Raw genomic sequence first — 57,671 nt, 5'->3', positions numbered from 1 at the left:
CCAAGCAATTTCGAAAAAATCTACAAGTCATAAATTGAGGAATCGAAGTGCAGCAGTGCATTTGCAGATTCGTCTTCAATATAGGCTAGAAAAACGTCAGCTTATTGATGCTGACGTTTAACATAATCGATAAAGGTTCGATTCGCGAGTGAGAGATACCCTCCTTTGCGCCACGCAATAGCCAGATCAAGGTGAACAGGTGTATCGAATGGAACCGCTTTCACACCTGGCTCATTTTCTGTTACCAGCTCCAGCAGCGCAGTAACAGCAAACTCTTGCCGTACAATTTTTAAAATCATCGCTAGCAAGTTTGTTTCAAAAGAAAACGTCGCTTCATGCCCGTGAGTTACACAAACATTGTCGATAAAATCCCGATGAAAGTACCCTTTTTTGAACATAACAAGTTCTTGTTTGAAAAACGTTTCATAGGAAATCGAACGTTCGGACGCTAAAGGATGGTGTTCCCCGACGACAGCAACCATTTGAGAGCGAAAAATAGGATCGACTTCAAGAGAATAAGGAACATCTTCATTTAGAATCACCCCTATATCCAATTCGCCTCCGAGCAACATTTCTCTTATCGATTGCGTACCTGCCTCTACCATCGTCAGCTTTAGATTAGGGTAAGAAGCTTTAAACCCCATTAATATTTCAGGGAAATAATAGGATCCCATCATACTTGGCAACCCTAACCGGACTTCACCTTTTTCCAACCCTTTGAGCTCACCCATAGCGACTTTTGCATCATTGAGTTGCTGAACGATATTTTTTGCAAAAGGCAACAACACTTTGCCTTCATCAGTTAATGTCAGTCGCCTTTCATCACGATGAAATAATGCAATTTCGAGCTCGGTTTCTAATTTTTTGATTGCGATGCTGAGAGCGGGCTGCGCGATATTCAAAGCAGCCGCGGCCTTTGTTACATTACCGAATTCAGCCACTTTAACGAAATACCTGAGAGGTTTACTTTCCATATATTTATTATATTAATCTCATTAACTTAATATATTTTAAATATAGCTTATGAATCACTAACCTGTGTATACAATTTTTAAACCCAGTGTCACAATGATTTGTACCGATAGCCCGTCATACCGTTCAGTTAGCTTTGCATTAGCATTTGGGTCCTTTATCGTTTTTGCAAACCTCTATTTGTTTCAGCCCATGCTGCCTCTGATGGCGTCACACTTTAACGTATCCTCTACTCAAATTAATTGGGTCTTAGCAGCCAGTACTTTAACGCTGGCACTGTCTTTGATCCCATGGGCGGTTTATTCCGAAACCGTGGGGCGCCGCAGGGTCATGTTAATCAGCCTGTTTTTGCTTCCGTTTGTAGGTTTAATGCTGTTAGCTTCAGAAAGCTTGATTGGGTTAGCCCTATCAAGGGCTGCAATGGGCGCTTCATTAGCGGGGTTTGCTGCTGTTGCGGTTGGGTACATGGCAGAAGAATTCTCCCCCAAAGCGCTAGCGTTGGCCGTTGGCACGTACGTGAGTGCCAATTCTCTTGGGGGCATTGTGGGTAGAATTTACGGCGGAATGATCACTCAGTATTTCAACTGGCAAGTCGCGGTACTCGGAATGGCTGCATTTAGCTTGTTTGGTGCCATCTTGGTTATGCGATTACTCCCTACCCAGCGCCATTTCAAACCTCAGCCGGGCATGTTCTTTCATCATAATCGGGGAGTTATCCGCCATTTAAAAGATCCCAAGTTACGCTACGCCATGTTACTTGGGGGCGTGAACTTCGCCCTTTTTGTCAATTTATACTCTGTTACCGCTTTCCGGTTGGTAGAGCCGCCTTACGAACTCCCTGTGGGTATAGCGTCCATGATCTTCCTCTGCTATTTGGCAGGCACCATCAGCGCGAGGCTAAGTGGCTTATGGAGAAAACGCTATTCAGTAGTTTCAGGAATAGTTGTTGGGACACTCATTAGCGCAACGGGCATGTTTGTCGCCTACATAGATTGGTTAGCGGCTTTGATTGGAGGGTTGCTGTTAATCGGCTTCGGCGCTTTTTTTGTCCATTCTCTTGCCTATGGTTTCGTAAGCCAAAATGCCATACAAGCAAAAGCAACGGCAACCGCCCTTTATTTGGTGCACTATTACGTGGGTGGAAGTTTGGGTGGTTTTCTACTGATTTACTGCTGGCAACAAGGTGGTTGGGAAGCTGTGATAATTGGAGGCAGTGTACTCTATGTCATCATGCTTTTGTTATGCCGAGCCCTTCGCTCATATGAACAGCGCCCCTCGAAGCTTAAGGAGGCGTTGGAATCTTGAGGCATCTCACTCACGCTTGTGGTACGCTTCCGCCCAATCAAACTAATACGCAAAAGCAATACGCAAAAAGCAATACTTTAAAAGCGATAAGAAGTCTCCCAATGTCGAAGCAACATGATGTACAAATACACCAGCAGGTCACTCAATGGCTAGAGGATGTGGTTATAGGTTTAAACCTGTGCCCTTTTGCCGCCAAACCCAATCGTAACAAGCAAATTAAGATAGCCATCAGCCATGCCGAAAAAGAAGAGCTGTTGCTAGAAGACATTCTTAACGAGCTCAACGAACTTAATGGCTGCGAACCAGAGAAGCTGGAAACCACGCTGGTTGTTGTGCCAGACATGCTCGATGATTTCATGGACTATAACTTCTTTATAGATTGGGTTGAAGCGCTCATCAAACAACAAAATTGGGAAGGCATCTATCAAGTTGCTACTTTCCATCCAGACTACTGTTTTGGTGGTGCAGAGCCGGAAGATGATGAAAATCTAACCAACCGTGCTCCTTTTCCCATATTTCATTTGATTCGCGAAGAGAGTATGGAAAGAGTACTGAAACACTACCCAGATCCAGAATCGATTCCAGATACTAATATTGAAAGGGTTTCTAACCTTTCGGAAGCGGAAAGAAAGAAGCTCTTTCCTTACTTGTTTGTTTAACCCTGTTTTAGGATATTCACTTGTCTCAATCATCATTTTCATCAATTGGTCTCAAGCCAGAACTTCTCACTAACCTTGATTCGATGGGTTATAAAGAGATGACTCCGATTCAGGCGAAAAGCCTTCCTCAAGTTCTTTTAGGAAAAGACGTTGTTGGTCAGGGCAAAACCGGTTCAGGTAAAACCGCTACATTTGGTTTAGGGTTACTGCAAAACCTAGATGTTAAAAAGTTCAGAGTACAGTCTTTAGTCCTTTGCCCTACTCGCGAATTGGCTGATCAAGTCGCGAAAGAAATTCGCAAGTTGGCGCGTGCTATTCATAACATTAAAGTACTGACCCTGTGTGGCGGTACGCCAATGGGCCCACAGATTGGCTCTTTAGAGCACGGTGCGCATATTTTGGTTGGTACTCCAGGTCGGATCCTAGACCACTTGGAGAGAGGCCGCATCAATCTCGATCATCTGAATACTTTGGTTTTGGATGAAGCAGATCGTATGTTAGATATGGGCTTCCAAGATGCGTTGGATGCGATTATCGAACAAACACCTGAAAACAGACAAACCTTGCTGTTCAGTGCCACATTCCCAGAATCCATTGAAGCCATTTCAAAACGAATTCTTCGTAACCCGACCATTGTTAAAGTGGAGTCAACTCACGACACCGTGAGTATTCGACAACATTTTTACAAGGTAGACAGCTTTGAAGAAAGACTGGAAGCGACACGCCTGTTGCTTATGAATGATCAGCCTGAATCCACCGTAATTTTCTGTAACACCAAGCGGGATGTAGACGAAGTCGCTGATGAACTTCGCTACCGTGGGTTTAGTGTTATTGCGCTACACGGCGATATGGAGCAAAGACAGCGAGACCAAGCACTGGTTCAATTTGCAAATAAGAGTGTTTCGATTCTGGTCGCAACGGATGTTGCCGCCAGAGGGCTTGATGTCGACAACCTAGACGCAGTGATCAATTTTCATTTGGCTCGCGATCCTGAGGTACATGTTCATCGAATTGGTCGAACAGGTCGAGCAGGCGCGAAAGGCTGTGCGCACTCCTTCATTAGTGAAAAAGAATCGTACAAAGTTGCACAAATCGAAGAGTATTTCGATTTTGAAATATCGCCTAAAGCGCTGCCAAGTGATGATGTGCTTGATGCCCCTACTTTTTACGCCAAGATGGTAACACTTCAAATTGATGGCGGAAAAAAGCAAAAAGTAAGACCGGGGGATATTTTAGGAGCACTGACTGGCGATAAAGGCATATCTAGTGATCACGTAGGTAAAATTAACGTATTTCCGATGAGCGCTTATGTTGCCGTAAATACATTGAGCGTGAAAAAGGCATTTAAGAAACTCGAATATGGAAAGCTTAAAGGCAAACAATTTCGAGTACGTTACGTGAAAAATTGATTCGTTAGACTTTGTCTTTACTTGAAATCAAATCTTTATTTAAAACCATATCATCACGTAGATCTTCATCTACGTTGATGATAATTAATCTACTTCGAACCCGTTGTATACGACCCTATTTCTTCCGTTTTCTTTTGCTTCATACAGCGCCGTATCTGCGGATAAAATGAAGTCATCTAATAAAGATTTAGGGTCTTCGACATAAGATGTATTGAACTTAAAATGGCAAACGCCAATCGACACGGTAACGGGTTTTTCATCTACTGTAGTTCGAGATACGCCCGACATAATTCGGTCACAAATCTTTGAAATGTCGGAATGATTGGTTCTGGGTAACCAAATCACAAACTCCTCTCCCCCAAACCTCGCAATTAGATCCACATCTCTTATTGCGTCTGCGATACCCGACGCTGTTTCAGCAAGAATTTTATCGCCAAACAGGTGACCATGGTTATCATTCACCTTCTTGAAATGATCAATATCGATTAATGCCACTGCGCCTTCCGCTCTATCGTATGCTAGCCTACCAATAGACCGAGGTATAACACCCAGCATAGAATGACGGTTAGGCAATTCTGTTAATGGATCAAATAAAGCCAGCTTCTCAAGTTCAGCGTTTAGTTTTTTCAACTCTTGCTCTTGCTTGTTGCGTACAAGCTCCACAGAAATCCAAGAAGCCATTAACTGGAGTGCATCAATATCCACCTGACTGAATTCCCGTTCATAGGGTTTAGGGCTTGAGAAATTGAGGGTGCCAAACAGTTTGCTTCCTAAATGTACTGGTATCCCAATATAGGATTCGAGAGCAAAAGCTTCATACGCTGGATGAACAGAAAACTCATCATGCTCGCCAACGTGCTCTATCGCTACTGGCTTATTGGAAAAACAAGTGACTTCACAGTATGTATTAAGAAACGGGAAGGTATCACCAGGGTTGAGCTCGATACTACTTGGACAATAGACATTAACGATAGTGTAATTTTCGCCTCGAATTCTGGACAAAATACCGATATCCAATTGAAAGCGCTCACAACCTAATTGGAGTAACTCTTGGATTTGGACATCTATCCCTTTCGAAAAACTATTCGTAATTTGGTATAGACGACGTATAACCTTTTCACTTGAGCTCTGGTCATTCATATTTCTGCCTTAGATTCCCTCTCATAGCCTGCAGTAACATTTTTATTTTTAAGGAACTATTTTCTCTGACCTAGCAGATTAAGTTTAGCTATAAAGCTCACGAATTAAAGCAAATGAAGAAAATTAGTTTTTCTGGTAACATTTCGAAAAATTCAAACGAGAAGCATAAAATGCAACTGACAAAGCTGACTCAAGACCTATACGATCATCTATATCAAGACATTACTGAATTCCGCTCTACTTTTGACTTACCTGTCGCACAGCCAGATTCACTGGATGAAAAAGCCGACCAGCTTCATTCTTCTTTAGCCATTGAAGAGCTCACAGAGCTCGCAGAAGCCGACTGCAAGACTGAACAAGCCGATGCTATTGTAGATACGGTATACGTCCTTATGGGCCGATTAGTGCACCTTGGCCACAGTAAAATGGAAGACAACATTGCAATCAGTTACCTGATTGACCTGCTTCTTCACGTCGCTGCAAACCGCGAGATTGATTTTGTGCCATGTTGGGATGAAGTGCATTCCAGTAACATGAGCAAAGTGTGCCGTAACGAAAATGAATACAACGAAACCGAAGCGCATTACGCAAAACAAGGCGTGAAGCTTGTAGCGGTCACTAAAGGCGAGTACATCATTGCTAAATGTGCAGAAGATGTAACACTTGAAGGCAAAACAATTCGCCAAGGAAAGGTTCTTAAGTCGGTTTACTACCGCCCTGCTGATCTGGCAAAACTAACGGCTTAAGCCGACGACGTTTACTAGTGACAAGCCCGAGTTTCAATACTCGGGCGTTTTGTTTCTACGAGCTATAATTTCTACGAGCTTTAATTGCTTAATTCTATATGACCTCAGTTATGGATAAGAAACAGCATAACTCGTTAAATTCAATTAAAACTGTACTTTATGGTATTAATGGATCTTTCGTCACGACTTCATTTGCTTTAGTTCAAACCGAAGAACACCCTTTAATTCAAGGGACAACTAGCCTAAACCTGCGACAAAGAGCAAAACCACTCATAATTAAGCAGTGTTCATATCTTATTGGTTAGTTCTTACTACCAAAAAGCATCACCACACCCAACCAAGAAAACCATATTATTTGAGTTATGCCGAAAATGGCTGTGAGTACATCAGCGGGATAAATCGTCAGAATACCAACAATGCCAACGAAATAGCCCAAGTAGTTAAAAGCTTTAGAAAATTCATTGCATCTATAAGCAGCAATGCTTAACAATAAAACCCATAAGCCTCCAACAACCTCGTTCCCACCACCGATACCTTCAACTATGGTGGAGATAATAGACCAAACTAAAATGGCTTGTTCTGAGTTCGTTGTTGATAACTCAAGGGCAGCAGCTAAACCTATGTTTGAAATCATTCCGCTGGCAATGACCAAACCCACCCAAATTACCCCATAAATTGAAGCCACTTTCGATAGATTTGGAGCATTGATTTTCAAACGTTCATGAACTGCCAGTACGAGCACAGCCAAAAGAATACCAAACAGCACATACATAACGAGGTTTACAACGGAAAAAATAGTTTGATTTTCAGAAAGAAAAGCCAATTTTCGAATCGAGTCGGCATCAACAGGAAAATCCCAATAAACGCCAAAAAATACGAAGGCTGATACATAAATAACAGCCTCAGATAATGCCGCTATTCCACCTATCTTTTGTAAGTGACTCATTATTTTATCCTTTATCGGGATCAGTGTGATTAGGATAAAATAGTAGCTGATAGTCGATTAATTACACGCTAACAGGGAATTAATGACATTAGTTCAATACCCAGAGACGCTGCGCGTAGGATAAGGAAAGCGCCAAACATTAACTATTGACGCTATGGTTTCTTGTTATATTCTTTGCTTCTCAAGTATATAATTATTTAACATTTTGATTGTATCAAACATCGCAGTACGGCTATCAATCGATGATTTTTCAAGTAACATTTCGAGTGCTTTATTTTTATGCGCTGATTGCGTACTTCTCGCTTTAATATCGCCTTTACTCTCTATTACGTTGTATAAATTTTTAATTAAATAAATACTATTAGCGCATAGGTCCATTGAGCTTGTTACTGTTGACGCTATTGGATTACAAAGGCTAGATAGTGATTTAATCACACCATAACTACTTTCAATAAAAACATTTTTTTGTCGAAGCCCATTTTCTTTATTTATAAAATGTGACACTTCTTTTTCTAATTCAACTTTAAAGCGGGAGTGAATATCATCAGCCATATTAGCAAGTTCGTTTAGACTATAAAAATCTATGTGATCCTTTTGCATTATTATTTTGGATGAAAGCTCTACTAGATTGTTATATTTTTCAATGAAATTAGAATTATCTATGACTGTTCTCAACTCTAATATATCCTTAAAAGAGAGTGAATCAATCATATTCATGCTAGGGGAGACTCTATCTAATGTTGAAAAAACTTGCTCTATAAATAACCTATTGAACACCTGTTCATTTGATAAGAAAGTTTCATTTTTTTTGATATCATCTAGTGAATAGTCAAACGTCATATTTTCTTGATCGAGAGCACTTTCACAGTTGACAACTCTCGCTCCAGAAGTATTGTAGATTAAGTTTTTATAACGTTTGTATTGAGGAAAATCCTTCTTATGGATATGTAACTCCACAGCCTGTAAGTATTTACGGTGCCCTAATTCAAAATTTCCGATAATATCTATAATTATAGAAATATTAAGACTGGATGTATGCTTTAATTGCTTTCGTAATAAAGAGTTACTGAACGCAAAACCTTGCAATAATTTCTCTCTGAACCAGGTTGTGTTACTGTAAAAATCCCACTCGACACATTCCTGAAAAAGATCATTATAAAACCTCTGCTTCGCCCAAGGGTATGATTTACCCAGAGCTCCGCTTAAGTCTCCATCATGTTTATTATTAAGTGCAGGTATCAAAATTCCACTGGAAAATAATTCGGGACTCTCTAGCACTAGGTCAAAAGCCATTTGACCTTTTAAATGCGCAGCGCCAAACACGATTTTATTCTTTGTAAGTAGTAACACTTTTAATGAGCGTTTTAAAATATTATATATTTCATCTTTATCTCTGCTCAGATAAGACTTTTTATCAAAGCCTGTGAAATAGATTCTTGCACCACTCAAAGTATCGGGCTGAATTTTATTCATAACTTTAGTATTCAAAGACACCTCTGCTTAACAAAAATTTATAACAATTATTATGAGACAAAATGTCCGAATAATTCATCCACAACCGCACCTTTCGCCTTGCGGGCATTTTCGTCACAATATCATATAAGACCATGTAATACATAAAGTTATAGTTAAATTTTACAAAATGCCGTAGCAATAGAACAATAGATTTTAAAACAAAGTGAACATTGATTAATATTCAATCAAATCGTTTGTAGAGACATTGCTTATACACCAAATGATAAGTCCTATTTCGTCTCACCTTGATAGAGCATGTTCGTCAAAAAGTTCGGCACAATAAAAACAAAAACGCCAACTTTTTAAAAGGTTGGCGTTTCCTAATTAATCCGCTTTTTTAAGCGAATTGATTCATGGTGTTGTTTTCACCAGAGGCTTTCAGCGCTTGCTCTCCAGAGAAGTACTCTTTGTGATCGTCCCCGATGTTAGAACCCGACATGTCTTGGTGTTTAACCGAAGCCAACCCTTGACGGATTTCTTTACGCTGTACTTCTTTCACATAAGCCAACATCCCTTTCTCGCCAAAGTAGTCCTTCGCTAGGTTGTCGGTAGACAATGCCGCTGTGTGGTAAGTTGGTAACGTAATCAAGTGGTGGAAAATACCCGCTTCTCTTGCAGCGTCTCGTTGGAAGCTTTGGATTTTTTCATCCGCAGATACTGCGAGTTCTGAATCATCGTACACACTACTCATCAATTTCTCACGTTCATAGCTAGATACATCTTTACCTTCTTCTGCCCACGCATCAAATACTTGCTGGCGGAAGTTCAATGTCCAGTTGAATGATGGGCTGTTGTTGTATACCAACTTCGCATTTGGAATCACTTCACGGATGCGGTTTACCATACCTGCGATTTGCTGAACGTGTGGTTTCTCGGTTTCAATCCAAAGCAGGTCAGCACCATTTTGCAGAGAGGTTATGCAATCCAATACCACACGGTCTTCACCTGTATTCGGTTTGAAACGAACCAAACCATTTGGTAGACGAGTCGGCTTAATGTACTTATCGCCCTGCTTCAATACCATGTCGCCACTGTCTAAATCGGTGAGTGAGCTGATTTCTTCCCCATCGATGAACTCATTGTATTGGTCAGCCAAATCGCCCGCTGTTTGCGACACTGGGATTTTCTGAGTAAGACCAGCACCTAACGAATCCGTACGTGCCACAATCACACCGTCGTCGACACCCAACTCCAAGAATGCGTAGCGAACAGCATTGATCTTCGCTAAAAAGTCTTCATGCGGAACCGTTACTTTGCCATCTTGGTGACCACACTGCTTCGCATCCGATACTTGGTTTTCAATTTGGATACAGCACGCACCTGCTTCAATCATCTTTTTCGCCAGCAAGTACGTTGCTTCTTCATTACCAAAACCGGCATCGATGTCTGCGACGATTGGCACGATGTGGGTTTCAAAATTATCGATTTGATTTTGGACCGCTTGCGCTTTCACTGTGTCGCCGGAGTTACGCGCACCATCTAATTCTTTGTAGAGGTGGTTAAGCTCACGAGCGTCTGCTTGTTTTAAGAAGGTGTACAGCTCTTCAATTAACATTGGTACTGTGGTTTTTTCGTGCATCGACTGATCGGGCAAAGGACCGAACTCAGAACGAAGCGCTGCGACCATCCAGCCAGAAAGGTATAGGTAACGACCACGAGTGGTTTCAAAATGCTTTTTAATAGAAATCATTTTCTGCTGGCCGACAAACCCGTGCCAACAACCGAGAGACTGCGTGTAATTCTCGCTGTTGTTATCATACGCTTCCATATCTTCACGCATGATTTTTGCTGTATAGCGAGCAATGTCTAAACCGGATTGAAATCGGTTTTGAAGACGCATACGTGCCACATATTCAGGGTTAATTGCCGCCCAAGTTTGTCCTTGTTGCTGGATAAGTTCGTCTGCCTTTTGGGTTTCCGTTCTGTAATTTTCCATGGTATCTCTCTTTTAATATTTTATTGTGTTCACGTTATTGGATGTTTCTAATCATTTTCTTGAATATACAACTGCTTAATTCATTGGTACTTTGCTTGCTTTCGGTATTCATGAAGTAGCGGTTCTGTGTAGCCGCTTGGCTGCGCTGCTCCTTTAAATATCAATGCTCTGGCAGCTTGATACGCGGTGCTCGATTCAATGTCTGGCGTCATTGGTTTGTAGCCACTTTCGCCTTCGTTTTGGTCGTCCACTACTTTTGCCATTCGCGCTAAGATGCTCTCAACCTGTTCTTTTTTGCACACTTTATGTGCTAGCCAGTTCGCAATGTGCTGGCTGGAAATACGTAATGTCGCTCTGTCTTCCATCAAGCCTACATTGTTGATGTCTGGCACTTTCGAACACCCCACTCCCATTTCTACCCAACGAACCACGTAACCAAGGATCCCTTGAATGTTGTTTTCCAGCTCTTGTTCAATATCCTTCGCAGTTAGGTTGGTTTCTTGCGGCATTAAGGCAATTTTAAGCATGTTGTTTTTGAGTGAACCTGCGTCTATTTCTAATGTTTTTTGGCATTCAAAAACATTCACTCGGTGATAATGCAATGCATGCAAAGTGGCTGCTGTTGGTGACGGCACCCAAGCTGTGGTCGCCCCAGACAATGGGTGTGCCACTTTTTGCTTCATCATCTCTGCCATTTCATCTGGCATTGCCCACATTCCTTTACCAATTTGAGCTTTTCCAGAGAAACCGCAGGCAAGACCAACCGCGACATTGTTTTGCTCATAAGCAGCAATCCATGGCTGATTTTTGATCTCACCTTTTGGAAGAAAGGGACCGGCTTCCATACTGGTATGAATTTCGTCACCAGTTCGGTCCAAAAATCCCGTGTTGATGAACACCACTCTGTTTTTCGCTTGGCGAATGCACTCTTTAAGGTTTAATGAAGTGCGGCGTTCTTCGTCCATAATCCCGATTTTTAAAGTATTGGGAGCGAGACCTAACATGGACTCAACACGGCTAAACAGTTCACAGGAAAACGCAACCTCTTCAGGTCCGTGCATCTTGGGCTTCACTATGTAGATACTTCCTGTTCTGCTGTTCGAGACGCGACATGCGCTTGAATTCTTGATGGCAATACTGCCAATGAGAGACGTCACGATGGCATCCATGATGCCTTCCGGCACCTCGTTTCCTTCTTGGTCTGTCATTAAGTCGATACCCATAAGGTGACCAACGTTTCGAATCATAAGAAGCGAACGACCATGTAGGGTGTAGTCGTCGCCATTTCGTCCGGTGTACACTTTATCGTCACTTAACTTACGCGTTAGAGTTTTGCCATTTTTGGTAAACTCAGACTTAAGTGACCCCGTAACCAAACCCAACCAGTTGGTGTAAGCTTCTACTTTGTCGTCGCCGTCGACAGCGGCTATGGAATCTTCAAAGTCCATAATGGTCGACATTGCCGATTCAATCTGAATGTCATCAATGCCTGCTAAGTCTTGGCTACCAATGGTTCCGCAGCTGTTGATGATCATTTCAATATGAAGACCGTTGTTTCGTAAAATGATCGATGTGGGTTCTCTATCGAGATCGCTTGCTGCCACAAATTGCCCAGGGTGTTTCAAGCCCGCCTGAGTACCATCAGGGAAAAAGGCCAGCAGGTTTTTGAAGTAAACGGTGTAACTTTCAACGTCGTGGTGCGAACCTTCGTTAAGAGGGAAAACTTCGTCCAAAAAGTCTTTCGCAAACGCAATCACTTTTTTGCCACGTGCTTGATTGTATTTTTTACCTACGTTCATACCCGCGCCGTTTTGGCTAATCACATCGGTGCCATAAAGCGCATCGTACAAACTTCCCCATCTCGCGTTAGCAGCATTTAAAGCAAATCGAGCGTTGCGAATCGGAACAACCAATTGTGGTCCTGCAATTGAAGCAATTTCTTCATCTACATTTCGCGTTTCGATTTGAAAGTCCGGTCCCTCTTCCTCTAAGTAGCCAATCTCTTCTAAAAACGATTGATATTGGTTTTGAGAGAACGAGCGATTTTCACGGTGAAATTGGTCAATCTGAGTTTGCAATTGATGTCTCTTCGCCAGTAGGGCTTGATTACGAGGCGTAAGATCGCTGACTAAACGTGCCACGTTTTCCCAAAACTCATTAGGTTCCAAATCGGTTAATGGCAGTACTTCCTGATTGATGAACTCATAGAAGCCTTGATGAAAATGACATTCCTTTGTTTTCGGTAGACTCATCGCTTCATTCCTCGTGAAATTCTTGGTCTGTATATTCATTTATTCCCTTAGGGAAAGTGTTGATTAAGTGAGCAGCTTCTCCTTTTGAATCATTTCTGCTCGCTTATTGTTCGCTACACATTCACTTTAACTAAATATTTACTAAAATTTCACAAAGAAAATTTCACAATGTAAATTTTACAACTATGAAAAATACAAAAAGTCTATTTAGACAATCCCATTTTTTGGGCACAAAAATCCGTAACCTACGGAAAAGAAACAACTTAACGCTGGAAGATCTGTCGTCACGCTGTGTAAAACTGGACCCTGAATCCGCCCCTTCTGTCTCGTATTTGTCGATGATAGAGCGAGGAAAACGGGTGCCGAGTGAAGATATGCTGGAAGTAATCGCGTCTGTTTTTCAGAAAAATGTGCAATGGTTTCTGGATGATGCGCACGATCAGAAAGAGATCGTGCCAGAGAAAGGAAGCCGTGGTGGCATTCGAGGAATGGCGCTAGAGCCCAGTTTTCTTTTCTCTAATGAGATTCTGCAAATTGCTATTCCTGAAATGCTCTCTCAGACAGGAACAACAGGTCGGCAGTTTGCGCATCTGCTGATACGTGCTCACCAAGAGCATCACCAAAACCACTTCCCTGATCTGGAACGTGCAGCAGAAGAAATCGGTAAAAAGCGAATGCCACTCAGTGTGGAAGATTTGCTCGAAATCTGTGAAAGCGTCGGTTTGAAGATCAAATGGTTTGAAAAATCCACGCAAAGCAGCGTGAGCTCTAATGGCATAGAAGTTCATCGTGTTCTTCGCTCTTACTTTGAAGCGCCGGCTACCTTACATTTGAATAAGTCTTTGAAAAAAGATTCTATTCGCCTTAAATACGATTTAGCGGTCAACATTGGGCATATGGTTCTGCATGATGGAGATGGTGAAAAAAGTATGGTGGTTGCCGACAGCAACCCAAGCTATGAGGTTCGCGATGAATCTAAGTCTGGTGGATCTGTTGAATTGGATTCCACCAAGATTCTCCATGCTTGGCGAGATTTCGAGTGCTCATTCTTTGCTGGTGCTCTACTCTGCCCACGGGTTCCTTTCCGTCAGCTACTCGATAGAAATGGCTATGAGATCGACGTTTGTAAACAAGCTGGGGTGTCTGAATCCATTGCAATGCGGCGTATGACAGCGGTTTCTCCCTACCCACACTGGCATTATTTCGACGCATACAATCCCGGTAAACTCAAAGCGGTATATCGCGGGAATGGCATTCCCCTGCCATGGGGAAATATGCGGATGGTGGAAGATCCTTGTCAGCACTGGTCGGTATTTCGAATGGTGTCGAATGATGACAAGCTGAACGATGATAAAACCGTTGCGCAAATTTCCATTCTTTACCAAAACGACGTTCCACATATTTACTGCTGTGAATCAAAGAAAGTCATGGATTTAGCGGGAAATCCACACGTTTTGTGTACTGGTGTGGATCTCAACCCTGCAATTGACGCACAGGGACATGATTCTGTTGCCGTCGCTAATCTCTTAAAGGACGCATGTGTTCAAAATGGTGGTACGGCAATCATTCCGCTTAAAGTTCGGAAGTTGCTAATGACTGTGGCGCGGATACTTAACATCAACTGGGTAGAGCGTGGAATAGATAATCGGGCTCGCTTGATTTGTTCTCGCGGTGCTGTTTGCCCTCGTGTACCTAAGTGCTATTCCGATTTGGAGCCAGTTTCAGGAGCCTAAGCGTTTCAAAAAGCTCAATGTTTCAACTAGCTAGAAACAAGAAAAGCGCCATTTTACTTGGCGCTTTTCTTCTATTTCAAAGACCAAATACAGTCTAATCAAATCTTTTGTTTGTTGGGCTATGACAACCTCAAGCTTTGTTAGTACTAGGCTTTGTTAGCGCTAGGCTTAGGCTTATGTCTGCGCTGAGGCTTTCTTACTGGCTTCTCAGATACGCCTTTGTTCTCGTTCGAATTACGATTGCTTCTTCCCTGTCTAGGCTTTTGTTCGTCAGAGTTAAAACGTCTTTTCTGATTGCCTTGCTTCTGGTTCTTGTTGGAAGAATTAGAGTTGGACTTGCCTTCTTCATTCTGCCCACCAAAGTTTTTGTTTTTCTTTGGCTTCTTCGGCTTGATCGGGCGAGTATCAAGTTTAGAAGCTGGAAGTGGATGAACAGGTACATAACCTTCTAGCGTTTCTCGCGGAATCAGCTTCTGGATTAAGCGTTCAATAGCAAACAGCTCTTTGGCTTCATCGGCACAAACGAGTGAATACGCTTTACCCGACTCGCCTGCACGACCAGTACGACCAATTCGGTGTACGTAATCTTCTGGAACATGAGGCAGATCGAAGTTAACAACTTGTGGCAGTTGAGGAATATCCAAGCCACGCGCAGCAATATCCGTCGCAACAAGCACTTTTATTTGGCCTGTTTTGAAATGCTCTAAAGCTTTGATACGAGCACCTTGGCTTTTATTACCATGAATAGCCGAAGAAGAGATTTTCTCTGCTTCTAGAAAACGACTGAGTCTATTCGCACCGTGTTTTGTTTTTGAAAATACAAGCACCTGCTTCCAATCATTATCTTTAATCAACTGAGCAAGAACTGATGGCTTCCTCTTTTTGTCTACGGAGTACAGGTACTGTTCTACCGTTTTGGCTGTCGCATTAGGAGGGCTGACAGAAATTTGTTCTGGGTTCTTAACTAAACCTTTTGCTAACTGGCGAATGTCGTCAGAAAACGTCGCTGAAAACAGTAAGTTCTGGCGCTGAGTAGGCAGGAAGGACAAGATTTTTTTAATGTCTCGGATAAAGCCCATATCCAACATACGATCGGCTTCATCTAAAACCAACACTTCCAACTGAGAGAACTTAACCGCATTTTGTTGATAAAGATCCAACAACCTTCCCGGTGTTGCCACCAAAACATCGGAACCTTTACGCAACTTCATCATTTGAGGGTTAATTTTCACACCACCAAAAACAACATTGGAGGTTAAAGGCAGGTATTTACCGTATTTTACAACGCTACCGTTCACCTGTGCAGCCAACTCACGAGTCGGAGTCAGCACAAGTGCACGTACATTGTTTGCTTTAACTTTAGGTCCTTTTGCAAGGCGCTCTAGGATTGGAAGTGTGAAACCAGCAGTTTTTCCCGTTCCCGTTTGGGCAGCAGCCATAACATCTTTTCCTTTGATGACTGCTGGTATCGCTTTAGCTTGAATTGGTGAGGGAGTTTCGTACCCCTGCTCTTCAATCGCTTTCATGATTTCAGCAGATAAACCCAAAGAGGAAAAACTCATATTAAAAAATCTCATTTTATGAAGTAGCGCACAGGCGCTAAAAAGGGCGCCATTCTCCTTGTTTTCAACGGTTAAAGCAACTAACGATTGTATGAATCATACATTCATCTTCTATTCATAGATCTTTCCTTAATATGAACTCACTCATTAAGAAGCATAAGGAACACCATGAAACGAATTTTACTATCAATCGCATCAGTTATTGTTGGGCTTGTTACGTTGTTTACTGGTCTGTTCATGGCGGTTTTTATCGGCATTGCAGCAGTAATTATGGGAAAAAGATTAGAACGCAAAATGGAAAAAGACGGCTTTCATACATTCAGTTCAAATACTCGCCGCAGTGCTACTATAGAAGGAGATTATGATGACATTACAAGTAAGTAAAAGAGAGCGCATTAAGCAAGCTTTAAGAAAGCGTAGCGTGTTTGCTTTTTATTTGGCAGCGTTCGCTACAGCTTTGGTATTAACTTACCCTGAAGCAGATCACAAAAAACAAGATCCTAATATGGCAACACAGCAACAAATCCAGCTTCAACCCGTAAATTTTGAGTTCGACGAATTCATTGCCCGCAATGAAGGTCAGATTTTCTCCATCTAAGGCGGCAAGGCGTAATTGCCGCCAATTAGATCACACTTTTCTATGTAATTAACACCAAAACACCTCATCTTCCGTGATGCCAAACGTTTACGTCGCGAATTAAGCGAATCATAAGTAAACAAAATGTTTCAAATTCCACTCATAGCATTTGTCTTTTTAGGTGTTTTAAACCATCAAGTATCAATTATAGCGTGCTTAGCACCATCATTAATTTTACTAGCAGAATAAGCATCTCAACTTTACAATCCTCACGCATAAATATAACAAACATCCTACATAAAAATATTATCCCTAACCCAGCTTATGATTGAGCCGTGAGGCTGTATCTAAGCTATAAAACGTGAAAAGGTCTAAAGTAAAGATGAGTCCAGAAAAACACCTTCTAGACTGGCAAACAAGCCAAACCAATGCTGAATCCATATTCCCTATTCTTGGTCAGCTTTACCGACAAAAAGGCGTAGAAGTTTTGCTTTTTGGTCGCCCTCTCGTTAACGCATCGACTATTGATATTGTTAAAGCACACCGACTCGCTCGACGTTATGTCGGTAACGACCTTTCTCCGTCGCAAACTCTACCTGTTTTGCAGCGTCTAAATGAAATGTCACTATCCCCTTGCCGTATTGATGTTGGGCAACTTGCTCATGGCTACTGGCAAAACAATGAAGATGAAACCAATCTACGTGATTACTTGTCAACAGCTCTTGTCGAGCCATTAAACGGCGAACCAATGACTGAGCCTCGCGATGTCGTACTTTATGGCTTTGGTCGTATTGGTCGTCTGCTTACGCGACTTTTGGTTGAGAAAAGTGGCCCTGGATACCCTTTGAGGCTTCGTGCTGTTGTTGTACGTGGTGGTAAAAAAGGTGATCTTGAAAAGCGTGCTAGCTTGCTTCGTCGTGATTCCGTTCACGGTCAGTTTAATGGCAGCATCATTATTGATGAAGAGCGCAAAGCCATCATCGCAAATGGCAATTACATTCAGTTCATCTACGCAAACAAACCTGAAGAAGTTGATTACAGTAAATATGGTATTCAAGACTCTCTTGTTGTCGATAATACGGGTGTTTGGCGTGATACTGAAGGGCTTGGTCAACACGTATCTTGCAACGGTGCCTCTAAGGTACTGCTAACTGCACCTGGTAAAGGTAATATTAAAAACATCGTATTTGGCGTTAACGAAAACATGATCCTGCCAGAAGACACCATTGTTTCTGCAGCAAGTTGCACAACTAACGCCATAACACCAGTTTTAAAAGCCATTAACGACAAATATGGCGTCCACTCTGGTCATATTGAAACTGTCCATTCTTATACCAATGATCAAAACCTCATTGATAACTTCCACAAAGGTGAGCGTCGAGGTCGAAGTGCTTCACTGAATATGGTTCTTACCTCAACTGGCGCTGCAAGTGCTGTGGCAAAAGCACTCCCTGAACTCGCTGGGAAACTCTCAGGTAACTCTATTCGAGTCCCAACGCCAAACGTTTCAATGGCCGTTGCTAATTTGAACTTGGAATCAGAAGTCGACAAGGAATCGTTGAATCAATACCTCCGCGAAATGGCACTGAATTCCGCGTTGGCTGGGCAGATTGATTACACGGAGTCAACCGAAGTGGTGTCTACTGATATCGTAGGGTCACGTCACCCAAGTGTTGTTGATGGTGCAGCAACGATTGCTCAAGACAACCGCTGCGTACTTTACATTTGGTACGACAACGAGTTTGGCTACAGCTGCCAAGTTGTTCACTGTATGGAACAAATGATGGGAGTTCATTACAAAACCTACCCTAGTGTTTCGTAATTTTTAGAATCTGCCTGCGTAGCGCTGGTCTTTATAGGTTAGCGCTATGTTTGGGTAATCATATTATTTCAATAATAATAGTCCCACTTTTCCGCCCACGCTCCACTGGGCGGTTTTTTGGCTCCAAATCAGTGGCTTCAAGATCATGATCTAACTCACCTGAAAATTAAGTGTGGCGCCCCTTCTAACTCAACTCGCCTGATCTTCGTTTTGTACACTTTTGCTAGCAGCTCGGGATTCATGATTTCCTTTACGTCTCCGAACCCTTTAGACGTGCCATTTTCAAGCAACAGCACTTTATCTGCATATTGTAGGGTTCTATTTAAATCATGATTTGCCATTACTACCGTGATGCCGAGCTTTGAAATTTGTTCGATCAATTCATACAGCAGAGACTCTTGCCCTATATCTAATGGAGCTGCTGGCTCATCTAGAATCAATAACTTCCCGTAAGGGTTCCATTGAGGCATCACTTGAATGCACATTGCAGCTAATCTCACGCGCTGCCACTCTCCTCCGGACAAGGTGGTGGTATCGCGCACCAATTTGTCATCAACCTGTAACTGAGAACATAGTGTTTCCAATGGCTTACCCAAATCGGTAAGCGTATAACCATTGGGCACGGAAAGAGACAGGAATTGAAGCACCGTCATGGTAAAGGCTGGACGTTCTTGTTGAACAAGATAGGCACGAACGGCGGCTAATTCTTCAAGTGAAAGCTGTTCAATGTTTCGGTCACCATAATGAATCTCGCCTTTATACCCAAGTAAACCTGACAAGGCAGAAAGCAATGTGCTTTTCCCGCTACCATTCGGACCAATAACATGCAGTACATCCCCTTTTTCCACTTTAAATGAAAGAGGCAGAAGTCGATTTCCTACAGACAAAGCATCAACGCAAATCATGGTTTCTTAATAGCATCCAAATGAAGAAAGGCGCACCAATCGTTGTGGTAACAACACCAAGAGGTAATTCAGCGGAGTCGAGAGAAACTCTAGCCAGTATGTCTGCAAATACCAACAGACCAGCACCAGCAATAGCTGACATAGGTAAAAGGTATTTGTTTTCTGTTCCAAAGGCTAACCGCAGTAAATGTGGAATCACTAAACCAACGAAACTGATGATTCCTCCCAAGGCAACGGACATTCCAACCAACAGAGATACTGCGAGGATCAAGCGCCAACGTAATTGGTCAACATCGACACCAAGCTGTTTAGCATGTGTTTCCCCCACCATAAGTTTGTCGAGTTTGCTACCTTGTAAGCATAACCAGACAACAACAGGAACCATAAACAATGTGAGAGTGTGTTGATGCCAACTGGTGCCCCCTATACTGCCCATCAACCAGTACATGAGTACGCGCATGCTCATGTCGTCACTGAAATAGAATGCCCAAGTCACCACAGCACCCGATAAAATACCAAGCGCAACACCGACCAATAGTAACCTTGGTGTACTTAACTTTAGGCTTCTCGCCATACCTACAATCAAAAGCGTAAAGAGCAACGACCCTGCTATTGCAGCCAGCATCGATACTTCAGGGCTTGGCATCACGGGGAGCAGAAACAATACGACAACCATTGCCAAACTGGCACCACCTGAAATACCGAGTACACCCGGTTCGGCGAGCGAGTTTCCCAGCAGCACCTGAAGACTCGCACCTGAAATCGCCAGTGCAGACCCAATCGCTAGAGCGGCAAGCAACCTAGGCAATCTTAGCTCCACAAGTAGCATTTGATTGAGTGGTTCGGAAAAGTTGAAGGGCGAAATAAGTACTTCACCGATAGAAAGGTAGCTAAAGCAGAGGACGAGCAGCAAGATCGAACTTGCAATGAAGCAATTTTTCCATCTGCGCTGCTTGTTTAGAATAAGTTGGTTAAAGTTCATATCGGTATGGTTTGTCAGCATCTCGCTACCATACCGATAAAAAACCATATTAAGCAAGTATCAATCTACATTAACCGTTACTAACTGGTCGTTTTCAAAGCAAGTTTCAGATTCAACAACCATAACAACAGCTCGTTGACCCAACGCTACTTTTGGGTTTGGAAACACAATGGCTTCACCTTGTTTCTCAGCGTACAGTAATGTATCGCCATCGAATCCCAAGAGCTCCCCTTTATCAAAACGTGTAAAGTTCGATACGCCGTCAGAAAAAGTGAAACTAAAATCGAGGTGGTTCTTAATGATAGTGCGGCTAACTGCATACACTTTTAAAGCGTCTTTCTTTGCTGGCATCGAATCGTTTGAAAGTAATGCGCGAAGTGAAAGATCAAAAGCAGAAATTAAACCCAGGTCATTACTGCCGAGCTTTGAAACTCTGCCAAGCTCCATTGTTAACGCTTGTGCACCATAAAACTGTGCCGAGTGCCAACTAAAGGTACTGGTCGGAGAATTCGAAAGCAGCAGCGCTTCTATTTGCCCTGCCTCTAGAAATTCAACGACTTCTTTAGAGCGAACAGGTTGTTCGACGTAAGGGCTAACCGCGAACGTAAAGTGCTCGGATGCGCGAATCGCGCAATGCAAGTCTAGGTGCCAGCGAGTAGTCTGCTCGGTACCTTCAAAAAACGATTTAACGTGTGCTTTTAGTTTTTCCGCAATGTCTGTTTCGATGGTTCCTGGTCGTTCGGTTTCATCAAACAAACGATTTAAGTTTTCTGTCACAAAGCGTGTGTGTTGGTTTGTCGCTTGAGGGTGTCCCAAAATGAGTAAACATCTTGAAGTAGGTTCAAAGCTGCCATCCACGATATCGTTCACCATTTGGTCAACTAACTCCATTGGCGCGGTTTCGTCGCCATGGATACCAGCAGAAACGATGACATTCTTACTGTCTTGAGAAAGTTGCTTGGGCTCCCAAAGAAGGACACCACGATCAACCCAATTTAAAAGACCTGACGATAATGAAAGAGATTGAGGGGAAAATCCCTCATCCAGATCCAATGTATCGTAAAGAAAAGACTGTTTGAAAAGTGAACCCTGCATTGTACAACTCCCTGTCCGGCCCAACATCTGTTGCAACAATGTTACATGTAGGATAGCAAAAAGTACACCGAACGCCTTTACTTAGCAGACATATAATCCAAACAAAAAGACAATTTAAGATATTTATTCTAGATAATTGAATACATATTGGTAAGTTCGGCGGAGAGTCACTCCGCCGAAAGTGTCTTAACTATTAATCTTCGCCAATAATGCTTCAAATTCAGAAATTTTCTGCTCGACTTGATCAATGCTCTGTTGCCAGAACGCTTTTTCTTCCAAGTTCATGCCTAGGTGTTTTTCTACGACTTCTTCTGCTTTCATTCGCCCCGTATCGCGAAGTAACGCTACGTAATCTGGGTAGAAGTGCTCACCTTTAGATTCACGCTGTGCATAAACGCCTTTACTGAATAGGTAGCCAAATAGGTATGGGTAGTTATAAAAATTAACTTCAGGAATACTGAAGTGGAGCTTGCTCGCCCAGAAGTAGGTGTCTGACTCTGGCATAACGCTGCCATACCATTCTTGCCAAGTGCTATCCATTAACGTGCACAATTCTTCTGACGACAGCTCTGCGTTTTTACGTTTTTCGTAAAATTCACGTTCAAATTCGAAACGCACTGGGATATTTAGCATAAAGGTGACACAGGCAAACAACTCTTCCCACAACATTTCCAGTTTGTCTAGATCGCTTTCTGCTTGTTCCAATAGTGCGTCACGGACAATGTTCTCTGCGAAGACAGAGGCCGTTTCGGCAAGCGTCATTGGGTACGACGTTTCCGCAAGAGGCATATCCGTCATTACCCAGTTATGGAATGCGTGACCCAGCTCATGGGCAAGAGTAATCAAATCTTTTTGACTGCCGCTCCACGTCATAAAGACAAGTGGAGTACGTGTACTTGCAAGCTTGGTGCAGTAAGCACCTTGCCTCTTATTAGGCTGAGGTGCTGCATCAATCCAGCCGTTTTCAACCATAAGGTCAACAAAATCAGCCATTTCCTGAGAGACAGAAGCAAACGCGTTCTTAATGATTTCAATCGCTTCATCAAATTCGTAAACCTTGGTGACTCCATCTGTTAAAGACGGCATTGCCGCGTGCATATTCCAAGGTGTTAGGGACTCAGATCCTCTTACAATCGCCATTAAACGAGCGGCTTTTTGCGAAATTTCTTTATTGTCTCGTGCGCTACCAATCAATGCTTCGAGCGTTTTTTCTGATATGCGGCTGTCGTTCAAACTTGGCTCTAGGAAATTGGCGATTCCACGCTTCTGCGCTTCTGTATGTCTCCAACCCGCTAAAGCATTGACGATAGATGCGAACGTTTCTTGGTGCGTCCCCACAGCAGCCTGAATGCCACGCCATGTGGGCTCGTGTTTATCAACATTACCGCTAAATAGCTCACTCGCAGCTTGCGACAAAGCCATTGTTTCTGATGAGCCATCTTTATAAGAAACATCCACTTTCAGCGTACCGGTTAGGTTATCGTACAAACGACCCCAAGCTGTTTTTCCATCCACTTGCAGTGCTGATAACAATTGCTCTTGTTCAACAGATAACCTTTGCAACGCTTTTTCTCGGAGGCAGCGAATGGCAAAGCGCTGCGCTTTTACATCGTCACACTCATGATTGAGCACTTTCTCAACGATACTTTCTTCTGACGTTGCCAGCTTATCTTGATATGGGCTATATGCTTGTTGAAGATTAGCACCGAGTTTAGTTGTACGACCAACCAATTGCTTTGCTCTACTCAGCGTTGAATCCACCGAGGCGTAGCAATTGGCGAAACTTGAAATTGTTCGGAGGGTTTTTAATACATTGGAGTAAGTAACAATGCCTTTTTGGATTTGGTTAACGAGTTGGTCACCCTCTGCAAAACCTTGTTTGGCATGATAGTTGAGCTGGTCGATACCTTGCTCAATGGTGTGAATGTCCTTTTCTATTCTGGCGTCATTGAGATTTTGATATGCGACACTGAGATCCCAGCTTGGAGCTGTCATTTTTTATTTCCTTATAGTAACGCCAACGCTCCTCACTTTTACGAAAACTTGCTCTGCTTTGCAAAGCTCTATATGGGTAACAGAGGCATTAGCGATTAATAATGTAGAGTAAAGTGCAGGGTTGCGCCAATCTAAACCCAGAATGCTGGCTAGTATAATTCTGATTACACCACCATGCGTAACAACAACGGTATCTTGCTGACAAGTTTGAGTTAATGATCGCCATTTAGCTTCAACTCGTTGGTGAAATTCTTCTAATGTTTCGGCGTTGGGCAATGGATGACCAGCAGGATCACGCCAAAAATCATCGAGAAGATGCCATTTAGATTCTATTGCATTGAATGGTTTGCCATCTAAATCGCCAAAAAACATTTCTTTGAAGGCTTCTGAAACTTCAACACTTGCTGATGGTTGAGCGCTATCTTTGACCGTCGAGTCTTTCCCTGACGATATGAGTTTAGCTAAATTCAAACAACGAGATAATGGTGATGAAATGATAGAATTAAAAGTACCGATTTCCGATACCAAATCTGAAGCAATTTGAGACTGTGCTGTTTCTGGCACTTTTGCATCAGTCCAGCCATTCAAAGCAGGTTCGCCCGTCACTTTTCCGTGTCTTACTAAATAGATGTTGTAATTGGTAGGGGTTTTCATTTCTTATCAGCCTTTAAGATTTTAAAGACAAGGGCAAACCGGCAGCAATAAACGTGACATTACTGCATACAGACGCGACCTTCTGATTCATCCAACCTGCATGATCAACAAACAAACGGCTAACTTTACCCAACGGGACAATCCCCATTCCGACTTCGTTAGACACCACAACAAGGCGACAACGAGAAGTGGCAATGGCGTGGACAAGTTCTTCCACTTTTTCGTGTACTTGGCTATCCATCGCATCGTCACCTAACTCAAATAAAACATTATTTAGCCATAACGTCAGGCAATCTAGTAAGACGACACAGCCTTCATCTAATGATTGGATGACTTCGGCAAGATTTAGAGGTTCTTCAATGAGATTCCAGCTCTCCCCTCTTCTTTGCTGATGTATATCGATCCGCTGTGACATTTCTCCGTCAAAAGATATCGCGGTCGCGATGTAGATTTTCTTTAAGGTAGAGCTACTTGCTATTTCTTGTACACACCCTTCAGCATAAGTCGATTTCCCGCTTCGTGCGCCACCTAAAACCAAGTGATGATTTTTCATACGTATACTCCCATCCCCCCTAATACAACCAAATAGAAAAGAAGCTCCAAAAGTTGTTGAGCAGCACCTAAGCAATCACCAGTAAAGCCACCTATTCGTGCCATTAACCAGCGCTTAAACATGATGCGAAAAGCGATTCCGATTGCAATAACCATAACGGCGGTGCTTAGAGGCATCCAAAGTATTGAAGCCACAGCACAAACTAGTATAAACAACAGTTCAGAAAGAGATTGTTTTTGTGCAAGAGGCTTACTTTTACTGGTATCAGAGTCCGAAACATAGGGTGTATCGAAGATAAAGCTGGCTGCAATTGCGCGGCTAAATGTATACCCCGCAACCCAAATGAGAAAGATATTCTCATGGTTTGTTAATTCTGAAAGCAATAAGAATTTACCTAAAAGCGCCATGACTAGTGCACTGGCACCATAGGTTCCTATCCGGCTATCTTTCATGATTGACAATCGGCGATCTCGAGTCATGCCACCGCCAATCCCATCCGCCATATCAGTAAGACCGTCTTCATGGAAAGCACCAGTTAACATAAGGCTAAATACCATTGTGAGAAAGACTGAAATCTGGGGTGAGAATATGAGATTTGACGCCTCGTAAACAGAGGCGCATAAAAGACCGAGTAATGCGCCAACAACCGCAAAATATCGACCCGCCCTATTCATACGTTCATCAGAATAGGGAGTAGAAGTCGGAACTGGAATTCGAGAGAAGAAACTCAGCGCAAGGTAGAACAATTCTAGCTGAGTTTTCAGCCAACTCACACAGTTACTCCTGCGCTATCAAAACTTGCCATGTCGTTGTAAAAAGTGGCAGCAGCCAATACAAGGGGATACGCTAATGCAGCGCCTGTGCCTTCGCCAAGCCTTAGACCCAGATCGATCATGGGTTTTGCTCTTAACGCCTCGAGAACCAATTTGTGGGCATGTTCTTCCGAGCAGTGGGCGAAAAGCATGTAATCACGAACTTCCGGTTGGATTCGCATTGCAACAAACCCAGCAACAGAGACAATGAACCCATCGACCAACACAGGAATTTTCTTGTCACAAGCCTCTAAAAAGGCGCCAACCATCTGAACGATTTCATAACCACCTACTTCGCTCAGCATTACTAAAGGATCTAATCCGATATGTGATTTATTGCTACGCTCTATTGCCTGTTGAACAAGCTCTACTTTGCGAGAAAGCTGTTCTTGATTGATCCCCGTTCCAGCCCCGACAGACTCCTCAGCTTCAATGCCGAGCGCTAAGCTTAATAAAGCCGATGCACTACTTGTGTTCCCGATCCCCATTTCGCCAAACATAAGAATGTCGGTACCTTGCTGGCTAAGACCTGAAATCAAAGTTCGCCCGAGCGATATCCCCTCATTGACTTGCTCTAAAGACATAGCTGAGCTTTTCACAAAATTTTTGGTTCCAGCACCGAGGCGCTGCACAAAATAGTTACTCTGGTTCGACTCCACTGGCTGCAAAATGCCAGCATCAACGATCGACAAGTCAATGTTATTGAGTGTACAAAAGCAGTTTATTGCAGCCCCACCTGCAAGAAAGTTTTGTACCATTTGTTGAGTTACCGCACTTGGCGCAATACTCACGCCCTCTTCCGCAATTCCATGATCGCCAGCAAATACGATCATCCTTGGCTTATTCAATACGATTTTGTTGATAGCATTCGATTTATTTTGGCTTTGAATCAAAGCCAGTTGATGTGCTGTATCTTCCAACAAACCAAGCGCGCCTGGTGGCTTAGTTTTTTGATTGATGACAGTTTGAATGTGACTGGAATGTGTTTGGTCTAGCATGTTTCTTCTTATTTTTACTACTTATGAGATTTAGTCTACCTGCTCAAGCCACCGCAGGCTATGCTGAATATCAAAATATTCGCACACCTCATACCAGAGCATTTAGTGAGCAAATTATCAGAAATAACCAATTAAATCAATTAGTTATCCCCACATTTTCGTTATTTACTGAATTACCAGTAAAGAGCTCAATTAAAGCGCTGAATGAATTATAGAGTTGGCAGTCACAAAATTTGTGAATCAATTTGAGTGCACGCCTGCGGAAAGGTCACGCACGTTATTATTCTTCTTGAAGCCCGTATTTAACCAGTATTTTCCAATAAACCCCGTTTTTCTTGATTTCTCTTAAGCCTATATTGAAATCATGGATCAATTGGCTCGCATTAGGATGGTTTTTACTCATTGTAATGTGTAACGCATTTACTGAAAGTGAGTTTTCTGAAACATCAAACAAATTGGGATCCAATCCATTTTCTGTCATTAGAAATGACGCAACAATGGGTTCTTCTAGTGTTAGATCTATCCTGCCAGCTATGAGCTTCTTAAGGTTACTCAATGTGTCTGAAACGGGATCACGCCTAAACAGTAAGGAGCTCAAGAATTCATCACCGTAGCCATAACTTCTAACAATACCGATATTTCGTCCTCGTAAACTTTCCATTCCAAAGTATTCAAACGGATCGCCTTTAAGCTTAATGAATTTCACTTTATTGTAAAAATATGGGTTGCTGTACTCTAGGTATGACGCCCTTTCTTCGGTATACCAAGTCGCCACTAACACATCTACACGGCTTTTCTTGACTTCGTGTATGGCTCTAGCAAATGGCATAAGTTTAAAATTAAGGTCATAACCTTGAGTTTCAAAAGCTGCTGTCACGATATCAACAGCAATACCTCGCTCTTCACCTTGCATAGAAAACGGTGCCCAGCGGTCTTGAACGCCTGTGATGGTCTTCGCCGATAAAACCACAGAATTTATGAGGTTAACAGTAATGAGAGTAAGGAAGAGAAAAAACGATTTGCAAACCATACTCCACCTCAAGTTATGATGACATATTCCAATTTGGGTGCATTTTTCAGCTCTTCACCTGCTCAAAAATCACCCACCCCTATACATTAGTAACACGTCAATCACGCATCAACATACCAACAGAACAACTTCGGTAATTATCACTTCTAAGACATTGGCTCAGTACTTTAACTATGTTTGAGAGCCTGGAGCACAGCTAACTGCCTCTATATTCAACTATTCTCATTTTGAGAATTAGCATAAATGCAACCTGTGTCCTATTGTCAAATTGAAAGAAACTACGCATTTCAAATTGCGAAACCTTTAGTAAATATTGCTATGCGACTGTAATTTAAGTAATTAATTATTGGCACATATTGTGCTAAATCTTTAGGCATAACGTTTCCAACAACAGGAGAGACCTATGGAAATGCAAAGATCAGAACAAAGCCCTCAACTACTTACTCTGTCTGTATTAGGCGATATGGATGCAATGGGATGTAAGTCGTTACAGCCTCAAATAGATAAAGTCATTTTCGAAGATACACATAAAGAAGTCGAAATAGACTTATCTCAAGTCTCATTTTTAGACTCCTCTGGCGTTGGTGCGATTGTTTATCTCTATAAGCGTTTAATCGAGAAGAAACGAGTAATGCGAATTGAAAACGCGCATGGGCAACCTCTTGAACTTATTACTTTACTCAGAATTAGTAATGCCATTCCTGTTAATAATAACAGCCACTAGTTACTCCATTTTAAGTCGCACTGTTTAACGTTGGCTTCACGTTAGAAATGTTCGGAGGTTGGTATGAGATTCATCTTTTTACTGTCATTGTTTGCTTCAATTTCGGGCTGTACCAGCTTTGCACCTGAAGGCAATGGCGGTCTTGCAGAGCATTATCCTCAAGCAAGCTTCTCAGCCGTAATGCCTGACGAGCCTCTAGGTCCAGAACACGGGCTAAGATTTGAATGGGAACTGGCGGCAAGGCACTTAGATGTGCTGATTCTGGAGCAAGCTGAATGGTGTTTCCCTGCGACCGTTTATCACGCAAAAAATAATGAAGCACGAATCGCACGCGAGCTTGAGGGTGGTTTAGAGTACGACGCAGCGAACGATTTAATCATTCAAAGAAAGCTTCTCAGAAGACTTGAAAACCAGTTGGATTATGTCCTCTCGAAAGAAGATTGTGTGCCACCAGGAAGCAATCAGAAAAGCAAAAAAGAGGTGGATTTAGCTACCCGCCTATACGACTTACTCAATGCAGACAACCAGTTCGCATTTAATAGCTATGAACTGAGCCCTAAATATATCGGGCGTCTTGCGGAAGCCTCTTACCTGCTAAAACAAAATCCTGAGTTCAAACTGCTCGTTACTGGTCATGCTGATTCTGTAGGTAAAGAGAGTTACAACACCGACTTGGCGATGGAACGCGCTAAACAGGTGAAAAGATATTTGAGCATTTTTGGCTTAGAACCACAGCGTATTCATGTCGATTCGGTGGGAACAGCAGATCCGTTATTTGAAGGCAGTGAGCCACATGTTCGGCTAACAAATCGACGCGTCACCATTGAATTGCTTCAAGCAGAACAAATACTGCCGGCGGAGATGAACAATGAATAGATTCTATCGTGTCATACTTTGCTTACTGGTGGGTTTTATACCTTTAAATACGCACGCCAAACAAGAAACGGTGAATGTTGGCGATTTAGTCAGTGTCATGTTGCCGGGGGAACCCACCTTAAATAAGGATTTCCAAGTCGACAAACGTGGCAGGCTCATTCTTCCTGAAGTGGGTCCAATTCATGTTGCAGGTAAAACAGAAGATCAAATGATCGCAACGATTACGATCAGTTTGAAAACCGTGCTTCAAGATCTTTCCAACCTAAAAGTTTTCATCAGTAAAAAGCAGTTGCTTATCAGTATCCAAGGCTATGTTGAAAGCCCAGGGGAATATACCCTTCAAAAAGGTGACAGTGTTCAGTTGGCACTCCATGCGGCTGGTGGATTACGCTCTGGTGCGCAGCTAGACCAAATACAACTTCGTCGTGGAGATGACGTTCAAACGTTCAATTACAAAGCGTTTTTAGATACAGGTAACAAGAACCTACTACCTGATATGAAATCTCTAGACACCTTATTCATTCCTGCTTCTCCTATGGTTGGCAACATCGAACAAGAATTCGACCCAGCCAAATTGGCGGATGCCGGTGACGCCGCCGACGGACGAAACGCCATTAAAGTATTTGGGGAAGTTAACGCTCCCGGTACCTTTTCTTTCAAAAAAAACAATACGCTTGTCGATCTGCTCATGCGTGCAGGTGGCGTGACTCGCTACGCGGCAGTAGACCAGATCCGCGTTATTGCGCATAACGAACCCACCCTTTTCAGCCTTAAGAAATACCTAGATACCGGTAACAGCAACCTTTTGCCTGAACTTGTGGCTGGTGCAACCATATTCGTCCCTAAGCAAGAAGACGAAATCAAATCCGGTTCCAATACCGTTTATGTCATGGGTGAAGTGGCCAAACCGGGTGCATTCGAAGGGAAAGAAGGTGCGACCTTCATGGACATTTTGGCTAACGCTGGCGGTCCGACTCGTTTCGCTGAATCTCGCCAAATTCGAGTCATTAAAAGTAATGGTCGAGTCATCAACTTTGATTTGTCTGGTTATACCGAAGGTACACAACGTATGACGCCGCCAGAAATCGACCCTGGTGACGCCATTTTTGTTCCTGAAAAGACCGACATGAATGAGAAATCATGGTTAAAAATCGCGCCTAGCCGAGCAGTACGTGTGATTGGAGAAGTTAAACGACCTGGGCGAATTGAATGGTCAGACGAAATGAACCTGATGGATTTGTTGGCTCATGTTGGAGGGCCGATTGGCAGAGCGGATACAAGCCGTATTGAGGTTGTCACTCCGACGCCTGAAGGTATCCCAGAAATGACCGTGTTCGATTTGGATAGTTTTATAAAGAACGGATCAAGCGATGCCAATCTGCCGTTAATTCGAGCAGGCAGTACAGTTCGTGTCCACGATTTGCCACAAGATCCCTCCGACAATAAAGCTCAATGGGTTCGCCAAGCGTCTGATGTTTCCATCTATGTGTTTGGTCAGCTTTCTGCACCCGGTAGATATCGATTTACCGAAGACATGCATTTTCTCGACATTTTAGCGGCGGCTGATGGCCCAACCCAAAGTGCTGATATTCATAATATTCGTGTAACACACAGGAATGGGAAATACGCTCGAGTCAGCAAACTTAACTTGGCGCTTTACTTCGAAACTGGCGATGAGTCTTTACTTCCTAAGGTAAAACCTGGCGACACCATTTACGTGCCAGAGAAAGACAAAAATTGGTTAGATGAAAGCAAAGAATCCACGATTCGCGTATTAGGAGCCGTCAACAACCCCGGTAGGTATCGATTCAACGATACCATGACTATTTTGGATCTTTTGGCAGAAGCTGGAGGGCCCAATAGCAATGCATACCTAGAAAAAATCAGTGTAGTGAACATGTCTTGCTGTAGCGGTCAAGCTCGTACATTTGACCTTATTGAGTTCAGCCGTACCGCCAACTTTAGAAACCTGCCAGTACTCAGAGCGGGAGATACCGTTTATGTCCCAAGAATGGATGAAAGCATGTTAGAAAAAGTCCGAACGGGCTTGGATGATGTGTTTCGTATCTTGGCTACCGTCGCATTGATAGGAGCACTGTAATGTCTATTCCTGCTTGTAATATGGAAATTGAACAAATTTTCCTTCAGCTAGAGAAACACCACTGCCGCTCTTTTTGTATTACTTCGACAAATTGCGGTGAAGGCAGCAGTTCGATTGCGCTGGCTCTTACCGAACGACACCTGCTTGCTGGGTATAGAACTTTGTTCGTCGACTTAAATTTAAAGCACCCAAGCCTAATGTCGATTGAGTTACCCAGTATGCTTCCCGACGCGTCGGACAGCCCTGATTTCACGAATGATATACATACAGCTAATGACGTAGACGTTTTTGAGGATATAGAAGATATTGAAAACATCGAGACCTTTGAAAACCCAAAGAGCTTTGACAGCCGAGACACCTTTGACAACCAAGAAACATTTGAAAATTTTGATACAAATAGTGATAAAAACGCGATAGTCAGTAACCAACACACACACGAGCCCGAGCTAACGGGCTGCCAGCACCTCGCAATCGTTGAAGGTACTCACGAAGTCATTACTGGCGTCAATGCACCGTCGGAAAAAGCTGAAATCATGGGCTTTCGACAACCTCACATGCTCAAACAAAAGATAGAACTTTGGCTCAAGGACTACGATAGAGTCATCATCGACACCAGCCCGATCTCGCAGTTAAATGCCAACAATATCCCAGCAGAAACAATCGCTGGATGCTGCGATGGCACCGTTCTTATGCTGATGGCAGGGAAAACCAATCACGCTGAGTTGTCGTCAGCTATGCATCACTTAAACGACAACAACGCCAATCTGCTTGGCACAGTAATCAACGATTTACATCACCCTAGCCTTTCAGATGAACTTTGCCGTCAACTTAAGCGTTTCACATTTCTTCCCAAATCTTTGGTGTCCAAGCTATCTATGTCGATTCGACGAGCAAGGTTTCTTCAGGTGACCATATGACCAAAGATCAATTGAGTCATCATCACAGCACACTATTATTTTCACATCGCCGCAAAGCGAATTTAGAGTCAGTGACAATGCTGCGTCAGTGCTTATCAAAAGCGTTGGATACCACAATGAAAGTCTCTGTTCAGAAAAACAACATCTTGCTGTGTTTCTCAGAATGGGCAACCAATCTTATTCAGCATGCCTCACCGATGACTGAAGACATTGATATCTCGATTGAAAAGCAATCTGACGTTCTCGTTCTAAAAGTCTTGGACACAGGGCAAAGCTGGAACCCAACATTAACTGACGAAAAATCCATCATCACTGAGTTTAGTGATGCTGAAGAAGGGCGAGGTATAGCACTAATACAAACGTACTGTGATGACCTACACTACGAAACGGTCGACGGAGTCAATAAGCTCACGATGAGCTGGAAAATAGTGAAAACCATCAGTAAACCTCGAGTACTCATTGTTGATGATGACCCATTACTGCTCAAAGTGTATGACGCTTACCTAAATAAAGATCTTGATATAACGTGTGCGCGAAGCGGCGATCAGGCTCTTGAGCTTATCGAAAATAACAAATTTGATCTGATCATTTCAGATATTCAAATGCCAAACATGGGTGGTATGGAACTTCGAAAAGCGATCCAAGAGGCGCATGATGGTCGAAGCATTCCATTCATTTTTCTAACCGCCCTATCACAAGAAAATGTCCAAGCGAACGCCAATCACTTAGGGATAGATGATTACCTTATTAAACCCGTCGATAAAAAATCGTTACTGTTTTCAGCTCAACGAGTGTTAGCCAGATCAAACCAGGTGTACAACCAACTGTCTCACAGGCTCGATGAAAAAATCACGAACAGTTTGCTCCCCAAAATTAACAAACCTAAGTCGGGCTGGAACATTGAGATTCGGCAAAGAACCACGGGGTGCGGAGGTGGTGATTTCTTACTTTCCAAACGGTTTGATAAAGAAAACCTTTACGTACTTGCAGACGTTATGGGGCACGATGTAAGTGCCAAATTCTTCGCTTACGCTTACGCTGGCTATTTACGAGGCCTGTTGCATTCCACAACAACAGCTAGCCCATCAGATACGTTAAACAATTTGTCTAACAGCGCTTTTGAAGATCAGCTTCTCTCACAAATCACCTTAACCAGCTGTGCTTTTTCATTACTCGATAACGACCAAATAGAAATGGCATCGGCGGGTCATCCCTGTCCATTATTGATAACAGAAAAAGGGATAGAAAGTGTACCTGTGCAAGGAATGCTACCTGGATTGCTCCCTCACAGTAACTACTCTTCTACTCGCGTTCAACTAGGCGAAGGAAAACGTATTGCTGTATATACGGATGGATTATTTGAATCTGGTGACAGCGTCACAGAAAGAGAACAACTGACCATAGAAATAGAGAAAACGCTCGTAGAAACGTTACACAAACCCATCGATGTTGCCATTGATGAAGTCATGCGTGCTTTTGATGTTCTAGCGGGAACACCAGCTAAAGACGATACCTTATTGATTCTTATCGAATCCAAGTGTTGGTAGGAGAAAGAAATGAGTCTTAGATTGAAAACCATTTTAGGCATAGCTGGCATTGAAATTGTGATGCTGATGACACTTGTCTTAAGTTCAGTAAAATTCTTATCCGATTCCAATGAACAACAGCTGCTACAGCGTGCGGACACCATGTTATCCATGTTCGCAGGTGCAACAAAAGAAGCCGTCATCTCCTCAGATTTACAAACACTGAATGTTTTGGTCAAAGACATCTTAGAAGTAAAAGACCTTTGCTACGTTCGGATATATAACGCTCAAGGTCGTCTGCTTGTTGAGGGAGGGGAAGAAAACTTATTAGGGCATTTTGCTGCAATGGATACAGGGTTATCTTCTTCGAAAGATGGGGTTTTTGATAGGGCCACATCTATCACCACAGGGGCAATGCGCCATGGTCATATCGAAATGGGGTTCGCAACAAAAGGCATTAATGGCATGCTTTCAAATGCCAAACGGTGGATACTCAGTATCGCGACAATTGAAGTCGCATTAGTCACTTTATTTTCCCTTATTTTGGGCTCCTATCTCACTCGTAATTTGTACAAAATAAAACAAGCCGCCCTTTTAATGACGCAAGAAGGTCCGGGGGTTCAAGTGGCTATCGCCGAAGGAGACGAAATCGGCGACTTAGCAAAAGCGTTCAACTCCATGTCGCAAAAACTGGCTGATAAACAGAAAGAGCTAGAGGTTGCACGTAAACAAGCCGAAACTGCAAGTGAAGCAAAAAGTCGCTTTCTTGCTTCAATGAGCCATGAAATTCGCACACCAATGAACGGGGTTTTAGGCTTACTAGGAATATTGGAGCAAACCCCTTTGCAAAACGATCAAAAGGAACTGGTTCATACAGCTTCCGATTCTGGTCAGCTTTTGCTCTCCATTATCAACGATATTCTCGATTTTTCTAAAATGGAAACCAGCACGCTTCTACTTGAACCTGTTGCATTCAACCTAACCGAAAGCCTCCATCAATCGATGGATTTCTTTAAACCTCAAGCTCACGAAAAAGGAATCTATCTCGAGTTATCGGTTAGCCCAAATGTCCCCGACTTCGTATACGGCGATGTATATCGATTTAAGCAAGTTTTACTTAACTTGATTGGAAACGCAGTCAAATTTACTGAGCATGGTGGAGTAGATGTCCAGGTTTACTCAGAGCGGCATGAAGGAAGAATCGAACTTAAATGCTCAGTTAAAGACAGCGGAATAGGCATTCCAGACCAGCACATACCTCATCTTTTTGACGAGTTTACCATGGTCGATCAGACCTTTGCCCGCCACTATGAAGGGTCAGGGCTTGGTTTAGCGATAACCCAACGACTCTTGCATTTGATGGAAGGGAAAATTGAAGTTCAGAGCGTAGAAGGTATCGGTAGCGAATTTCGCTTCAATGCGTGGTTTGACCAATCCAATCAAAACGAAGTAGAGCAACACTATCACCAACAGCCTGAGGTTGACACAGACCTTTCCAGTGCGCATTTACTGGTGGTTGAAGACAACAGCGCCAACCAAATGGTGATAAAGAATACGTTGCAGTACGCTGGCATCACACCTGATATTGCAAATAACGGACGTGAAGCGATAGAGGCTGTAAAGCAAGCGCATTACGATCTGATCTTGATGGACATATCTATGCCAGAGATGGACGGCATGACAGCCACTAAGCACATACGCGCACTCTCTGAGGAATATTCCAACATTCCTATTATTGCCCTAACGGCTCATGCCCTATCAGGGGATCGAGAGCGATTTATTGAATCTGGGATGTCGGACCACCTTCCGAAACCTTTTAATCGCTCAACTTTATTATCTTGTCTAAGCTTACATTTAAGAAAAAAAATGTCAGAGGGCAATATGGAAAACGGCTCACAAGAAAGAAAACAAGATATCGAGCAGATTACCGCATTTGAACATGAAGATGACAACATCGCGTTAGTCGATGAGTCTGTCATTCAACAGATAATCTACGATACCGACGCAAGTGTATTACCTGAGCTTATCGAGTTCTATTTGCAAGAATCTAAAGAACGAGTAGCAAATCTTATGGATGCAGCAAACTCTAAAGATCAGGAAGCGTTGGAGTTTGAATCCCATACCCTTGGAAGCAGCTCAGTTACGTTAGGAAATCTAAGACTTTCAAAACACGCGCGAAAAATCGAATTGTTGTGTGTGCAAAATAAAATGGAAGAAGCATTAGAATGCGCTGCCGCATTACCTGATGTTGCAGAGCTTTCTTTTGCAGCATTACGCGAAAGGAATTCCCGTGGCTTTGAATAGCGCATTGGGCTATCGAACTTATTGAAAAGCATAGGATTAACTTTGCAGAATCATGCAATGTCTGCTTAACTCAATATTAAACAAATATAACAACGTTCAATTGCTTACTTGGATCAGTTAACTCTAAGTATTCGACGTCCGTGGAATTAGAACCATGTACACGCATGGGAGATGTAAGACTATGAATCAACCAAACGTTCTTTTAGTCGAAGATTCAACTTCTTTAGCTATCCTTTACAAACAATACGTAAAGAGCGAGCCCTATGATTTCTTTCACGTCGCTACAGGTGCTGAAGCAAAAGAGTTTATTGAGAAGACCCCACCTCAATTAGTAATCTTGGATCTTAAGTTACCCGATATGACGGGGCAAGATGTGCTGGCGTGGATACGTGAGAACCAAATATCCACCTCGGTCATCATTGCCACGGCTCATGGTTCCGTTAATGTTGCTGTGGATTTGATGAGAATTGGTGCTGATGATTTTTTGGAAAAACCCATTAATGCTGATCGCCTAAAAGCCTCGATTAAAAATCATTTAAAGCGTAATAAGCTTGAAAATTTGGTGGAAGATTTGCAATCCACTCTTGATAGAAAGCGCTATCAAGGTTTTATCGGCTCGTCATTACCCATGCAAGCCGTGTATAAAATCATTGATTCAGTTGCCCCTACCACTGCTAGTGTGTTCGTTTGCGGAGAAAGTGGAACCGGTAAGGAAGTGTGTGCCGAGGCGATTCACAACCAGAGCAATCGGAAAGACAAACCATTTATCGCGCTAAATTGTGGCGCCATACCTCGAGATTTAGTTGAAAGCGAAATTTTTGGGCACATGAAAGGCGCATTTACTGGGGCAGCCACAGATCGAAAAGGAGCTGCTTCCCTCGCAAGCGGTGGTACGTTATTTCTTGATGAGCTTTGCGAAATGGAATTGGACATGCAGAAAAAGCTGCTGCGATTTCTGCAAACAGGCCGTTTTACTCCCCTTGGAGGAACCAAAGAACTCCAAGTTGATGTACGCATCATTTGCGCGACCAACCGTGATCCGCTGAAAGAAGTGTACGAGGGTCGGTTCAGGGAAGATTTGTATTATCGAGTAAACGTGGTGCCAATCAACCTTCCTCCCCTTAGAGATCGAGACACGGACATCATCGACATTGCAAAATTCTTTTTGCGTAAGTACGCGAGACAAGACAAGAAAAAGTTCACCAGCTTTAAACGAGATACGGAACTCACGCTGTGTAATTACGACTGGCCAGGTAATGTTAGGCAGCTGCAAAATATTATTCGCAATATTGTGGTTCTTAACGACGATGTACAAGTTTCGGTGGATCATCTCCCGCCACCATTGAATTCATCGCCGTCAGGTCTTGGTAAAGCTCAAAGCATGAATATGTCGGCAACCATGGCGAATAAGCCTATGCCGGCTACACCAGATCCGATTTATACCCCAACCACAGCGCACACGTCACATTCGCAACCCGAACCGAATGACCATGAGACAGCAGCACTAAGCTCTGCGTCCCATCAAGCCATAGAAAAAGACAATATGAAAATACGACCAATGGCTGAAATTGAGCGTGAGGTTATCCAAAATGCCATCGAATACTGTGATGGTAATGTGTTAAATGCAGCGGTCTTACTCGAATTGAGCCCATCGACCCTTTACCGAAAAAAACAAGCATGGGAAACCCATGAAGAAGAGGAATGATGCACTTCGTGTATGGCTTGTTCTAGATTCACAGAGCTTCGGTGGCATTGAGTCTCATATTGTCCAATTATCACTTGGACTGATCTCCTTGGGGTGTAAGGCTGAAGTTGTTTTTGTAAAAAAATACAACTCAGCCCACCCAATGCTTCCTAAACTGAACGATCTCAGTATCCCCTACCGCTTCTTGTCCGGAAGCCCGATAGACTTGTTCAAACAAATTAAAAAAGAGAAACCTGATGCCATTCATACGCATGGCTACAAGGCATCTCTCTACGCTCGGTTAGTTCGTCCTTTTATTTCGCCTCCGATTATTAGCACAATGCATGCGGGTGAAATAGGTTCTGGAAAACTTAAGATCTATTTGTGGTTAGAACGCAATACCCATTTTTTAAGCCATCATTGTTTTGCCGTAAGTTCGAAAATAGCGGATCGAGTGAAAACCCCTATCCCCATCATCAAAAACTTCATCAACATAGAACAATCCAAATTCAGCAACGGTGAACAGATCGCTTTTGTAGGCAGATTGAGCGAAGAAAAAGCACCAGATAGGTTCCTAGAAATGGCATCCAATGACCTCAATCATCAGTATCACGTTTATGGTGATGGCCCTATGATGCAAATGCTCAGTGCAACCGCTTCGGAGAATGTGGTTTTTCATGGTCAGCAAGCAGATATGTCTGGCGTGTGGCAAAATATTGGCTTATTGGTCATTCCCTCGCATTACGAAGGCTTACCAATGGTTGCATTAGAAGCGATGTCTCGAAGCATTCCTGTTGTGTCAACGCCTGTTGGAGACCTCCCCAAGCTTATCCAAAATGGTGTAAATGGATGGGTCAATGACTATTCGCTGTTGCCAGCGGCAATCGCACAATGGCAATCGATGCCACAGGTCAAAAAAATGGCGTTCAAAAAAATGGCGCGACGAGCTATAGAAAATAGCTATTCGGCTCAAGCAGTTATCCCCTCATTGTTGCAAATTTATCATCAGCGCATTCAGGATTAGCATTTTGGGAATCGATTTTCAAAATGCTAATGCACCTTTGCAATAATAGGAAACAAAGAGCACATCAACTTTTCACATCAATATAAATCAATAAGATATATCAAAAACCCAAACTGGCACATCTATTGCTGTTACTCATTACAAGCCATTTAAGAAATGGATCGTAGGGAGGCAATATGATGGCAACAACAAATATTTTGCTTGTTCAGCATGACAATGAAAACCCAAACGAGATCGAAAATCGTCTTAGGGTGATATTTTCTGGTCTGAATACGAAAGCATTTACCATCACATTGTGGCATCGCCTAAATACAGATTTAGAAAACGGCTTACAGAGCGAATTTCCTGCGGTTAAGTTTTACTCTTCTTCGACACGCAGCTCTGAATCTTTGGCGGGTTGGTATCAAAAATACCAGGTTGGAAAAAGAATTGTACGCAGTGAAGAAATCTCGTTAATTCACTGCCTAGATATCCAGTGCTGTCAGTGGATGAACTGGGTTTCTAATCATTGCGATGTGCCCATAATCGCGGACATAGGGTTTGAGTTCGCAGAAGCGCACTCATTACCTTTGGGTATTAGACTGATGCCCAAACTTATTGCACCTAGCAATAACATTTCCAATACTCTCAAAGCATTTGGGTATCCGAGCGAACAGTTGGAGGTTATCCCAAATCCTGTTGCGCTTACTAGTGTTAAATCGAGCACGGCGAGAGTCCTTAATTTAAAAGAACACTTTAATATTGGTGAAGATGACTACATTTTGATCAATTCAGAGCCGTTAGAGATTTCAAGCGGAATTGATTCACTGATACAAGCCCTCTCTATCATTCGCGTAGACCAACCCAATATTCACTTAGTTTTGTTGGGGCAAGGAGAGGACCGATGCGAGCTAGAACAACAAGCCATGCTTTTGAACATTAAAGAATTTGTTCATTTTGTCTATAGCCCCGACGACCATACCCCTTATTTACAGCAAGCTGATGTTTACATTAGTGGCGCGCGAAAAGAAGGCGCAAGAACTCATATCCTTGCAGCTGGCAAAAACCGATTACCGACGATCGCTCCTATGATAGGCAGCAACCCAGAATTGATTCGTCAAGGTATGACAGGCTTTCTGGCACTCGCCCATTCGCATGTTTCACTCAGCGAAGCCATTGAAATGATCACAGCTGATTCAGACCGCTTATCTTGCTTTTCAGAACAAGCTCACTTTTTAGCACAACGATTATCCGATCCAAGACGCTATTGTGCGTCACTTGCGTCGGTATACGTGCAAGAAATAGAAACACACTACGAAACCAATGATTCTGCCCATTTATCTCCTCTTTTAAATAATTTGGGCTACATAACTAAGTTGCTAACGGGTGGTAAAGCAACGGGAGGTTCACTATGAACAATACATCTCACATACTGGTTGTCTCCCCTAACGAGCAAGGCATAAGTGCAAAAAATCTTACCCAAGATGTACTTAGTCAGCTGAAAGGAGACGATACAAAGATTACAGTGATGGCACCCGACCATTCCAAGATCGAAGGCTACAATACAGTCTCGATGGGCAAAGAAAATATGGCTGCCAATGTTCATGCGATTTCTCGTTGGTACCGCGCCTTTCTGTTTTGTTGTTATGTGCTTTACGCAAGAATAAAGTTTGGTGAGATCTCGAGTGTTTTACTGACTGCTCAGCCAAGCCACAGCTCCCCTGTTTATTGGCTTCGTAACCTGCTCAAATATCAAGTCGTTCAGATTGTATGTCAGTCCGTCAGTTGGACACCAAAAAATGGTGCCAGTCTCGTTAAAGCAGACCGAGTGTTTTATTTACAGAGCATGCGAGAATCCATGCTTGAAGCCATTGCATGTCAATGGCAACATTGCCCAAATACGACTGCCCACCAGCAGGCGCAAGATGTTATCCAGAGTGAAAGGTTCACCCCCTTCAAACTTGGTTACGTGCATGTCGATCAAGCACTAGAAAGCGACGCTGAGCACTCTCAAGTCTATTGCGAAACGCAGACCAAAAATTTATCTCATTTACTTGATGCATTAGCGCACACCGAGCAAAGTGCTCGCCCGACTATTCAACTCAAGCAGTCTGGCGCCAATGAAAACCGAAACACCGACCTAAAACATCAATCCGATCATTTGGGTTGCTATAAAATTGAAGGATCGATTCCTTGGTCACCTGGGCATGTTTATCTCGCATTACCAGAAAACCCAGATAACGAAAGGCAGATTCTCAAAGCGTTAAGTTCAGGAATGTGTGTGATTTTACCGGCAGATGGGTCGTTCTGGGACTTGGCGTTATCTAACCAAGTCAACTGCTTAAAGTACAAGCCTTACGACACGTCATCGTTAAAAGAGAAGTTAGAACTGATTGTAAATGCACCGTCTTCTTTGCTTCAAATATCCAAGGCTGGCGCGCACATCGCGAATGGATACCGTGCAGACCAGTGCTATAACAGCATTATTTCGGCTCTAACTAACCGTTCAATTACTGAGCAGCACGACTAACCTCTCTTCTGTCCAAGCCACATAATCAATAGAAAAGCACTACCGAACATCAATCGGTAGTGCTTTTTCCGTTCAATAAATCCAGCCGTAACTTGCTGGAATCATACTGCGTTTAGGAACGATTTCGTCTCTGCTGTAAAAGGCGGATAGCGACATGTGAGTAGAGCATGAAATTTTATCTAGAAAGGTATGGTCTATAATTATGAATAACGTGTATACAAAATAGATTATCTTCGTACACAAACAAAAAGGCTTTTAACCCTAGGCATGTAAAATGCAGACATAACTAAATTGGCTCTTCGTTATCTCATATCGAGAAAATAGACACATCGAAGAGGTGAATTGTTAGGCAAATTGAACATTGAAGTTATCTTCTTTCTCAATTTGCATAAAGCCAAGATTTAGGAGGCGTTATGTTACCTAATCAACAACCGAAAAAACCGACAAAACAGAAACCCACAACAAGAAAAGACTCATCTAAAACGCGTGTCAAATTGAGAATCCCAATGTCATTGACATAAAAGCAAACTTAAGCCGCTGTATTTTATATAAAATAATTCTGGCACAATCATTGAAAGAGCATAGTCATCGCTTCTGCATAAACAGGACAGACTATGCTCTCATTAAAACTACAGACTCTAAAAAATTGGCTAAAGCATAGCAATACACCTACCGCACGTTTTCTATTTCGCGTTATCAAAAGAGTAATCCACTTCGAGTTTTCCTTCCCAAAAGTGGTGAACAGAGGGATCTATTTTTCCTATCAGTTATTCTCTTCAGCATTCTCCGCTATCACACGAGTTGTTTTTAATACTCCGGCATTCAAAGGTCGTTTGAGCCAATGTGGTAAGAACTTGTATTTGTACGGTGGCATTCCATTTGTTTCTGGACCTATATCGATTTCTGTCGGTGACAATACAAGAATATCGGGGCATACCACATTTTCAGGGCGCACTTTGAGCGAAAACCCGACGCTGCTTATTGGCAATAATGTTGACGTTGGCTGGCAAACCACAATAGCCGTCGGCACGACTATAATATTAGGAAACAATGTTCGAATTGCAGGAAGAGCATTTCTATGTGGCTATCCGGGTCACCCAATAGAAGCGAGCGCAAGAGCCAAAGGGCTACCCTGCCTAGATGAGCAATGTGGCGACATTATATTAGAAGACGACGTTTGGTTGGCGACCGGAGTATCCATAATGAAAGGTGTCACAATAGGGAAAAGAACCATTGTTGCAGCGAATAGTGTTGTAACCCATGACTTACCATCGGATGTATTAGCCGCAGGCAATCCAGCAAAAATCATCCGACGTTTAACCCCTGAATGCATACAGGAGGTGCGTGATGCCTCGTGATTTAATTGTATTTGGAGAAGATTGGGGCGGGCTACCCTCCAGTACCCAACATTTGGTTAATCGCCTTAGTAAAAACCGTAAAGTGCTGTGGGTAAACTCTATTGGGCTACGTAAACCTCGCCTTACCGCCCACGACATTAAACGAGCGTGGAACAAAATTTGCGTTTCGAAAGCGAAGCTCCCTGCGCGACTTCAAAACCAAGCGGAGTTTCCAGTGATTACTTTGAAAACGCTTCCGGCTCCGAGTTCTCATCTTGGTCGACACCTAGCGCAAAAATGGATGCGCTCACAATTACTTCCTATTCTCGACCACTACGGAATGAAAGATCCGATTCTTTGGACTTCCCTACCTACGGCAGCGGACCTTTGCGGCACTTTGGGTGAATCTTCCGTTGTGTACTACTGCGGCGATGATTTTGGTGCCCTATCAGGCGTCGATCACGAATGCATTTTGCAACACGAATCTAAGTTGGTGGAGAAAGCCGACCTCATATTGACGGTAAGCCACCACTTAATGCACAAATTTCCCCATGAAAAAACACAATATCTACCACACGGTGTCGATTTCACCTTGTTTTCAAATCACGCAGAACGTGCAGCAGATCTCCCTAAAGATGGCAAGCCCATTGCTGGCTTTTATGGCAGCCTTTCGAAATGGCTAGATTACGACATGCTAGATCAAACCATGCGCTCACTACCAGAATGGAACTTTGTGTTCATTGGTCAGTTGGAGTTATCAACCAACCCACTACCTAACTTGCCCAATGTTCATTGGCTCGGTCCAAGACCGCATCATACCTTGCCTTCATACAGTCAACACTGGCAAGCGAGCCTTCTTCCTTTTATTGATAACGAACAAATCCGTGCATGTAATCCACTAAAGTTACTGGAATACATCGCAGCCGGGAAACCCATCGTCACAACAGACTTTCCAGCTTTAGAACCCTTTAAGCAGTTTGTTCAATGCGTAAGTAATGCTCATGAACTCAGCTCTGCGATTGAAAACAGCCAATTTGCGGTCAATACATCTCAGGTTCAAGCCGCAGCAAGGCATTCGTGGGATAGCCGTGCAAAAGACTTAGAAACCTGGCTGGAGGCACTATGATGACGATTGGTCAGCGCGTATTGATCATATTGATGGGTGCGTGGCGTAGGCGCTACGTAATTGCCGTCCCTGTGGTACTTTTTCCTATTATCGGCTTTATCATCGGTAAAACCACACCAAGGTATTATGATTCGCACACCAGTATGTTGATTCAAGAAACCGCCAAAATGAATCCATTCTTGGAGGATCTCGCGGTTTCTACCATGCTCAAAGATCGTTTAGACGCACTAAAAACACTGCTACACAGCCGCCACATTCTTGCTTCTGTTGCAAAAGAGCGAGGTCTTATCTCTGAAAATCCAACACCAGCAGAATTGGATTATGTTATTGGTGAGCTATCTTCAAGTTTAAAGGTAACCAAGCTAGGGCGTGATTTACTGAAAATTGAATACCGCTCTTCGACTTCTGAAGGTATGGCAGAAACATTAGAAGCCGTAAGTGTCCACTTTGTTGAGCAACTTCTGGCTCCAGAGCGCTCATCTATGGTCGACTCGCAAAACTTCTTAGCCACCAATATTAAATATCGCCAAGAAGAATTGGATAAAGCCGAAGCCAACCTTGCTGACTTCAAAAGCAAAAACGGTTCGTTACTGCCAGAGATGCAGCTGGAAGCTTTAGGTAGACTCGCGAAACTTAAGCAACGATTGTTTGAAAGACAAGCAGAATACGCTGGTGCAAAGAAAACACTGGGCAGCTTGGATGTTCAATTGTCTAAGACCAACCCTGTTGTGGGAAAAATTGAAGAACAGATCATTCGCATTCGAAGTGATTTAACCTTACTGAGAGCCAAATACACCGATTCCCACAGTAAAGTTCAAGCGAAGATTCGTAATCTAAGACGATTGGAAGTGGAGCGAAACATTCTCTTAGAACAAACCCAACCGACCTTAGACAGCGCGCAGCTTTGGGATATCGCGAGCTCTTCATCACTAGAAAACCATGGGGAGAATCAGCCAGTACTGATTTCACAGCTTGGAGATTTGCAAAAAGCACGTTCCAATGTAGACAGCTTAAGTGAAGAAATAAAAACAATTCAGATCATGATTTCAGAGCTAGAAGTATTGACGTCAAGCTTTGGCGAAAATGAAAAACAACTGTTGAATTTGCAACGAGATCTTGCGTTAAAAAGACAACTGTATGACAACCTAATGGAGCGATTCGAAATGGCTCGCCTCACCAGTTCACTTGGTGTTTTTGAGCAAGAAAAGCGTGTAAAAGTCATCGATAGACCATACACACCAAGTGCACCTTCCAACTTGCCACCTATTGTATTTCTCATCGCTGGAATAATTGGAGGGCTTGGTATGGGCGCAGGTATTGCTCTGATACTCGAGCTTACCGACACAGCCATTCGCCGCCGAGATGAAGTTGAAAAGATCACAGGAAAGCCGGTGTTAACTCGAGTACCTAAAATGAAAAACACGAACGACGAAGTATTGAATTTGGGTTCTGAAACTCAAGAAGTACCCTTCATTGACATTAAACCTGTAAGGTGATTCGTCGCTGTCTTAAACCGGAACGCTATATCTCTTAAACAGGAAAGCTATTTCACTTAAACCAGAAAAGCTATCCCACTTAAACCAGAAAAAATCGAAAGCGACCCTTAGCTAAAATCAGATCACAACAAGCCCGTTCCTGACGGGCTTTTTTTCAAACAACTTCTACCACACCGCCTCTCCCGTCATAAGCCATATACAATTTTAATAGTGAGCCTCTCAAACCGACTATCAAAATGAGAAACCTAAACATCTCAATACAAGATTTCACATATATCATTGTTAAATAACAACTTTAATCTTGGCACGAGTTTCGCTATGTAGTGAATAAGATACTTGGATTTGAGAGTGGATAGATGAAAACAATCGTACACGTTGTTCAGCATTTAAGACCTGGGGGAATCGAAGTCATGGTTCTCGATATGCTGCGATTTGCGGATAAAGCCAACAAAGTGTTTGTCGTTAGCCTTGAGGGTTCAAAAGAAAATTCACTCCGAGCTTGGCCTCGGCTAAAAGACCACGAAAGTCAGCTATTTTTCCTCAACAAACACCCCGGTTTGAAGCCAAAACTGTTGATGACAATGAGGAACTTACTTTCCACGCTCAAAGCCGATGTTGTACATAGCCATCACATTGGCCCTCTACTTTACGGTAATGTCGCAGCACGAATAGCAAACGTACCAATCCGCATTCATACCGAGCATGATGCATGGCATTTAGACAATGACGTCGATGTTCGCCTAGAAAAACTCGCATGTTACTTATCTCAGCCTAAATTGGTTGCGGATGCGGACTTTGTAAAAGAAAAGCTTGCCAACGTACTTGAAGATATTCCCGTCGAAACAATTCATAACGGAATCGACTGCGAGCGCTTCGTACCCGGTGACACTAACATTGCCCGCGAGCGTTTGAACTTACCGATAGATAAAAAAATCATTGGTTGTTCCGGTCGAATGGAATGGGTAAAAGGTCAAGATACATTACTCTATGCCCTAAAAGGCTTGCCATCGAATGTGGTGTTGGCTATTGCTGGCCATGGTACACAGCGCTCTTCACTTGAAGCACTGACTAAGAAACTGAATTTAGAGGAACGGGTATTTTTCCTTGGTTTCACCGACGACATGGTGAGCTTTTATCAAGCGCTTGATTTGTATTGCCTTCCTTCTCGCAATGAAGGGTTTCCTCTTTCCACTCTAGAAGCTCAATCATGTAACGTTCGGTGCGTTGCAACCGACGTAGGTGGTGTTAAAGAAGCCATTTGCCCAGAGTCCGGGACACTAGTGACACCAGACAACTCATCCTTAATGAATGAAGCATTGAGCAGCGTACTGAATGGTGAAAATTCGTGCACACCGAGAAATTACATCGTTAAAAACTACGACATTAGAAATATGACCTCTGCCTATGAAAAGCTTTGTAATAAAGGAGAAAAGTAATGGAGTTATTCCTAATCTCTACAACGGTTATTTGCATATTTTTGGTGGTTTATCATCACGTAGGATATCCGCTATTTTTAAGCATAATTGCCAAGCGAGTGAAACCAGCAGAATTCTTGTCCCAACAACGCTGTTTTCGAGCTGAGCATGCGGACATAGACCTCCCAACTGTAACTCTGATTATTCCCGCCTACAACGAACAAGACTGGATTGCCGAGAAAATTAGAAATGTGTGCTGTTTGGACTACCCACCAAGCCAATTAAAAGTGTGGATTGCGTGTGATGGCTGTACAGACCAAACAGCTGAAATCGCATTCAATACCATTCAAGAAGCAATATGCGAAGAGGTCCACATTGAAATCTTTGACTTTCAAATTAACCAGGGAAAAGTCGCGATGGTCAATAAAATGGTGGAAAAAGCCGACAGTGACATTGTTGCCTTAAGCGATGTATCCAGCTTGATTTCATGTGATGCCCTACTGATTGCCGCCAAACATTTCGAGTCTCCATCCGTTGGCGTTGTGAACCCAAAATATCAGATTATTTCTGGCGACCATGCTGAACAACAATATTGGCATTACCAAGGAGCGATAAAGCAAAGTGAATGCTTATTAGGCTCAGTTCTTGGAGCGCACGGAGCCTTTTATATGTTTAGGAGAGAGTTATTTGAGGAACTCGAATTCGATACCATTAATGATGATTTCATCATACCTATGCGCATTGTAAAGCGTGGCTATAAAGGTGTTTACGAACCTCAGATGATGGCATTAGAACTCGAGCAAGTCTCTATGCAGCAAGATTTTAAACGCCGATTAAGAATATCTGCAGGCAACTTACAACAAACCCTTCGCTTGTTTGCCATGCTGAATCCAAAACACAAAGGCGTCGCTTTTGCCTTCTTTTCCGGAAAAGGGCTGCGTGTCACCATGCCTTATTTGATGATGTTTGCTCTAGCAGGTTCCATTTTACTGAGTGAACACCCCCTATTTATGACCGCTGCTGCTTTACAAATTGCTGGTTACACTATCGCTCTTTTTGCTTGCCTGCTACCGAGAGTGTTCACCTATAAACATTTCAAAACCCTTGCTTACGTCATTTCAGGGCATGTCGCCAGCTTCATTGGTGGGATGCGGTATCTGCTTGGGTTAGAAAAAGGTCAATGGGAACGAATTTAGGAGACGGATGATGGATATTATGACTTTTAATTCAACACTTTCAAATACAAGAGCAAAACGTATACTTCTCGCAAAACGTTTGTTTGATCTGGCGTGTGCATTTTTGGGCGCATGTGCGACTCTCCCTTTGTATCCTATTATCGCTATCGCAATAAAACTGGATTCAAAGGGACCAATATTTTACGGGCAAGAGCGTGTTGGTAAGATCACGCAGTCAGGTATTTCTAAATTTATGATGGTCAAGTTTCGCACCATGTACACAGATGCAGAATCCAAAACAGGTGCAACTTGGGCCAAAGACAACGACCCGAGAATTACACGAGTTGGCATGTTCTTAAGGAAAACGCGTTTGGACGAGATCCCTCAATTTTGGAACGTCTTAAAGGGAGATATGTCGTTAATCGGTCCTCGCCCTGAGCGCCCTTGCTTCTACGGTAAATTAGAATCTCAAATCCCATTTTTCTCTGATCGCACATATGGCGTGCTACCCGGAATCACAGGGCTTGCACAAGTTAACCAAGGTTATGATACCTGCATAGAAGATGTGCGTTCGAAGGTTGGGTACGATCATAGTTACGCGCTCGCGCTCATGTCATTTTCAAGCTGGATTAAGATGGACTTGGAAATCATCAAGAAAACCATTTTGGTTGTGGTTTGCGCACGTGGTCGATAATTTTATTATTTTAACTCCACTAATCTCTACAAAAGCTCAATTTACCCAAGGTTCGTTGAGCTTTTTTAACGACATTTTCGCACTGGATTAGTTTGTCATAGTGAAGTGCTGTGCTGACACATGCGCTGATGCTTCTTCATCAGAAAAATAGAGCTCTAGCTCTTCAATATTAATCGCACGAGAGAAATAATACCCTTGTAAAACATCAACGTTACAGCTTCGAACAAAATCCAACTCTTCGTCTGTTTCTATACCTTCTGACACCACGGTAAACCCCAGACGCTTTAAGGTAGATACGACAGACCGGTAAAGCTCTTTTCCTTTAACATTATTAGCCTGTTTTAAGAAAATACGATCCAACTTAATCACATCAGCATCTAGTGCACCAAGCATCGATAAGCTTGAATACCCCGTACCAAAATCATCAATGGCGACCTTAAACCCAGCCTCCCGCAATATTCCTACGCTTTCACTGACTAATTCCACATGCTGGGAATAAATGGATTCGGTAATTTCAAACAAAACAGGATAGCCAGACAGCTGCTTAATGACCTCAGAGATGAATTTCTTATCACTCAGAGAATCAACATTGAGGTTCAAACTGATCTTTAAGTCGAAATTTTTAAACACTGGCTGGTTCTTTACGTCATTTTCGACCGCATCCACTACCCACTTATCAATGTATTCTCCAATTTTTGCATTTTCAAAATGCTGAATAAAATCAGGGGAATTGGGTCTGTGCTCGCTTTCCAAACGCAGTAGAGACTCTACACCAACCATCTTGAGTGTTTTGGAGTCAAACTGAGGCTGGTAATACATTTTCAGTTCACCCGCCAATATTTCCTTTAAGCTCTGATTCAACTTATCTTGCTGAGCCACCAACTCATCATGCATTCCCATGAAGGTAACTTCTTTTTGAACGGGCACGGCATAACTGAACCGCAGCTTTCGAATTAAGGTGTTAAGCAAGCTGTCGTTACTGGTATTCGTGTATTTTCGTACAAATGGCATATAAATCAGCACACCCATACCGACGGTTACGATCTGCAACAGTAATGCCTTCACGTTGCCACCTGTCACCAAATACGAATCGAGTAGTGAAGGCGTTACCCATTCAATACTGTCTCGCACCACCGTAATATCTAATGCCGATACCCACATTTGGGCAAACAGGTGGTTGGCAAGTGGCACTAATACAAATGGTATGGCTAAAATTGGGTTGAAAATAATCGGTAATCCGAAAACCAATAATTCGTTTACATTAATTATCGCAAAAGGAATGGAAAGCTTGGCGAGCGTTCTTGCGTATTTCATATTAGAAAATAATAATATAGAAATAATTAACGACCACGTACTTCCCGCTCCGCCATAAATAACAAACACATCGAAAAACATACTAAACGACATATTTGTCACATAGATCTCTGAAACAAAAGAGGAATCAAAAAAGGTGTAATACGCGGCTGCACCGTGTATTCCTGATAGCCAGGTAATGTGGATAATTATCGTATGCAAATAAGCTTGAATCCCCGTAGGCCACTGAGCAATCATGTCCACAAGTGCTTGGAATGTATACTGACCAAATAAATAGTACAGAGCTCCTATCCCAATAAAAACAACGAGGTGCGGCATCATCCCGTTTATCGCACCTTCTAAAACAGGGTTAACGACTCTAGTGTGTATCAGCTTGTATTTCACATAGCGATTCACAAGGAAATACCCTAAACAAACCATAACGGGCACAAATACCGCATCGTCGAGAACAAACGCGTCCGAGAGAATCAGCCCGTTTTCGGTCTTCGTAATGTAGCCTGAAAAGATGAGAAACATCGTTAAAGCAAGGGAAGTGACTAGCAAGCGCTCATCAAAGAAATGAAAAGAAAGGTGATAAGCGAGTGTACATGTAAGTAAAACGGGGAATATTTTTCCAAGCAAAATATCTATCGTTGCAATGTCTTCATAGAGAATCAGCTCATAATTATTGTTTACAACAATAAATACAATCCAAGCTGAACGGAAAAACAAATAAGGGATCAGTGAGACCATCGCCGCTCTAAATGAGCTTAAAATGATTTGAAATATGGCTTTCATTTCAATATTCGCCTGATTTATACATAATCTGTATGCATATATGCAAGTTCATTAACCACATATTAAAAGTGGCTACCACAACGCTATGTGCAGATTATAGAGTAAAGCGTGCGCAATACCGTTCTTATTTTAGAGAATAAAATAAGAAATTCAAAACCAAGTTAAATAAACACGAACAATTACTGGAATTAGCTTAATTTATGAAACTTTTGTGACATCTTCTTCGGGCAGTTCCACTTTTAGCTGATCTATGTTGATGATGGCGCTGAGTTCGTGAATTCGATTGATCAGCCTTTCGTTCAATACCACCCCATCCGCTATTAAGCGTGAACCGTTTGCAGCACAGATATCTTGCTTTAAACGCATACCTACTTCCAGATCACTTAATTTGAAAATCAACCTTTCATTAATACCTAACGTTGGCTTTTCAGGCTCTTTATTCACTGGCTTAATTTCAGGCTGAATAGCAGCGTCTTCAGTCATGCAATCAAAATCGGAATCAACTTGATGATATTCATGTTCATGAAAGAGTTGGGCAGATTCGCTAAACGCTGCCAATATCTTTTCTTTCGCCATATCGAGAGTAATAGGCTTAACAAGAAATGAGTTAATATCGAGGTTCATGCACGCACGCAGCACTTCTGTATTGGAGTAGGATGTCACAGCGATTATGCGCGTGGACTTATCGTTGCAAGTGTTGCCCGTTCGAACTTCTTTTAACAATTCAATTCCGTTCATTTCAGGCATGTTGATATCGGTAATAATGATATCAACTTTATGCATATCCAGTTTTTGAATCGCAATTTTACCATTTGGGGCAGTGAGGATATTTTCTACTCCGAGCCTAAGCAGCATAGAAAGAGTCGCCTTTCGGGAGAAATCATGATCTTCGACGATCATAACCGTTATTTTGGAGAATATTTCTGACGCTTTCATGGTGTTTTCCTTCCCAGCTTTTTAACGTTGTTTTTCAATCTTCAATCCCTAGCTTTAGTAACCAATTCAAGCTATATAATTTTTTCTTTTTCTAAGTATTTTTGAATGTCCGTTACTTTTGTAACACTTTGTTGGTAAACGTTTTCTAAGTATCCCCAATCTTGTTTTAAAGCCTCATTTTGCAAAGTTAGAAATGATTCAGCCAGCCGTTCAGCACCCGCTGAATTCGCTGCACCTTTAGCAGCATGAGCTATGCTTTGTATCTGGCTTTCGTCCTTATTGGTTAGCGCACTTTCCAATGCGTTCATGTCTTCTTGCAGCGAATCCCAATACCCTTGTAAAAGAGGTGCTAAGACATCCAACTCAGCAGTACCAAGAATGGCTTCAAGCCGCTCAAAATTGATGGCACTTGACTCTTCTAGCTCTGGTATTTGCAAATCGTGCTTAAACGGCGCATCAACATTAACGTGGTGGTCGGTATGCTCATTCTCATCGTTCTTATCGTTTTCACTGTTTGATTCGACTGACGCGTCCAGCCACTTATCTAATATTTTCCCTAAAGTATTTAGCTCCACAGGTTTCGAAAGATAATCGTCCATCCCCGCTTGAATACAGTGCTCTGCCGAGCCAACTAACGCGTTGGCGGTAATCGCAATGACCGGCGTTCTCTGCTGTGCATCTTGTTCGTTCTCTATTTTTCGTATTTCTTTCGTGAGTTCAAAGCCATCCATTATTGGCATGTGGCAGTCTGTCAGTACGAGCCCGTAGCGCCCCTTACTCCACATGTTCAACCCTGCTAAACCGTCCTCAGCCATGTCACACACATAACCTAACCGATTTAATTGCCTTTCTATTACGTCACGATTGGTGGGCTGATCTTCCGCTACCAATATAAGCCTGCCATCTTTCTCAGCCTGCTCTTTGGTAGGTAAATCTTTAGTCGCTCTTAATTTTTGTTTGTTCTCAACGATAGGGCTGCGTTTGCCCATTAAGATCGCAATACCCATTTCTAGTTCACTCGGTTTTAATGGATGCGCACCGGATACCATCGTATTGGAAGCGACAAACCCTTTACTTGAAGAGGAATCCTCGGACAACAACAGAGTTTTCGCTTTACCATCAAGCAACTTCCCTATATTCCCTTCATACACTTTATCGATGTCTTTCGAGGAATATTCAGGACCGGCAATCATGATATTGAAGCCTTTTTCTTCATGAGTAAGCACCATTTCGGCTTTCGCAAATGAAGAAACAGAAACCACCTCGCAACCAACAGACTCAAGATTGTATTTCACTACTTCACTGAGCTCTGGTGAACGCAAGACCGACAAAATTCTCGCTTCGGAGTAAGGGATGTCATCCTGCTCCATTCTGAAGTTGAGGTCATAAACGCAGGGTATCGTCATGATGAAACAACTGCCCTCACCCACCTGGCTTTCAACCCGAATACGCCCGCCCATCATTTCAATCAGTGATTTTGTGATGGACAAGCCTAGCCCAGTTCCTCCGTATACACGGGTGGTCGATGTGTCTGCTTGGGTAAATGCTGAAAACAACTTATCTATTTGTGATTGCGACATGCCAATACCGTTGTCTTGTACACGGATTTCGATTTCGTCTCGACCGTCATTAGAAACGGGCTCTGACATTATCCAAACTTGCCCTTGGTAATGTTCGTCTCCACTCGTAAACTTCACTGCGTTGCCAACAACATTGAGCAACACCTGCCCCAATCGAACTCCGTCGCTCATTATGTATTGAGGAATACGGGAATCGTGTTTTAACAATAGGGATATATTCTTCTTCTGAGCTTGTAAGAACAACACATCTGCTGTGCGCTCCATGACTACGTGGAATTCAACGGGTATGTTTTCCACTTGCATTTGTCCTGCTTCAATTTTAGAGAAATCTAAAATGTCATTAATGATGTTTAAAAGTGTCATTGAAGAATCGCGAATCGTTGTTGCCATGGTGCTTTGTTCAGGTGTTAACGCCGTTTCACTTAGTAAATTGATCATCCCCACCACACCGTTCATTGGTGTTCTAATTTCGTGGCTCATGTTGGCAAGGAACATCGATTTGGCTTCATTAGCGGCTGTGGCCGTTTCACTTTCACGTCTTAACAAGTCTTGCGCTGTTTTTTCTTTGGTTATGTCTATATTGACCCCACCCATTCCAATGGCTTTGCCAGAGCTTTCGTCAAACACAACATCCGCAGCGGCTTTGATCCACCTAACGTCACCATTCCTCCATTGAATACGAAACTCAGAGCTGAAACGCGATAACGTATCTTTTGCTTTCATCAACTCTTCTTCTGCGCGAGAAGCATCCTCTTCCAACACTCGCACTTTCCACATATCATAAGTATCCGTGGCGTTTTCTCTGTCCACGTCATACATCAGATACATGCGGTCATCCCAATCGAGTTCTCCGTTTCTAAAGTCCCAATTCCAAATACCAATTTCCCCAGCCTCGGTGGCTAGATTCAAACGTCTAACCAAATCTTGTAGGCTTCTTTTACTTAGTTTAAGCTCCGACTCCGCATGTTTTCGCTCACTGATGTCTCTCAGAGTTCCCAAATAATAAGCTTCGCCATTTGCCGCTACTTGCGTAATCGACATTTCCAATGGGACAAGCTCCCCTTCTTTGGTTTGCCCTATGACCTCATCACTTTCTTTCCCTTTTTCTGACGAATCCATCTCAATTGAGTGAGTCAGTAAGTTGATGCCTTTTTGTTCAAAACCTTCTGCAAGTAAAATGTCAAATGGTTTACCTAACAGCTCCTCTCGCGTCCAACCAAACAGTTTTCTAGCCGAATCATTAATATCCAAAATAGTTTCATCCAACTTGAAGATAATTAAGCTATCAACAGCGGACTTAAATACTGCCTTCATACGGCTTTCACTGTCTTCGAGTTCTAAGGTTGTTTGAGCAATCAAATCCTGCAGCATTCGATTCGCTTCTTGGGCGTCCTCTTTTGCTTTATGTAGCTCGGTAACGTCTGTTTGGATGCCGATAAAATGGGTTAACACCCCTTCATCGGAGTAGACAGGGTCAACATGTAAGTGGCATTGAAATATTGATTCATCTTTGCGTTGATTTTGAATATAGACATTGCAAGAACGTCCTTCGGACAGAGCACTTTTAAGCTCGGTTAACCCTGGCTGTTCGTGATCGGGACCATGTAGAAACCGGGGGTTTCGACCAATAACTTCCTCACTGGTATACCCCGTCATTGCCAAGAACGCGTGATTGACATAAACAATAGGCAGGTCGCGGTCCTCAGCATCACACACCATCATTCCAGATTTTGCAGCCCGAATCGCTCGGCGCTGTAAATCCAGCTCTTGCTGCTGGTCTAATGTTTTCTTAACCAACTTTTCACGCTCTTGAAGCCGACTTTTAAATATGTCTACCGCCTTAATGATTTCCCCGACTTCGTCGTTTCGACGATATTTGGGTAACGGCGTAGAAAAGTCGTTACGTGACAACTGAGAGAATATGTTCGCCAACTGTTTAAGTGGGGAGCTTACACGGTAGAACATGTACAAGCCCGTTGCTGTCAATACGGCGACAATCATAATTGAGATCAACCACAGCTTCGTTTTGAGTTGGGCCGCTTCCACGAACGCTGATTCTGGAGGGACTTGAATGTAGACCTGCCAATTTAAACCTGGAAAGTCATAAGCACCTAAGCTACTTGCGCGCAATCTTAGCAGCACTTCACCACCCTTTTGGTTAACCAATGAAATGCCTGACGTAGAGTCTCGATAAATCGAGGATTGAGTGCGATAGTGATCGTTGATATTTTGCCCTTTCAATTCCGAGTTTTCTCGAAAGTAATCCATGGCTTGATTGTCTTTCGACCGCATGTCGATAAGGACATCGTCTTTTTGATCGACAAGCAGTAGTTGAACATTGCTGTAGCCTTTCATTAGCAGCGATAAGTGGTATTCGAGAAAGATCTCTTCTAGGAACTTAAAATCTAATACGTTTACCCAAACCCCAGTCACCTCGCCAATGTCATTTTTTATTGCCGTCGCAAACATCATATCGAATTGCTCTTCACGCACGCTCTGTTGACCAAAGAGAGACGAATGGGGCCCATATACCACGGTGCCTAATTCCGGAAAGGCCGGATTTGGTGACAAAGGTTTTAAGTAGGATTCATTCAACACATTGTTGAACCACTGCTTTAGCAGTACCTTTTCCGATTTCGATTCTATTGGCTTTATTTCCTCTCCGAAGACATCCATTCGATTTTGGGCAACGAGATCACCTTGGGTTGTAAAAACCAAAATGTGGCTATAAACCTTATATTCGGTAATGAGCTTATCGAGGTATTCTTCTAAGTTTTTGTTTAGAGAACTGTTTTTGTTTGGAGAGCTGTTTTTGTTTGGAGAGCTGTTTTTGTTAGAAAAGCTGGAGGAAAGCCTTGCATTTAAAGCAAAAGCTCGTGCATCGTGAAACCTTTCAAATAAGTTACGATCGATCTTTTCTATCAATTCTTTTGCAACATCCTGCATTTCATCTTGAACTTTATTTTCCAGTTCATGCGTTGCATTCCACGTAACGTAATAAAGAACTGAAAACAGTAATGTCGTAACAGCGATCAGTAGTGTTATATTTTTAACTTTGATTTTCATACCTAGCCTAAACCCGTTTGGTTAATTGGCTACAATACGCAAACTTCTCTTATTAACTGCACCGCGAACGTTTTATCTTTTTGTTATTACAATATTATTTAAGATTTAATTGTCGCTATTGCGTATTAAGCGCCCACTCTAACACTTACAATTATAGCTCACCTTGTTGATTCGCCACTCAATCTTCGGTTTTAGTAGCTGGTGGTTATTGTCGAGTTTAAAAATATGTGCTTATCAATCACCCTTCTTGGAAAAAGCTCATTTTTATTTATATAAAGCTCAATTTTGAATCTTTGTTGCGTATTGATTGCACATTGACAGCGGTCTGCTTAACATGTGGCGCGTATCATTAGCTCCTCGCTATGTGGTTGCTTTCTTCAGTACACTTTTAGGGATGTAAAGTGCATGAAAAACCTATCTTTTAAAAACAAGATCATCGCTCTAATTACCATCATTGTTTCTATTACAATTCTGACTTCTTACGTCAGTGTTAATTACTTCATCAGCCAATACATTAATGATTCGGATACACGAAACATCAGCCACAACATCGAATTGGTTAAGAAGAAACTGAGTACCGATCTGCAACGACAAGTGAATTTAGCGAAAAGCCTAAACTTCAGCATGATGGATATTGCAGAGACCAAGGAAAACTCCGGTTTCTATAAAGTCGTTAAAATCGTAAACGACTACGCATTTGATGACTCAGGCATAATGGAAGAAGACGCTTCTCAAGAATTTATTAACGCCGCGTCTTCGCAAACAGAAACGCCTGCTATCAGTGACGTAACAGTCACAAATGGCAAACCCCTTCTAACCATTTCAATGCGTCGTTCAGACGACTCTGTCGACTTCTTTGTAATCGATTTGAGTGAAATGTCATCCATTGTTGCCGACTACGCAATTAGTGGTAGTTACATCGAACTGATTTCTCAAAATGGCACTGTTATCTACTCAAATAAGCAAGGTGACAATCTAATGCCGTTTAACAAGCGAGTCTCTTTGGGTGAAAAGAGCTGGCAGCTAAATGGTTACATCGACTTAGATTTAATTGAGAAAAATACGTCTTCGTTGAACTGGTTGATCACGATGGCTTTAATCATCTGTGCCGTTGTTATTATCGGGATAAGTGTTGCCCTGCTGCATATCGCATTTAAGCCTTTGCAAAACTTGAAAAGCGTTGTTGCCGATTTATCTAAAGGAAGTGGTGACTTAACTCAACGCTTGGATGTCGTTTCTCAAGACGAAATCGGCCAAATATCTCACTCAATTAACTTGTTCATTGAAAAGCTTCAGAAGATGTTTGTCGAGGTTTCTCAATCCAGCCACAGTATTGATACTGCTGTCTCTCAAATAAACAGCCAAACTGAATCGAACTTACAAACGCTGAACAACCACAATATTGAAACCGAACAGGCGATCACGGCAATAAATGAAATGAGCGCTACCGCTGAATCCATTGCACAAAATGCCTCTGATGCAGCAAAGTTAA

The 57,671-nt window shown here is 42.7% G+C and carries 45 protein-coding genes (2 of these 45 only partly in view); 26 read left to right on the top strand and 19 right to left on the bottom strand.

Going from position 1 to position 57,671, the window contains the following annotated elements:
* Nucleotides 1–33 carry the 3' portion of a glutaredoxin family protein gene (locus LDO37_RS08530; protein WP_126606320.1) on the top strand. Its footprint begins 195 nt before the window's first position, so the window shows 33 of its 228 coding nt (coding positions 196–228); its start codon lies off the left edge, out of view; its stop codon occupies nt 31–33.
* Between the two features lie 68 nt (nt 34–101).
* Here the strand turns inward: LDO37_RS08530 and LDO37_RS08525 are convergent, their stop codons facing one another.
* Nucleotides 102–974: a LysR family transcriptional regulator gene (locus tag LDO37_RS08525; RefSeq protein ID WP_126606319.1), complete on the bottom strand. Its 873-nt coding sequence runs from the start codon at nt 972–974 to the stop codon at nt 102–104.
* A gap of 94 nt (nt 975–1,068) precedes the next feature.
* Between LDO37_RS08525 and LDO37_RS08520 the strand changes: the two genes are divergently transcribed.
* From LDO37_RS08520 to dbpA, 3 genes are all read left to right on the top strand, one after another.
* Nucleotides 1,069–2,277 carry an MFS transporter gene (locus tag LDO37_RS08520; protein ID WP_126606318.1) on the top strand — a complete coding sequence of 403 codons (1,209 nt, stop codon included), beginning with the start codon at nt 1,069–1,071 and terminating at the stop codon, nt 2,275–2,277.
* Between the two features lie 101 nt (nt 2,278–2,378).
* The gene (locus LDO37_RS08515) at nt 2,379–2,936 is read left to right on the top strand and encodes a DUF1415 domain-containing protein (protein WP_126606317.1); all 558 of its coding nucleotides are present in this window, start codon (nt 2,379–2,381) and stop codon (nt 2,934–2,936) included.
* Between the two features lie 20 nt (nt 2,937–2,956).
* Nucleotides 2,957–4,345 carry an ATP-dependent RNA helicase DbpA gene (gene dbpA / locus LDO37_RS08510; RefSeq protein WP_126606316.1) on the top strand — a complete coding sequence of 463 codons (1,389 nt, stop codon included), beginning with the start codon at nt 2,957–2,959 and terminating at the stop codon, nt 4,343–4,345.
* A gap of 84 nt (nt 4,346–4,429) precedes the next feature.
* Here dbpA and LDO37_RS08505 read toward each other — a convergent pair whose 3' ends face one another.
* A complete protein-coding gene (locus LDO37_RS08505; protein ID WP_126606315.1) occupies nt 4,430–5,485 on the bottom strand; it encodes a sensor domain-containing diguanylate cyclase in 1,056 nt (351 codons plus the stop codon).
* 170 nt (nt 5,486–5,655) lie between these two features.
* Here LDO37_RS08505 and LDO37_RS08500 point away from each other — a divergent pair, with 170 nt between their 5' ends.
* Nucleotides 5,656–6,231 carry a nucleoside triphosphate pyrophosphohydrolase family protein gene (locus LDO37_RS08500; protein WP_104399856.1) on the top strand — a complete coding sequence of 192 codons (576 nt, stop codon included), beginning with the start codon at nt 5,656–5,658 and terminating at the stop codon, nt 6,229–6,231.
* Between the two features lie 301 nt (nt 6,232–6,532).
* Here the strand turns inward: LDO37_RS08500 and LDO37_RS08495 are convergent, their stop codons facing one another.
* From LDO37_RS08495 to LDO37_RS08480, 4 genes are all read right to left on the bottom strand, one after another.
* Nucleotides 6,533–7,177 (bottom strand): hypothetical protein, encoded by a 645-nt coding sequence (locus tag LDO37_RS08495; protein ID WP_126606314.1) that lies wholly within the window; start codon nt 7,175–7,177, stop codon nt 6,533–6,535.
* A 165-nt stretch (nt 7,178–7,342) separates the two neighbouring features.
* Entirely contained in the window at nt 7,343–8,665 is a 1,323-nt protein-coding gene (locus LDO37_RS08490; protein WP_224055412.1) for a hypothetical protein, read from the bottom strand.
* Nucleotides 8,666–9,029: 364 nt separating this feature from the next.
* Nucleotides 9,030–10,628 (bottom strand): isocitrate lyase, encoded by a 1,599-nt coding sequence (locus LDO37_RS08485; RefSeq protein WP_101114807.1) that lies wholly within the window; start codon nt 10,626–10,628, stop codon nt 9,030–9,032.
* 80 nt (nt 10,629–10,708) lie between these two features.
* On the bottom strand, nt 10,709–12,880 hold the full coding sequence (locus LDO37_RS08480) for a malate synthase G (protein ID WP_126606889.1): 2,172 nt from the start codon (nt 12,878–12,880) through the stop codon (nt 10,709–10,711).
* Nucleotides 12,881–13,065: 185 nt separating this feature from the next.
* Between LDO37_RS08480 and LDO37_RS08475 the strand changes: the two genes are divergently transcribed.
* Complete coding sequence (locus tag LDO37_RS08475; protein WP_224055411.1) at nt 13,066–14,613, top strand: DUF3612 domain-containing protein; 1,548 nt, start codon at nt 13,066–13,068, stop codon at nt 14,611–14,613.
* Nucleotides 14,614–14,759: 146 nt separating this feature from the next.
* Here the strand turns inward: LDO37_RS08475 and LDO37_RS08470 are convergent, their stop codons facing one another.
* Nucleotides 14,760–16,175: a DEAD/DEAH box helicase gene (locus tag LDO37_RS08470; protein WP_126609746.1), complete on the bottom strand. Its 1,416-nt coding sequence runs from the start codon at nt 16,173–16,175 to the stop codon at nt 14,760–14,762.
* Between the two features lie 168 nt (nt 16,176–16,343).
* Here LDO37_RS08470 and LDO37_RS08465 point away from each other — a divergent pair, with 168 nt between their 5' ends.
* The 3 genes from LDO37_RS08465 to LDO37_RS08455 all read left to right on the top strand — a co-directional run bounded on the left by LDO37_RS08465 (nt 16,344) and on the right by LDO37_RS08455 (nt 18,574).
* Complete coding sequence (locus tag LDO37_RS08465; RefSeq protein ID WP_126609745.1) at nt 16,344–16,559, top strand: hypothetical protein; 216 nt, start codon at nt 16,344–16,346, stop codon at nt 16,557–16,559.
* Nucleotides 16,540–16,773: a hypothetical protein gene (locus LDO37_RS08460; RefSeq protein ID WP_101114798.1), complete on the top strand. Its 234-nt coding sequence runs from the start codon at nt 16,540–16,542 to the stop codon at nt 16,771–16,773. Before LDO37_RS08465 ends, LDO37_RS08460 begins: the two co-directional genes overlap by 20 nt.
* Before the next feature lie 361 nt (nt 16,774–17,134).
* The gene (locus LDO37_RS08455; RefSeq protein WP_126609744.1) at nt 17,135–18,574 is read left to right on the top strand and encodes a glyceraldehyde-3-phosphate dehydrogenase; all 1,440 of its coding nucleotides are present in this window, start codon (nt 17,135–17,137) and stop codon (nt 18,572–18,574) included.
* A 155-nt stretch (nt 18,575–18,729) separates the two neighbouring features.
* Here LDO37_RS08455 and btuD read toward each other — a convergent pair whose 3' ends face one another.
* The 9 genes from btuD to LDO37_RS08410 all read right to left on the bottom strand — a co-directional run bounded on the left by btuD (nt 18,730) and on the right by LDO37_RS08410 (nt 27,598).
* Nucleotides 18,730–19,479 (bottom strand): vitamin B12 ABC transporter ATP-binding protein BtuD, encoded by a 750-nt coding sequence (gene btuD / locus LDO37_RS08450; protein WP_126609743.1) that lies wholly within the window; start codon nt 19,477–19,479, stop codon nt 18,730–18,732.
* A complete protein-coding gene (gene btuC, locus LDO37_RS08445; protein ID WP_126609747.1) occupies nt 19,466–20,461 on the bottom strand; it encodes a vitamin B12 ABC transporter permease BtuC in 996 nt (331 codons plus the stop codon). The genes btuD and btuC overlap by 14 nt, the downstream gene beginning before the upstream one ends.
* Before the next feature lie 60 nt (nt 20,462–20,521).
* The gene (locus LDO37_RS08440; protein ID WP_126609742.1) at nt 20,522–21,556 is read right to left on the bottom strand and encodes a succinylglutamate desuccinylase; all 1,035 of its coding nucleotides are present in this window, start codon (nt 21,554–21,556) and stop codon (nt 20,522–20,524) included.
* A 186-nt stretch (nt 21,557–21,742) separates the two neighbouring features.
* The gene (locus LDO37_RS08435; protein WP_126609741.1) at nt 21,743–23,551 is read right to left on the bottom strand and encodes a M3 family oligoendopeptidase; all 1,809 of its coding nucleotides are present in this window, start codon (nt 23,549–23,551) and stop codon (nt 21,743–21,745) included.
* Between the two features lie 3 nt (nt 23,552–23,554).
* Entirely contained in the window at nt 23,555–24,205 is a 651-nt protein-coding gene (locus LDO37_RS08430; RefSeq protein WP_126609740.1) for a histidine phosphatase family protein, read from the bottom strand.
* 13 nt (nt 24,206–24,218) lie between these two features.
* A complete protein-coding gene (gene cobU, locus LDO37_RS08425) occupies nt 24,219–24,758 on the bottom strand; it encodes a bifunctional adenosylcobinamide kinase/adenosylcobinamide-phosphate guanylyltransferase (protein ID WP_126609739.1) in 540 nt (179 codons plus the stop codon).
* Complete coding sequence (locus tag LDO37_RS08420) at nt 24,755–25,531, bottom strand: adenosylcobinamide-GDP ribazoletransferase (protein WP_126609738.1); 777 nt, start codon at nt 25,529–25,531, stop codon at nt 24,755–24,757. The genes cobU and LDO37_RS08420 overlap by 4 nt, the downstream gene beginning before the upstream one ends.
* Nucleotides 25,528–26,568, bottom strand: coding sequence for a nicotinate-nucleotide--dimethylbenzimidazole phosphoribosyltransferase (gene cobT / locus LDO37_RS08415; RefSeq protein WP_126609737.1), 1,041 nt, complete (start codon nt 26,566–26,568; stop codon nt 25,528–25,530). Before cobT ends, LDO37_RS08420 begins: the two co-directional genes overlap by 4 nt.
* A gap of 280 nt (nt 26,569–26,848) precedes the next feature.
* The gene (locus LDO37_RS08410) at nt 26,849–27,598 is read right to left on the bottom strand and encodes a substrate-binding periplasmic protein (protein WP_126609736.1); all 750 of its coding nucleotides are present in this window, start codon (nt 27,596–27,598) and stop codon (nt 26,849–26,851) included.
* Nucleotides 27,599–28,001: 403 nt separating this feature from the next.
* On the opposite strand from LDO37_RS08410, the gene LDO37_RS08405 reads away from it, so the two are divergent.
* The 16 genes from LDO37_RS08405 to LDO37_RS08330 all read left to right on the top strand — a co-directional run bounded on the left by LDO37_RS08405 (nt 28,002) and on the right by LDO37_RS08330 (nt 48,506).
* A complete protein-coding gene (locus LDO37_RS08405; protein WP_101114785.1) occupies nt 28,002–28,322 on the top strand; it encodes an STAS domain-containing protein in 321 nt (106 codons plus the stop codon).
* Between the two features lie 63 nt (nt 28,323–28,385).
* Nucleotides 28,386–29,198: an OmpA family protein gene (locus LDO37_RS08400; RefSeq protein ID WP_126609735.1), complete on the top strand. Its 813-nt coding sequence runs from the start codon at nt 28,386–28,388 to the stop codon at nt 29,196–29,198.
* Entirely contained in the window at nt 29,191–31,299 is a 2,109-nt protein-coding gene (locus tag LDO37_RS08395) for an SLBB domain-containing protein (protein ID WP_126609734.1), read from the top strand. The genes LDO37_RS08400 and LDO37_RS08395 overlap by 8 nt, the downstream gene beginning before the upstream one ends.
* Entirely contained in the window at nt 31,299–32,216 is a 918-nt protein-coding gene (locus LDO37_RS08390; protein WP_224055409.1) for a P-loop NTPase family protein, read from the top strand. Before LDO37_RS08395 ends, LDO37_RS08390 begins: the two co-directional genes overlap by 1 nt.
* On the top strand, nt 32,213–33,763 hold the full coding sequence (locus LDO37_RS08385; RefSeq protein WP_126609733.1) for a SpoIIE family protein phosphatase: 1,551 nt from the start codon (nt 32,213–32,215) through the stop codon (nt 33,761–33,763). The genes LDO37_RS08390 and LDO37_RS08385 overlap by 4 nt, the downstream gene beginning before the upstream one ends.
* 9 nt (nt 33,764–33,772) lie before the next feature.
* Nucleotides 33,773–36,046, top strand: coding sequence for a response regulator (locus LDO37_RS08380; RefSeq protein ID WP_126609732.1), 2,274 nt, complete (start codon nt 33,773–33,775; stop codon nt 36,044–36,046).
* 181 nt (nt 36,047–36,227) lie between these two features.
* Nucleotides 36,228–37,751 carry a sigma-54-dependent transcriptional regulator gene (locus LDO37_RS08375; RefSeq protein WP_126609731.1) on the top strand — a complete coding sequence of 508 codons (1,524 nt, stop codon included), beginning with the start codon at nt 36,228–36,230 and terminating at the stop codon, nt 37,749–37,751.
* Complete coding sequence (locus LDO37_RS08370) at nt 37,735–38,754, top strand: glycosyltransferase family 4 protein (protein ID WP_126609730.1); 1,020 nt, start codon at nt 37,735–37,737, stop codon at nt 38,752–38,754. Before LDO37_RS08375 ends, LDO37_RS08370 begins: the two co-directional genes overlap by 17 nt.
* Before the next feature lie 176 nt (nt 38,755–38,930).
* On the top strand, nt 38,931–40,148 hold the full coding sequence (locus LDO37_RS08365) for a glycosyltransferase family 4 protein (protein WP_126609729.1): 1,218 nt from the start codon (nt 38,931–38,933) through the stop codon (nt 40,146–40,148).
* Nucleotides 40,145–41,263: a hypothetical protein gene (locus tag LDO37_RS08360; protein ID WP_126609728.1), complete on the top strand. Its 1,119-nt coding sequence runs from the start codon at nt 40,145–40,147 to the stop codon at nt 41,261–41,263. The genes LDO37_RS08365 and LDO37_RS08360 overlap by 4 nt, the downstream gene beginning before the upstream one ends.
* Nucleotides 41,264–41,877: 614 nt before the next feature.
* Nucleotides 41,878–42,621: an acyltransferase gene (locus LDO37_RS08355; RefSeq protein ID WP_126609674.1), complete on the top strand. Its 744-nt coding sequence runs from the start codon at nt 41,878–41,880 to the stop codon at nt 42,619–42,621.
* Nucleotides 42,611–43,726 (top strand): glycosyltransferase, encoded by a 1,116-nt coding sequence (locus tag LDO37_RS08350; protein ID WP_126609673.1) that lies wholly within the window; start codon nt 42,611–42,613, stop codon nt 43,724–43,726. Before LDO37_RS08355 ends, LDO37_RS08350 begins: the two co-directional genes overlap by 11 nt.
* Entirely contained in the window at nt 43,723–45,222 is a 1,500-nt protein-coding gene (locus LDO37_RS08345; RefSeq protein WP_126609672.1) for a GumC family protein, read from the top strand. Before LDO37_RS08350 ends, LDO37_RS08345 begins: the two co-directional genes overlap by 4 nt.
* Before the next feature lie 356 nt (nt 45,223–45,578).
* Entirely contained in the window at nt 45,579–46,658 is a 1,080-nt protein-coding gene (locus tag LDO37_RS08340; RefSeq protein ID WP_126609671.1) for a glycosyltransferase, read from the top strand.
* Nucleotides 46,658–47,833: a glycosyltransferase family 2 protein gene (locus LDO37_RS08335; protein WP_126609670.1), complete on the top strand. Its 1,176-nt coding sequence runs from the start codon at nt 46,658–46,660 to the stop codon at nt 47,831–47,833. Before LDO37_RS08340 ends, LDO37_RS08335 begins: the two co-directional genes overlap by 1 nt.
* A gap of 7 nt (nt 47,834–47,840) precedes the next feature.
* Nucleotides 47,841–48,506: a sugar transferase gene (locus tag LDO37_RS08330; RefSeq protein ID WP_399481096.1), complete on the top strand. Its 666-nt coding sequence runs from the start codon at nt 47,841–47,843 to the stop codon at nt 48,504–48,506.
* A gap of 87 nt (nt 48,507–48,593) precedes the next feature.
* Here LDO37_RS08330 and LDO37_RS08325 read toward each other — a convergent pair whose 3' ends face one another.
* From LDO37_RS08325 to LDO37_RS08315, 3 genes are all read right to left on the bottom strand, one after another.
* Complete coding sequence (locus LDO37_RS08325) at nt 48,594–50,597, bottom strand: EAL domain-containing protein (RefSeq protein WP_126609669.1); 2,004 nt, start codon at nt 50,595–50,597, stop codon at nt 48,594–48,596.
* Between the two features lie 198 nt (nt 50,598–50,795).
* Nucleotides 50,796–51,533 (bottom strand): response regulator, encoded by a 738-nt coding sequence (locus LDO37_RS08320; RefSeq protein ID WP_126609668.1) that lies wholly within the window; start codon nt 51,531–51,533, stop codon nt 50,796–50,798.
* Between the two features lie 71 nt (nt 51,534–51,604).
* A complete protein-coding gene (locus LDO37_RS08315; protein WP_224055408.1) occupies nt 51,605–56,179 on the bottom strand; it encodes a PAS domain S-box protein in 4,575 nt (1,524 codons plus the stop codon).
* Nucleotides 56,180–56,584: 405 nt separating this feature from the next.
* Between LDO37_RS08315 and LDO37_RS08310 the strand changes: the two genes are divergently transcribed.
* Nucleotides 56,585–57,671 carry the 5' portion of a methyl-accepting chemotaxis protein gene (locus LDO37_RS08310; protein ID WP_126610001.1) on the top strand. The gene runs 653 nt beyond the window's last position, so 1,087 of the gene's 1,740 nt are visible here — the first part of the coding sequence; it begins with the start codon at nt 56,585–56,587; the stop codon falls past the right edge of the window.

The sequence above is a fragment of the Vibrio penaeicida genome (genome assembly GCF_019977755.1).
GTDB classification, from domain to species: Bacteria; Pseudomonadota; Gammaproteobacteria; order Enterobacterales; family Vibrionaceae; genus Vibrio; species Vibrio penaeicida.
Note: the sequence above shows the minus strand (reverse complement) of the source record. Positions and strands in the feature narration are given on the sequence as shown.

Coding starts and splice junctions, on each gene's coding strand:
- LDO37_RS08335 (WP_126609670.1), top strand. CDS start 46,658: ATGGAGTTATTCCTAATCTCTACAACGGTTATTTGCATATTTTTGGTG.
- LDO37_RS08475 (WP_224055411.1), top strand. CDS start 13,066: ATGAAAAATACAAAAAGTCTATTTAGACAATCCCATTTTTTGGGCACA.
- LDO37_RS08340 (WP_126609671.1), top strand. CDS start 45,579: ATGAAAACAATCGTACACGTTGTTCAGCATTTAAGACCTGGGGGAATC.
- LDO37_RS08380 (WP_126609732.1), top strand. CDS start 33,773: ATGAGTCTTAGATTGAAAACCATTTTAGGCATAGCTGGCATTGAAATT.
- LDO37_RS08525 (WP_126606319.1), bottom strand. CDS start 974: ATGGAAAGTAAACCTCTCAGGTATTTCGTTAAAGTGGCTGAATTCGGT.
- LDO37_RS08350 (WP_126609673.1), top strand. CDS start 42,611: ATGCCTCGTGATTTAATTGTATTTGGAGAAGATTGGGGCGGGCTACCC.
- LDO37_RS08435 (WP_126609741.1), bottom strand. CDS start 23,551: ATGACAGCTCCAAGCTGGGATCTCAGTGTCGCATATCAAAATCTCAAT.
- LDO37_RS08470 (WP_126609746.1), bottom strand. CDS start 16,175: ATGAGTTTTTCCTCTTTGGGTTTATCTGCTGAAATCATGAAAGCGATT.
- btuC (WP_126609747.1), bottom strand. CDS start 20,461: ATGAACTTTAACCAACTTATTCTAAACAAGCAGCGCAGATGGAAAAAT.
- LDO37_RS08495 (WP_126606314.1), bottom strand. CDS start 7,177: ATGAGTCACTTACAAAAGATAGGTGGAATAGCGGCATTATCTGAGGCT.
- LDO37_RS08465 (WP_126609745.1), top strand. CDS start 16,344: ATGAAACGAATTTTACTATCAATCGCATCAGTTATTGTTGGGCTTGTT.
- LDO37_RS08430 (WP_126609740.1), bottom strand. CDS start 24,205: ATGAAAACCCCTACCAATTACAACATCTATTTAGTAAGACACGGAAAA.
- LDO37_RS08320 (WP_126609668.1), bottom strand. CDS start 51,533: ATGAAAGCGTCAGAAATATTCTCCAAAATAACGGTTATGATCGTCGAA.
- LDO37_RS08455 (WP_126609744.1), top strand. CDS start 17,135: ATGAGTCCAGAAAAACACCTTCTAGACTGGCAAACAAGCCAAACCAAT.
- LDO37_RS08500 (WP_104399856.1), top strand. CDS start 5,656: ATGCAACTGACAAAGCTGACTCAAGACCTATACGATCATCTATATCAA.
- LDO37_RS08480 (WP_126606889.1), bottom strand. CDS start 12,880: ATGAGTCTACCGAAAACAAAGGAATGTCATTTTCATCAAGGCTTCTAT.
- cobT (WP_126609737.1), bottom strand. CDS start 26,568: ATGCTAGACCAAACACATTCCAGTCACATTCAAACTGTCATCAATCAA.
- LDO37_RS08325 (WP_126609669.1), bottom strand. CDS start 50,597: ATGAAAGCCATATTTCAAATCATTTTAAGCTCATTTAGAGCGGCGATG.
- LDO37_RS08365 (WP_126609729.1), top strand. CDS start 38,931: ATGATGGCAACAACAAATATTTTGCTTGTTCAGCATGACAATGAAAAC.
- LDO37_RS08405 (WP_101114785.1), top strand. CDS start 28,002: ATGGAAATGCAAAGATCAGAACAAAGCCCTCAACTACTTACTCTGTCT.
- LDO37_RS08505 (WP_126606315.1), bottom strand. CDS start 5,485: ATGAATGACCAGAGCTCAAGTGAAAAGGTTATACGTCGTCTATACCAA.
- LDO37_RS08345 (WP_126609672.1), top strand. CDS start 43,723: ATGATGACGATTGGTCAGCGCGTATTGATCATATTGATGGGTGCGTGG.
- LDO37_RS08520 (WP_126606318.1), top strand. CDS start 1,069: ATGATTTGTACCGATAGCCCGTCATACCGTTCAGTTAGCTTTGCATTA.
- LDO37_RS08400 (WP_126609735.1), top strand. CDS start 28,386: ATGAGATTCATCTTTTTACTGTCATTGTTTGCTTCAATTTCGGGCTGT.
- LDO37_RS08485 (WP_101114807.1), bottom strand. CDS start 10,628: ATGGAAAATTACAGAACGGAAACCCAAAAGGCAGACGAACTTATCCAG.
- btuD (WP_126609743.1), bottom strand. CDS start 19,479: ATGATTTGCGTTGATGCTTTGTCTGTAGGAAATCGACTTCTGCCTCTT.
- LDO37_RS08360 (WP_126609728.1), top strand. CDS start 40,145: ATGAACAATACATCTCACATACTGGTTGTCTCCCCTAACGAGCAAGGC.
- LDO37_RS08515 (WP_126606317.1), top strand. CDS start 2,379: ATGTCGAAGCAACATGATGTACAAATACACCAGCAGGTCACTCAATGG.
- cobU (WP_126609739.1), bottom strand. CDS start 24,758: ATGAAAAATCATCACTTGGTTTTAGGTGGCGCACGAAGCGGGAAATCG.
- LDO37_RS08385 (WP_126609733.1), top strand. CDS start 32,213: ATGACCAAAGATCAATTGAGTCATCATCACAGCACACTATTATTTTCA.
- LDO37_RS08315 (WP_224055408.1), bottom strand. CDS start 56,179: ATGAAAATCAAAGTTAAAAATATAACACTACTGATCGCTGTTACGACA.
- LDO37_RS08375 (WP_126609731.1), top strand. CDS start 36,228: ATGAATCAACCAAACGTTCTTTTAGTCGAAGATTCAACTTCTTTAGCT.
- LDO37_RS08410 (WP_126609736.1), bottom strand. CDS start 27,598: ATGGTTTGCAAATCGTTTTTTCTCTTCCTTACTCTCATTACTGTTAAC.
- LDO37_RS08355 (WP_126609674.1), top strand. CDS start 41,878: ATGCTCTCATTAAAACTACAGACTCTAAAAAATTGGCTAAAGCATAGC.
- LDO37_RS08440 (WP_126609742.1), bottom strand. CDS start 21,556: ATGCAGGGTTCACTTTTCAAACAGTCTTTTCTTTACGATACATTGGAT.
- LDO37_RS08330 (WP_399481096.1), top strand. CDS start 47,841: ATGATGGATATTATGACTTTTAATTCAACACTTTCAAATACAAGAGCA.
- LDO37_RS08395 (WP_126609734.1), top strand. CDS start 29,191: ATGAATAGATTCTATCGTGTCATACTTTGCTTACTGGTGGGTTTTATA.
- LDO37_RS08370 (WP_126609730.1), top strand. CDS start 37,735: ATGAAGAAGAGGAATGATGCACTTCGTGTATGGCTTGTTCTAGATTCA.
- LDO37_RS08460 (WP_101114798.1), top strand. CDS start 16,540: ATGACATTACAAGTAAGTAAAAGAGAGCGCATTAAGCAAGCTTTAAGA.
- LDO37_RS08390 (WP_224055409.1), top strand. CDS start 31,299: ATGTCTATTCCTGCTTGTAATATGGAAATTGAACAAATTTTCCTTCAG.